Annotated in this window: 51 protein-coding genes and 3 tRNA genes (2 of these 54 running past the window's edge); 24 read left to right on the plus strand and 30 right to left on the minus strand. The window is 66.4% G+C overall.

The window, feature by feature from the left end:
- On the plus strand, positions 1-593 hold the 3' portion of the coding sequence (locus WD430_RS13815) for an RNA ligase (protein ID WP_339103015.1). It extends 541 nt beyond the left edge of the window; 593 of the gene's 1,134 nt are visible here — the last part of the coding sequence; the start codon falls outside the window, past its left edge; it ends in the stop codon at positions 591-593.
- Positions 594-637: 44 nt separating this feature from the next.
- Here WD430_RS13815 and WD430_RS13820 read toward each other — a convergent pair whose 3' ends face one another.
- Positions 638-2,386 (minus strand): histidine kinase N-terminal 7TM domain-containing protein, encoded by a 1,749-nt coding sequence (locus tag WD430_RS13820; protein WP_339103016.1) that lies wholly within the window; start codon positions 2,384-2,386, stop codon positions 638-640.
- 99 nt (positions 2,387-2,485) lie between these two features.
- Positions 2,486-4,216, minus strand: a complete 1,731-nt coding sequence (locus WD430_RS13825; RefSeq protein ID WP_339103017.1) for a histidine kinase N-terminal 7TM domain-containing protein — start codon at positions 4,214-4,216, stop codon at positions 2,486-2,488.
- Positions 4,217-4,490: 274 nt separating this feature from the next.
- On the opposite strand from WD430_RS13825, the gene WD430_RS13830 reads away from it, so the two are divergent.
- The 5 genes from WD430_RS13830 (at position 4,491) to WD430_RS13850 (ending at position 10,026) form a co-directional block, all read left to right on the plus strand.
- Entirely contained in the window at positions 4,491-4,757 is a 267-nt protein-coding gene (locus tag WD430_RS13830; RefSeq protein ID WP_339103018.1) for a DUF5827 family protein, read from the plus strand.
- Positions 4,754-5,593, plus strand: coding sequence for an ATPase (locus tag WD430_RS13835; protein ID WP_339103019.1), 840 nt, complete (start codon positions 4,754-4,756; stop codon positions 5,591-5,593). The genes WD430_RS13830 and WD430_RS13835 overlap by 4 nt, the downstream gene beginning before the upstream one ends.
- A 183-nt stretch (positions 5,594-5,776) precedes the next feature.
- Positions 5,777-6,889: a thiamine ABC transporter substrate-binding protein gene (locus WD430_RS13840; protein ID WP_339103020.1), complete on the plus strand. Its 1,113-nt coding sequence runs from the start codon at positions 5,777-5,779 to the stop codon at positions 6,887-6,889.
- 15 nt (positions 6,890-6,904) lie between these two features.
- Positions 6,905-8,809 carry an iron ABC transporter permease gene (locus tag WD430_RS13845; RefSeq protein WP_339103021.1) on the plus strand — a complete coding sequence of 635 codons (1,905 nt, stop codon included), beginning with the start codon at positions 6,905-6,907 and terminating at the stop codon, positions 8,807-8,809.
- Complete coding sequence (locus tag WD430_RS13850; RefSeq protein WP_339103022.1) at positions 8,806-10,026, plus strand: ABC transporter ATP-binding protein; 1,221 nt, start codon at positions 8,806-8,808, stop codon at positions 10,024-10,026. Before WD430_RS13845 ends, WD430_RS13850 begins: the two co-directional genes overlap by 4 nt.
- A 21-nt stretch (positions 10,027-10,047) precedes the next feature.
- Here WD430_RS13850 and WD430_RS13855 read toward each other — a convergent pair whose 3' ends face one another.
- Positions 10,048-10,626: an MBL fold metallo-hydrolase gene (locus tag WD430_RS13855; protein ID WP_339103023.1), complete on the minus strand. Its 579-nt coding sequence runs from the start codon at positions 10,624-10,626 to the stop codon at positions 10,048-10,050.
- A gap of 213 nt (positions 10,627-10,839) precedes the next feature.
- Between WD430_RS13855 and WD430_RS13860 the strand changes: the two genes are divergently transcribed.
- From WD430_RS13860 to WD430_RS13870, 3 genes are all read left to right on the plus strand, one after another.
- Positions 10,840-12,087, plus strand: a complete 1,248-nt coding sequence (locus tag WD430_RS13860) for a hypothetical protein (protein ID WP_339103024.1) — start codon at positions 10,840-10,842, stop codon at positions 12,085-12,087.
- Between the two features lie 108 nt (positions 12,088-12,195).
- Positions 12,196-12,270: transfer RNA gene (locus tag WD430_RS13865), tRNA-Glu, on the plus strand.
- Between the two features lie 565 nt (positions 12,271-12,835).
- Entirely contained in the window at positions 12,836-13,897 is a 1,062-nt protein-coding gene (locus WD430_RS13870) for an LEA type 2 family protein (protein ID WP_339103025.1), read from the plus strand.
- A gap of 32 nt (positions 13,898-13,929) precedes the next feature.
- Here the strand turns inward: WD430_RS13870 and WD430_RS13875 are convergent, their stop codons facing one another.
- Positions 13,930-15,855 carry a sugar-binding protein gene (locus tag WD430_RS13875; protein ID WP_339103026.1) on the minus strand — a complete coding sequence of 642 codons (1,926 nt, stop codon included), beginning with the start codon at positions 15,853-15,855 and terminating at the stop codon, positions 13,930-13,932.
- Positions 15,856-16,040: 185 nt separating this feature from the next.
- Entirely contained in the window at positions 16,041-18,023 is a 1,983-nt protein-coding gene (locus tag WD430_RS13880) for a sensor histidine kinase (RefSeq protein ID WP_339103027.1), read from the minus strand.
- 462 nt (positions 18,024-18,485) lie between these two features.
- Here WD430_RS13880 and ppc point away from each other — a divergent pair, with 462 nt between their 5' ends.
- Positions 18,486-21,179: a phosphoenolpyruvate carboxylase gene (gene ppc / locus WD430_RS13885; RefSeq protein ID WP_339103028.1), complete on the plus strand. Its 2,694-nt coding sequence runs from the start codon at positions 18,486-18,488 to the stop codon at positions 21,177-21,179.
- 61 nt (positions 21,180-21,240) lie between these two features.
- On the opposite strand, the gene WD430_RS13890 is transcribed toward ppc, so the two are convergent.
- Positions 21,241-21,768, minus strand: coding sequence for a hypothetical protein (locus WD430_RS13890; RefSeq protein WP_339103029.1), 528 nt, complete (start codon positions 21,766-21,768; stop codon positions 21,241-21,243).
- A 271-nt stretch (positions 21,769-22,039) separates the two neighbouring features.
- Positions 22,040-22,648 carry a hypothetical protein gene (locus WD430_RS13895; protein WP_339103030.1) on the minus strand — a complete coding sequence of 203 codons (609 nt, stop codon included), beginning with the start codon at positions 22,646-22,648 and terminating at the stop codon, positions 22,040-22,042.
- Between the two features lie 359 nt (positions 22,649-23,007).
- Here WD430_RS13895 and WD430_RS13900 point away from each other — a divergent pair, with 359 nt between their 5' ends.
- Positions 23,008-23,382 carry a DUF192 domain-containing protein gene (locus WD430_RS13900; protein ID WP_407067121.1) on the plus strand — a complete coding sequence of 125 codons (375 nt, stop codon included), beginning with the start codon at positions 23,008-23,010 and terminating at the stop codon, positions 23,380-23,382.
- 28 nt (positions 23,383-23,410) lie between these two features.
- Here WD430_RS13900 and hpt read toward each other — a convergent pair whose 3' ends face one another.
- Entirely contained in the window at positions 23,411-23,971 is a 561-nt protein-coding gene (gene hpt / locus WD430_RS13905) for a hypoxanthine/guanine phosphoribosyltransferase (protein WP_339103031.1), read from the minus strand.
- Between the two features lie 380 nt (positions 23,972-24,351).
- On the opposite strand from hpt, the gene WD430_RS13910 reads away from it, so the two are divergent.
- Positions 24,352-25,878, plus strand: a complete 1,527-nt coding sequence (locus WD430_RS13910; protein ID WP_339103032.1) for a (R)-citramalate synthase — start codon at positions 24,352-24,354, stop codon at positions 25,876-25,878.
- A 69-nt stretch (positions 25,879-25,947) separates the two neighbouring features.
- Here the strand turns inward: WD430_RS13910 and WD430_RS13915 are convergent, their stop codons facing one another.
- The 4 genes from WD430_RS13915 to WD430_RS13930 all read right to left on the minus strand — a co-directional run bounded on the left by WD430_RS13915 (position 25,948) and on the right by WD430_RS13930 (position 28,809).
- Complete coding sequence (locus WD430_RS13915) at positions 25,948-26,145, minus strand: hypothetical protein (protein ID WP_339103033.1); 198 nt, start codon at positions 26,143-26,145, stop codon at positions 25,948-25,950.
- 60 nt (positions 26,146-26,205) lie between these two features.
- Positions 26,206-27,807 (minus strand): 4Fe-4S ferredoxin N-terminal domain-containing protein, encoded by a 1,602-nt coding sequence (locus WD430_RS13920; protein WP_339103034.1) that lies wholly within the window; start codon positions 27,805-27,807, stop codon positions 26,206-26,208.
- A 625-nt stretch (positions 27,808-28,432) separates the two neighbouring features.
- Positions 28,433-28,517: transfer RNA gene (locus WD430_RS13925), tRNA-Ser, on the minus strand.
- A gap of 97 nt (positions 28,518-28,614) precedes the next feature.
- A complete protein-coding gene (locus WD430_RS13930) occupies positions 28,615-28,809 on the minus strand; it encodes a DUF5800 family protein (RefSeq protein ID WP_008894610.1) in 195 nt (64 codons plus the stop codon).
- Positions 28,810-28,934: 125 nt separating this feature from the next.
- On the opposite strand from WD430_RS13930, the gene WD430_RS13935 reads away from it, so the two are divergent.
- Complete coding sequence (locus WD430_RS13935) at positions 28,935-29,795, plus strand: polymer-forming cytoskeletal protein (protein ID WP_339103035.1); 861 nt, start codon at positions 28,935-28,937, stop codon at positions 29,793-29,795.
- A gap of 37 nt (positions 29,796-29,832) precedes the next feature.
- Here WD430_RS13935 and phoU read toward each other — a convergent pair whose 3' ends face one another.
- On the minus strand, positions 29,833-30,504 hold the full coding sequence (gene phoU, locus WD430_RS13940; protein WP_339103036.1) for a phosphate signaling complex protein PhoU: 672 nt from the start codon (positions 30,502-30,504) through the stop codon (positions 29,833-29,835).
- A 34-nt stretch (positions 30,505-30,538) separates the two neighbouring features.
- Here phoU and WD430_RS13945 point away from each other — a divergent pair, with 34 nt between their 5' ends.
- On the plus strand, positions 30,539-30,718 hold the full coding sequence (locus WD430_RS13945; protein ID WP_345786455.1) for a universal stress protein: 180 nt from the start codon (positions 30,539-30,541) through the stop codon (positions 30,716-30,718).
- A 120-nt stretch (positions 30,719-30,838) separates the two neighbouring features.
- Here the strand turns inward: WD430_RS13945 and WD430_RS13950 are convergent, their stop codons facing one another.
- The 6 genes from WD430_RS13950 to pstB (WD430_RS13975) form a co-directional block, all read right to left on the minus strand.
- The gene (locus WD430_RS13950; RefSeq protein WP_339103037.1) at positions 30,839-31,330 is read right to left on the minus strand and encodes a metal-dependent hydrolase; all 492 of its coding nucleotides are present in this window, start codon (positions 31,328-31,330) and stop codon (positions 30,839-30,841) included.
- 195 nt (positions 31,331-31,525) lie between these two features.
- Entirely contained in the window at positions 31,526-32,395 is an 870-nt protein-coding gene (pstB, locus tag WD430_RS13955) for a phosphate ABC transporter ATP-binding protein PstB (RefSeq protein WP_339103038.1), read from the minus strand.
- Positions 32,396-32,397: 2 nt separating this feature from the next.
- The gene (gene pstA / locus WD430_RS13960) at positions 32,398-33,288 is read right to left on the minus strand and encodes a phosphate ABC transporter permease PstA (RefSeq protein WP_339103039.1); all 891 of its coding nucleotides are present in this window, start codon (positions 33,286-33,288) and stop codon (positions 32,398-32,400) included.
- Positions 33,288-34,211, minus strand: a complete 924-nt coding sequence (pstC, locus tag WD430_RS13965; RefSeq protein ID WP_339103040.1) for a phosphate ABC transporter permease subunit PstC — start codon at positions 34,209-34,211, stop codon at positions 33,288-33,290. Before pstC ends, pstA begins: the two co-directional genes overlap by 1 nt.
- Positions 34,208-35,182 (minus strand): PstS family phosphate ABC transporter substrate-binding protein, encoded by a 975-nt coding sequence (locus tag WD430_RS13970; RefSeq protein ID WP_339103041.1) that lies wholly within the window; start codon positions 35,180-35,182, stop codon positions 34,208-34,210. Before WD430_RS13970 ends, pstC begins: the two co-directional genes overlap by 4 nt.
- Before the next feature lie 375 nt (positions 35,183-35,557).
- Positions 35,558-36,412: a phosphate ABC transporter ATP-binding protein PstB gene (gene pstB, locus WD430_RS13975; RefSeq protein WP_339103042.1), complete on the minus strand. Its 855-nt coding sequence runs from the start codon at positions 36,410-36,412 to the stop codon at positions 35,558-35,560.
- A gap of 526 nt (positions 36,413-36,938) precedes the next feature.
- On the opposite strand from pstB (WD430_RS13975), the gene WD430_RS13980 reads away from it, so the two are divergent.
- Both WD430_RS13980 and WD430_RS13985 read left to right on the plus strand, forming a co-directional pair.
- Positions 36,939-37,934, plus strand: a complete 996-nt coding sequence (locus WD430_RS13980; protein WP_339103043.1) for a PhoU domain-containing protein — start codon at positions 36,939-36,941, stop codon at positions 37,932-37,934.
- A gap of 131 nt (positions 37,935-38,065) precedes the next feature.
- Positions 38,066-39,049: an aldo/keto reductase gene (locus tag WD430_RS13985; protein WP_339103044.1), complete on the plus strand. Its 984-nt coding sequence runs from the start codon at positions 38,066-38,068 to the stop codon at positions 39,047-39,049.
- A gap of 136 nt (positions 39,050-39,185) precedes the next feature.
- Here WD430_RS13985 and WD430_RS13990 read toward each other — a convergent pair whose 3' ends face one another.
- The 3 genes from WD430_RS13990 to WD430_RS14000 all read right to left on the minus strand — a co-directional run bounded on the left by WD430_RS13990 (position 39,186) and on the right by WD430_RS14000 (position 43,490).
- Positions 39,186-39,557, minus strand: a complete 372-nt coding sequence (locus WD430_RS13990) for a 30S ribosomal protein S8e (RefSeq protein WP_008894623.1) — start codon at positions 39,555-39,557, stop codon at positions 39,186-39,188.
- 74 nt (positions 39,558-39,631) lie between these two features.
- Positions 39,632-40,996: a PQQ-binding-like beta-propeller repeat protein gene (locus WD430_RS13995; RefSeq protein WP_339103045.1), complete on the minus strand. Its 1,365-nt coding sequence runs from the start codon at positions 40,994-40,996 to the stop codon at positions 39,632-39,634.
- Positions 40,997-41,234: 238 nt separating this feature from the next.
- Entirely contained in the window at positions 41,235-43,490 is a 2,256-nt protein-coding gene (locus WD430_RS14000) for an NADP-dependent malic enzyme (RefSeq protein WP_339103046.1), read from the minus strand.
- A gap of 147 nt (positions 43,491-43,637) precedes the next feature.
- On the opposite strand from WD430_RS14000, the gene WD430_RS14005 reads away from it, so the two are divergent.
- Positions 43,638-44,126, plus strand: a complete 489-nt coding sequence (locus tag WD430_RS14005; RefSeq protein ID WP_339103047.1) for a phosphopantetheine adenylyltransferase — start codon at positions 43,638-43,640, stop codon at positions 44,124-44,126.
- Between the two features lie 156 nt (positions 44,127-44,282).
- Here the strand turns inward: WD430_RS14005 and WD430_RS14010 are convergent, their stop codons facing one another.
- Complete coding sequence (locus tag WD430_RS14010) at positions 44,283-44,591, minus strand: transcription initiation factor IIB family protein (RefSeq protein WP_339103048.1); 309 nt, start codon at positions 44,589-44,591, stop codon at positions 44,283-44,285.
- Between the two features lie 259 nt (positions 44,592-44,850).
- On the opposite strand from WD430_RS14010, the gene WD430_RS14015 reads away from it, so the two are divergent.
- From WD430_RS14015 to WD430_RS14040, 6 genes are all read left to right on the plus strand, one after another.
- Positions 44,851-45,024 carry a hypothetical protein gene (locus WD430_RS14015; RefSeq protein ID WP_008894629.1) on the plus strand — a complete coding sequence of 58 codons (174 nt, stop codon included), beginning with the start codon at positions 44,851-44,853 and terminating at the stop codon, positions 45,022-45,024.
- Positions 45,025-45,070: 46 nt separating this feature from the next.
- A tRNA-Leu gene (locus WD430_RS14020) sits at positions 45,071-45,155 on the plus strand.
- A gap of 423 nt (positions 45,156-45,578) precedes the next feature.
- Positions 45,579-45,815 carry a hypothetical protein gene (locus WD430_RS14025; RefSeq protein ID WP_339103049.1) on the plus strand — a complete coding sequence of 79 codons (237 nt, stop codon included), beginning with the start codon at positions 45,579-45,581 and terminating at the stop codon, positions 45,813-45,815.
- Positions 45,816-46,177: 362 nt separating this feature from the next.
- The gene (gene dacZ, locus WD430_RS14030; protein WP_339103050.1) at positions 46,178-46,990 is read left to right on the plus strand and encodes a diadenylate cyclase DacZ; all 813 of its coding nucleotides are present in this window, start codon (positions 46,178-46,180) and stop codon (positions 46,988-46,990) included.
- Between the two features lies 1 nt (position 46,991).
- The gene (locus tag WD430_RS14035) at positions 46,992-47,759 is read left to right on the plus strand and encodes a mechanosensitive ion channel domain-containing protein (RefSeq protein WP_339103051.1); all 768 of its coding nucleotides are present in this window, start codon (positions 46,992-46,994) and stop codon (positions 47,757-47,759) included.
- A 158-nt stretch (positions 47,760-47,917) separates the two neighbouring features.
- Entirely contained in the window at positions 47,918-49,300 is a 1,383-nt protein-coding gene (locus WD430_RS14040) for an APC family permease (protein ID WP_339103052.1), read from the plus strand.
- 48 nt (positions 49,301-49,348) lie between these two features.
- Here WD430_RS14040 and WD430_RS14045 read toward each other — a convergent pair whose 3' ends face one another.
- Positions 49,349-50,191: a nucleoside phosphorylase gene (locus WD430_RS14045; protein WP_339103053.1), complete on the minus strand. Its 843-nt coding sequence runs from the start codon at positions 50,189-50,191 to the stop codon at positions 49,349-49,351.
- Between the two features lie 58 nt (positions 50,192-50,249).
- On the opposite strand from WD430_RS14045, the gene WD430_RS14050 reads away from it, so the two are divergent.
- Positions 50,250-50,780 carry a DUF488 domain-containing protein gene (locus WD430_RS14050; protein WP_339103054.1) on the plus strand — a complete coding sequence of 177 codons (531 nt, stop codon included), beginning with the start codon at positions 50,250-50,252 and terminating at the stop codon, positions 50,778-50,780.
- Positions 50,781-51,127: 347 nt separating this feature from the next.
- On the opposite strand, the gene cdd is transcribed toward WD430_RS14050, so the two are convergent.
- From cdd to WD430_RS14080, 6 genes are all read right to left on the minus strand, one after another.
- Positions 51,128-51,535, minus strand: coding sequence for a cytidine deaminase (gene cdd, locus WD430_RS14055; protein ID WP_339103055.1), 408 nt, complete (start codon positions 51,533-51,535; stop codon positions 51,128-51,130).
- 69 nt (positions 51,536-51,604) lie between these two features.
- On the minus strand, positions 51,605-52,714 hold the full coding sequence (locus WD430_RS14060) for an ABC transporter permease (RefSeq protein WP_339103056.1): 1,110 nt from the start codon (positions 52,712-52,714) through the stop codon (positions 51,605-51,607).
- The gene (locus WD430_RS14065) at positions 52,707-53,954 is read right to left on the minus strand and encodes an ABC transporter permease (protein WP_339103057.1); all 1,248 of its coding nucleotides are present in this window, start codon (positions 53,952-53,954) and stop codon (positions 52,707-52,709) included. The genes WD430_RS14060 and WD430_RS14065 overlap by 8 nt, the downstream gene beginning before the upstream one ends.
- Complete coding sequence (locus WD430_RS14070; protein WP_339103058.1) at positions 53,951-55,684, minus strand: ABC transporter ATP-binding protein; 1,734 nt, start codon at positions 55,682-55,684, stop codon at positions 53,951-53,953. The genes WD430_RS14065 and WD430_RS14070 overlap by 4 nt, the downstream gene beginning before the upstream one ends.
- A gap of 3 nt (positions 55,685-55,687) precedes the next feature.
- Positions 55,688-56,740, minus strand: coding sequence for a BMP family protein (locus WD430_RS14075; RefSeq protein ID WP_339103059.1), 1,053 nt, complete (start codon positions 56,738-56,740; stop codon positions 55,688-55,690).
- A gap of 125 nt (positions 56,741-56,865) precedes the next feature.
- Positions 56,866-57,241, minus strand: partial view of a phosphomannomutase gene (locus WD430_RS14080; RefSeq protein ID WP_339103060.1) — the final stretch only. The gene runs 1,067 nt beyond the window's last position; only the last 376 of its 1,443 coding nucleotides appear in the window; its start codon lies beyond the right edge, outside the window; its stop codon occupies positions 56,866-56,868.

The raw sequence follows: 57,241 nt of genomic DNA on the forward strand, positions 1-57,241 counted from the left end.
CCGACCGACGACGGCTCTGCGAGGAGTACGGCCTCACCCAGCCGCGACTCTTCGACCGAGCGGCGCCCTCCGACGCCGTTCGACCGACTCGAGCGGCGATCGAGGAGCTCGACGCGGCCGGGCGCGAGGGAGTCGTCCTGAAATCGGCGGACGGCGAGCGGCTGGTCAAGTACACGACGGAGGCTCAACACCACGAGGAACTCGCCTACGCGTTCTCGCTGCCCTTCGATCACGGCCGCGACTTCGTCTTTTCGCGGATCGTCCGGGACGCGTTTCAGGCCGCCGAATCGGACGCGGACGAGGATCGACTCGAGGAGCGGGCGCGCGACCTGGGCGAGTCGATCCTCCGGCCGATGGTCTCGACGATTCGGGACGTGGAAGCGGGGGAGACCGTCGGCGAACGGCACACGGTCAGGGGCGATCCGGAGACGATCGAGGCGCTCCTCGAACACCTTCGCGGGCAGTCGCTGACGATCGACCTCGAGTCGGACCGCCGCGAGGACGGCGAGCGCGTCCTCGAGTTCGTGAAGGTGGCCGAGTCGAGTCGGGACCGGATCCGGTACTACCTGAACGGTGGCACGCGGGACGAATGAGGGCAGCGCTCGCGTTCGGACCGCTCGCCGACTCGACGAGCGGCTCAGGGTTGAGACGGGTCAGGCCTGGGCGGTGACTCGTTCGGTTCGACGTCGGCGTCCGCGGGAGTCGCGTCGCCGGCTGGTTCGACGCCGCGGAACTCGAACCTGGCGCCGCCGGTGTCGCTCTCCGCGACGGCGCTGGTCCAGCCGTGGGCCGTCGCGATCTCGGCGACGATCGCGAGTCCGAACCCGGTTCCGTCCTCGTCGGTCGTGTACCCCCTCTCGAAGACCCGACCACGCTGAGCGGGCGGGATTCCGATGCCGTTGTCCGCAACGTAAAACCCCGCTTCGAGTCCGTCGCCGGAGTCGCCGAGCGTTCCCACCGTAATCTCGAGGGCGGTGCCGTCCGAACGTTCGGACCCGTGCTCGAGGGAATTGTGAAACAGGTTCTCGAGCAGCCGCTGCAACCTGTCGGGATCGGCCGGTATTGGCGCGCTCGAGTCGATCACGAGGGTCGCGTCGCCGGTATCGACGCTCGCCCACGCGCGGTCCGCGAGCGCCGCGAGGTCGACGGGTTCGGCATCGGTCACGTCCCGTCCCTCGCGGGCGAGCGCGAGGACGTCCTCGATGATCGTCTCCATGCGATCGTGGGAGCGCTCGATCTCGTCGAGGTGCGGGTCGGGGTCGTCGGCCTCGCGGGCCAGTTGCAGGTGGCCGCCGGCGACCGTCAGCGGGTTCCGGAGGTCGTGGGAAACGATGTTTGCGAACTCCTCTAAGCGCTCGTTTTGCCGCTCGAGTCGGGTCTCGCGGCGTTTCCGGTCGGTGATCTCGCGAGCGACGAATAGCCGGCCGGCGTGGCGGTCGCGGCCGTCCTCAATGGGCGTCGTTCGCACGAGGTAGTAGTCGTCGCCGACCGCGAGTTCGCGTTTCGCGGGGTCGCGAGTCGCGGTCAGCGCGCGGATCTCCTCGCGCAACGCGGGCCGGTCGGCGAGCAGCGAGTCGACGCTCGCGCCGATCGGCGAGCCGTCGACGCACGCGAGCAGGCGCCGACCGACGGGGTTGGCGTCGATCAGTCGGTCCTCGTCGTCGACGACGAAGACCGCGTCGGTGACGGTGTCGAGCACCCGATCGCGGGCGATCGGGACGACGTCGACCAGTCGGTAGCGAAGGATCGCGACCGCGTACAGGATCCCGGTGACGGCGAACCCGATCGGCGAGACGTCGACGTCGGTCGGCCCGAAGACGTAGGCGGCGTTCCCGAGCCAGGTCGCGAGCGTGCCGGCGAGCAGCGCCGCGCTCTGTCCCCGGTACAGCGACCGCGAGCGAACCAGAAACTCGGCGATCAGCACCGTCACGACGGCGAGGACGGCGTAGGAGTACGCCGTGTGGATCCAGAACGCGGGTCCCCACTCGACCGTTCCGCCGCTCATTGTGTAGACGAGGCCCCCCGGATTCGCGACCGTCATGAGGACGACCAGAACCGGTTCGATCGACAGCGCGGCCAGGATCGGCGGCCTGAGTAGTTCCTCTCGACCGGTGTACTCGAGCGTGAAGACGAGCAGCGCCATCGTTCCGACCCCTACACCGAAGAACAGGAGTGCGAGGAATGCGAGGGCGAGGGGGCCCGGATCGATCCGCATAAGGGCGAGCCCGCAGACGGTCCACAGCCCGGCCCCGAAGACGTTCCCGAGGAGCGGCCGCGCGCCGGGCCGATCGCGATGGCGCCACAGCACGCCGGCGAGGGCGACGCTGTTGAGGGCCGTGATCGCGTACATCGCCTGTACGATCGGGCTTCCCGGGGCCGCGGACATCGTCTTCACTCGAGCGCCGAGTACGTAAAGTGCACTGGCCGTTCGGTCGGCAGTCGAACCGACGCCGAGCGGAGGTCGACCGCCGCGACTCGAAGCCGGTCAGTCAGCAGTTGGAGCGGTCGCGTCCCGGTCGTCAGTCTCGATCCCGGTGAACTCGAATCGAGCGCCGCCAGCGTCGCTCTCGGCGGCCTCGATCGCCCACCCGTGGGCCGTCGCGATTTCCTCGACGATCGCGAGTCCGAACCCGGTTCCGTTCTCGTCGGTCGTGTAGCCGCCCTCGAAGACCCGACCACGCTGGGACGACGGGAGTCCGACGCCGTCGTCCGCGACGTAAAACCCCGCGTCGGAGCCGTCGCCGGAGTCGCCGAGCGTTCTCACCGCGACCTCGAGGTCGGCGCCGTCCCCGCGCTCGGCACCGTGCTCGAGGGAATTGCGAAACAGGTTCTCGAACAGTCGCGTGGTCCGCTCCGGATCGGCGAGGATCGAGGCGTCGGTATCGATCGCGAGCGACGCCGCGCCCGTATCGACGCCGTTCCACGCCCGTTCGGCGATGGCAGCGAGCGCGACCGGCTCCGGGTCGGTCACCTCCGCACCCTCGCGGGCGAGCGCGAGGACGTCGTCGATGATCGTCGCCATCCGCTCGTGGGACCGCTCGATCTCGTCGAGGTATTCCTCGTCGTCGGTCTCGCGGGCGAGCTCGAGGTAGCCGTCCGCGACGTTCAACGGATTGCGAAGATCGTGGGAGACGAGATCGGCGAACCGCTCGAGCCGTTCGTTCTGGCGCTGTAATTCGGCTTCCCGGCGCTTGCGGTCGGTGATGTCGCGGACGACGAACAGCCAGCCGACGTGGCGATCGCGGCCGTCCTCGATCGGCGTCGTCCGAACGTGAAAGTGTCCGCCGCGGAACGCCAGTTCGCGTTCGGTCTCGACGGAGCGATCCCTGAGACCGCGGAATTCGTCGCGTAATTCGGGGCGATCGGCGAACAGCGAGTCGAGGTCCGTGCCGATCGGCGACTCGTCGAATTCCTCGAGCCACGCTCTCCCGACGGAATTGACGTCGATGAGGCGATTCTGAGTATCGACGACGAAAACGCCGTCGGTGACGGTATCGAGGACCCGGTCGCGGGCGATCGGAGCGATATCGACCAGCCGGTAGCGGACGATCGCGACCGAATACAGCGCACCCCCGACGATGAAGCCGATCGGCGTCGTATCGATGTCGATCGACCCGAGGACGTCGAGGGTGTAGACCACGTTCGTCAGTAGCGGCGACGCGGACGCGCCGACCAGCATCGCGGCTTGGCCCCGGTATAGCGACCGAGAGTTGTGCAGGAACTCGAGGATGAGTATCGTTCCGGCGAGGGAGAGACAGTACGAGTAGACGAGGTGGACATCGAACGCGGGGCCCCACCGAAAGGCGATACCGCCGACGACCGTCGGATCGCGGGAGATCGATTCGAAAAAGAGGTTGCCGGGGTTCGCGAACGCGAACGCCACGAGGAGTACTGGCTCGATCGAGAGGAGCGCGACCGTCCGTCGCGTGAGGAGGCGCTCGCGGCCGGTGTACGCGAGGACGAACAGAAACGAACCGAGGACGCTGGCTCCGACACCGACGTAGAGAAATCGGAGGAAAAACACCGACAGCGAGACGTGATCGACCGCGGAGCGCGCGAACAGCGATCCCGCCCAGATCACTGCGCCGGCCATCGCCACCACCAGCGGCACGACCCCGGTTTTCTCCCGATGGCGCCAGATGGCACCGCCGAGAACGGCGGCGATCACCGTCGCAACTGCGTAGATGATCGGAACCAGGGCATTGGTAGATTCCACTCGAATTCGTCTCTCGCCGAAATTATAAAGATTTGTGGCTAATAGCTAGCGTATGCGCTATATATTGCGAGATCATCCCCATCCAACTTTGGATTTTACTACTCGCGACGGCACATCGAACGGTAGACGTGTTTGAGGGCCGGATACGTCTCGGTAGTCGTCTCGTCTCTCGAGTGCTGTCGTCCCTCGAACCGTCGTCGCGGCGACTGGATCGGGGACGGAATCGAGAACCGGGATCGGTGCGGTCTTGTGGCGCGCACGCGTACGGTCGGGTATGCCGGTTCCGAAATCCGAATTCGATCAGCTTCCACCGTGTGACTTCTACACGCCCGATGAGTTGCTCGAGGACGACCAGATGTACACCGTCTACGAGATCGCCCGCCTCCTGCAGGGGCTCGAGCCCGACGCCGAGATCGACGAGGGCACCGAGAGCGTCCTGCTCGACTGGGCGATCCCCTGGGTGATGATCAACGCGGACGATCTCGTCGTCGCCGAGCCCCGATCCGACGACGAACCCGGCTACTACGGTCTGAAAGAATGATCCTCCTCGTGGTCGGTGCCGATCGCGTCGACGCCGGCAAGACCACGTTCTCGGTCGGCCTGCTCGAGCGGACCGGCGCGGTCGGCTACAAGCCTCGGGCCGGCAACGACTACTGGTTCGACCACGACGACTGCCGGACGGCGCTGGCCGACGACCGACTCTACGGCAAGGACGCGAAGCGCCTCGCGGCCGCGGAGGGGCGCGACCGCGCCCCGGAATCGCTCAATCCCGTTCACCGACTCTGGCGGCCCACGCCCGGCGACGGGACCGGGCTCCTCGGGAAGTCGGATCGCGAGTTCCTCGTCGATCGCGTCGGGCGTCCGGGCGGCGACGGCGCCGGACCGACGTTCGTGCGCAACGCGACCGCTGATATTCCGGACGCGGTCGCCGACGCGCTCCCGCTCGAGGACGCCGTCCCCGTCGAGACCGTCGCGGAGTTCAACGAGATCGCCGAGCGGCGGTACGTCCCCGCCTTCGAGGACCTGGCCACCGAGATCGAGGCGCGGGAGGTCGCCGTCGTCGAGTCTTACAGCGACATCGCGCAGCCGCTCCAGTCGCTCGATCCCGCGTCGATCAGCGCCGTCGCGGCCGTCGAACCCGGACGCGCACGGATCTATCCGAGCGACCGCTACTGTCGCGCCTGCGAGATCGCCAGCTCGAGCCCGAGAGACGGCGCCATAGAGAAGCGCGTCCCCGACGTGCTCGAGTACCTCGACCCGATCGAGCGGGTTCGCCTGCCGCCGCTGGGGAGCGACGACCGGGCGGCGCCCGCGCGGATCGCTCGCGCGTATTCGGACGCCTACGACGCGCTGCTCGAGGCGGCCGGTGCGGTCTGACCGGAGAATCGAACGTCGTGATCGGCCGTCCCGGGATCGCGTCGTGATCGTCCGGGTCGGAGATTCCGAACCGATGAGGGTCAGTTTTGCACTCGTATATCCGTTCGAACGCACTCTCTACGGCACGTATTGCCGGAATACGCGATCAGAGGGATTAAGACCACTCAGTTGAACCACCGTGTAATGAAACGGCGTACGTTTCTCGGTACCGTCGGCGGGGGATCGGCACTCGGTCTGGCGGGCTGTCTGACTCGAGACGGAGAGGGCGGTGGAGACGGTGGGAACGGTGGAGACGGCAGCAGCGAGGGCGACGGAACGCTCACCGTCGTCACGTACGAGTCGATGATCGACACGGAGGAATCCGCCGGACCGTGGCTCAAAGACGCGTTCGAAGACGAGTTCGACGCCGAACTCGAGTGGAAGCAGCTTCCCGAGCAGGGGCTCAACCACTACATCGAGCGCGCCGACAGGGACGTCGAGATCGATGCCGACGTCTACCTCGGACTGAACGTCGACGATCTGGTAACGATCGACGACACGCTCGAGGACGGCGCCCTCTTCCGCGAGCTCGATCGCGGGCGACTCGAACGCGCCGACCGCGTCCGCGACGAGCTCGAACTGGGCGATCCGCACGGGCGCACGCTCACCTACGACACGGGCTACATCAGCCTCGTCTACGACGAGAGCGAGGTCGACGAACCCGAGACGCTCGAGGACCTGACCGCGCCCGCATACGAGGACACGTTGCTGGCACAGAACGCCCAGAAAGCCGATTCGGGACAGGCGTTCCTGCTGTGGACGATCGACGCCTTCGGCGAGGACGGCTACCTCGACTACTGGCGGCGACTCGAGGACAACGGCGTTCGCGTCCTCGACGGCTGGACCGAGTCCTACTCCGGCGCCTACATGGAGGGCGAGCGATCGATGGTCGTCTCCTACTCGACCGACCAGGTGTACGCCAACCGATTCGACTACGACTTCTCGCGCCACCAGGTCGCCTTCCCGAACGATCAGGGCTACGCCAATCCCGAGGGGATGGCGATCTTCGAGGGCGCCGGCGACGTCGACCTCGCCTACGACTTCTTCGACTTCGTCCTCTCGAGCGAGGCCCAGGCCGAGATCGCCACGCGAAACGTCCAGTTCCCGGCTGTCGCGGACGAACACGTCGATCTGGGCGAGGAGTTCGACGAGTACGCACACACGCCCGAGGAGACGGTCTCGTTCGGTTACGACGACCTCCGGGGCAACCTCGACGGCTGGGTCGAGGACTGGGCGCGCGAGTTCGTCGGCCAGTAACGGGGCAGCGTGTCCGTGTCTCTCGCAGATCGTCCCCTCGTCGATCGGCTCTCGTCCGGTGCCGTCAGCGCGTGGCTCGAGCGCCACGCCCTCTCGCTGATCACGCTCGGGACGGCGGCCGTCCTCGTCGTCATGCTCTACCTGCCCGTCGGCCTCGTCTTCGTCGAGGCGCTCCTCGAGGACGGGTCGCCGACGCTCGGCCATTTCGTCGAGGTGCTGACGGACCCGTTCTACTTCGGCGTCCTCGCGGATGTCTTCGCGGACCCGCTCGCGATCGGCACGCATCTCGGCTCGCTCGCGGGCTGGATCGCGGGGATTTCGGTCTCGCTGACGGTCGCGTCCCCGCTCCCCGGCGTCGACCTCTCCGTCCCGTGGCTCGCCGTCGACGCGCCGCCCGTCCGGAAGGGGCTGTTCGGCTTCACGGCCTATCAGGCCGCCCTGTCGACGGCCGGGAGCGTCGCGCTCGGCCTCCCGGCCGCCGCTATCCTCGCGAACTACGAGTTCTACGGCCGGCGAACCCTCCGGTCGCTGACGATTCTCCCGTTCGTGCTGCCCGGAATCATGGTCGCCGTCGGCTTCTACGCGATGTTCGGGCAAACGGGGACGCTCAACACCGTTCTCGGCCTCATCGGCGTCGGACCGTTCGCGTTCATCGAGACGAGCCCGCTCGCGATCGTGATCCTCGCCCACGCCTTCTACAACGCGCCGCTGGTCGCCCGCCTGACCGTCGCCGCCTGGGAGTCCGTCGACGCCCGGACCGTCGAGACCGCCCGCAGCCTCGGCGCGAGTCCGCGCCGGGCCTTCCGCGACGTCGTCGTCCCGCAGCTCGTTCCGGCGGTCCTCACCGGCGCCCTGCTGACCTTCATCTTCACGTTCATGACCTTCCCCATCGTGCTCGCGCTGGGCGGCCTCCGGCTGGCGACCGTCGAGGTCTGGATCTACGACCGCGTCCAGCGGCTGGCCTACGGCGAGGCGGCGACGCTCGCGATCCTCGAAACGACGCTCTCGCTGGGGTTGACCTACGCCTATCTCCGCTACGAGTCCGCCCGGTCCGGGTTCTCGCAGGCGCCGTCGCCACCGCCGAGGGAGCCGCTCTTCCCCGACGTTCGGACGGCGCTCTCGCCGCGACGGCTCGCCGTGCTCGGCTACGGTCTCGTCGCGCTCGTCCTCTTCGTCGGGCCGCTGGCGAGTCTCGTCGTCGGGAGTTTCACTGACGGCTCCGGACTCACCCTCCGGAACTACGCGTTCCTGCTCGAGCGCCAGCTCGAGGGGGCGAGCTTCCAGACGCGTCCGGTCCCCGCGATCCGGAACTCGCTGCTGTTCGGGCTCGCGACGCTGGCCGTCGCGGTCCCGATGGGCGTCGTAATCTCGGTACTGACGGCCCGGGCTGGCAGGAGCGGGCGGCTCGTCGACACGCTCGCGATGCTCCCGCTGGCCGTCAGCGGCGTCGTCTTCGGGCTCGGGCTCCTGCAGGGGCTGGTCTTCGGTATCCCGCTGCCCGGCGGCTGGCGCTTTCAGGTGACGGGCACGGTCGCCATCGTCGCCGCCCACGCGGTCGCGGCCTACCCGTTCGTGACGCGCAACGTCTCGCCGCTGCTCGCGACCCTCGATCCGGCGATGCTCGAGTCCGCCCGCGCGCTCGGCGCCTCGCGGGCCCGCGCGCTCGTCGATATCGAACTCCCGCTCGTCGCGAACGGGATCGTCGCCGGCGCGGCCTTCGCCTTCGCTATCTCGATCGGCGAGTTCTCTTCGACGGTCATTTTGGCCAGCGGGAGCGAGCACTACACGATGCCGGTCGCCGTCGAACGCTACCTCGGCCGTCGATCCGGTCCCGCGATCGCCATGGGAACCCTGCTGTTGCTCGTCACGGCGGCGAGTTTCGTCGTCGTCGACCGCGTCGGCGGGAGGTACGAGCTGTGACCGACCTCCGACTCGAGGGCGTCACCAAGCGCTACGGCGCGGACGGAACCGGCGTGGGGGACGGAGACGGCGGCACCGTCGCGCTGCGGGACGTCGACCTGACCGTCCGCGACGGCGAGTTCTTCACGCTCGTCGGGCCGTCGGGCTGCGGGAAGACGACCACGCTCCGGACCGTCGCGGGGTTCGAGGCGCCGACCGAGGGGACGGTTCGGTTCGACGGTGAGCCGGTCACCGACGCGGCGCCCGAGGAGCGCGACGTCGGCGTCGTCTTCCAGAGCTACGCGCTCTTTCCCCACATGAGCGTCGCCGAAAACGTCGGCTACGGGCTCCGGTACCGGGAACCGCCCGCGGGGACGAGCGCCGACGAACGCGTCCGAGAACTGCTCGAACTGGTCGACCTCGAGGGAATGGGCGATCGCGATCCCGACCAGCTATCGGGCGGGCAGCGCCAGCGGGTCGCGCTGGCCCGCGCGCTCGCGCCGGAACCCGACCTCCTCCTGCTCGACGAACCGATGAGCGCGCTCGACGCGCGGCTCCGGGAGTCGCTGCGCCGACAGCTCACGCGGATCCAGTCGACGCTCGGAATCACGACCGTCTACGTCACCCACGATCAGGCGGAGGCGCTGGCGATCTCGGACCGCCTCGCGGTGATGCGCGACGGGCGGATCGAACAGGTCGGTCGCCCTCGAGAGATCTACCGCGAGCCGTCGACGCGGTTCGTCGCCGAGTTCGTCGGCGACAACAACGTCTTCGACGCGACCGTGCGCGCCCGCGACGGCGACCGAGCGCGGGTCGCCGTCGACGGCAGCGACCGCGAGTTCGAGATCGCGGGCGTCCCGGCGGGCGCGGAGCGAGTGAGTTTCTGCGTCCGACCGGCCGCGCTGGCTCGAGCCGCCGACGCCAATCGGTTCGCCGTCGATATCGAGACCAGCGAGTTCCGCGGCGAGCACGTCCGAGCGTACGGGCAGTGGGACGGCCGGTCGGTCGTGCTCCAGTTCGACGCCGCGGAACGACCGGCGGCGGGAGCCGGCGGCCGCGAGGGGGTGGAGGCGACCACCGACGGTGGTGCGGACGCGGCGAGCAACGAGGGTCGTGACGCGGCGAGCGATGGCGCGCCGACCGACGGCGGTGCGGACGCGACGGTCGACGGCGACGTCACGGTGGGGTTCGCGCCGACGGCCGCTCGCGTGCTGGAGACGCGGTCGCAGTCGCGATAAGACGGAGTCGTCCCGTCCGTCTCAGGCCTGTCGCGCCATCTGCGCCGAGAGTTCGACGTGGTCGTACGGATCGGTCGTCACGCTCGGCCCGTGGCCCGTGTGCATCGCCTCGAGGTCCGGATCGATCCGCTCGAGGACGCGATCGATGCTCTCGATCAGCTGCGCTCGGTCGCCCTCCTCGAGGTCCGTCCGACCGAAACTCCCGTTCTGGAAGATCAGATCGCCGGCGAAGAGGACGCCGGCGTCCTCGGCGTAGAAGCAGAGGTGGTCGTTCTTGTGGCCGGGCGTGTGGAGCGCGACGTACTCGTGGTCGCCCAGTCGGACCGTCTCCTCGTCGGCGATGGCGCGGTCGACGCCGTCGATCGAGGGGGCGAACCCCCACGCGTCGACGTCGAAGGCGTCTTTCACCGCCTCGAGGTTGCCGACGTGGTCGCGGTGGGTGTGCGTGAGCACGACGGCGTCGATGTCGTCGACCCGCTCCCGAACGGCCGCGACGACGTCGAAGTTCGCTCCCGCGTCGATCAGCACGGTCCGCTCGCCGTCGACGAGAAAGACGTTGCTCGTAAACGCCTGGACGCCCTGTGCGAGGTTGTCGATCATAGCCCACGATACGCCGTCGACCGGTTTGTACGTATCGACATCTCGACACGCGCGTCGATCCCGGACGTGTTTGCGACTCGGTCCCGTCCCCGTCCGATCGCGATTCGGCCCCTGAACCCGGCTATTTCGGGTTCTCGATCGGGATATCGGCAAGTTGACTCGAGACTCTCGTATTCACAAGGATTTTTAGCTGCGGCACGTAGTGGTAGACGAATGAACCGGTCGGTCTCCGTCGTCGCCGTCGTTCTCGTCGTCCTCTGTGTCGCCGGTCTCGGCGTCCCGACGGCGATGGCCGGGACAGGTGCTGCACAGAGCGACCCGTCAACGGAGCGGCAGGTAATGGCGGCGTCACCGACGGAGACGCAGTCGCAGTTACAGTCGCCGGCGATCGCTCAGTCCCAGGACTTCGATCAGACGACCTTCGAGATCACCGTCCACGAGAACGGGAGCGCGACGTGGACGATCCGCCACGAACAGCAGTTCGATCGCGAGAACGAATCCGAGGAACGGACGGCGTTCGAGGAGTTCGCCGAGGAATTCGAGTCCGAAGAGACCCCGCTCTACGAGCGGTTTATCAACTCGTCTACGGCCATGACGGCGAGCGGTGCCGAGCAGACCGATCGAGAGATGGAGGCGACGAACTTCCGACGTTCCGCGGAAGTAGATCAGCCCGGTGGCAGGCGTGGCATCGTCGAAATGACGTTTACCTGGAAGGGATTCGCCCGGATCGACGACGGGACCGTCGAAGTCGGCGACGTCTTCGAGGACCTCTACATCGCGGAGGACCAGGCGATCGAGATCGAGGCCGGCGACGGGCTCACGTTCGACCGCATCGACCCCGAAGACGACGCCCGATACGGACGCGACTCGCTCGAGAACACGAATTCGGTCCGCTGGAGCGGCGAGCAGCAGTTCCTCGACGGGCAACCGCGAGCGGTGTTCGTTCGGGAGGGGACCGCGGGGAGCGCCGCCACGTGGCAACTCGCCGCCGGCGGCCTCTTCGCGTTGGCGATCGGCGGCGGCGCCATCTGGTATCACCGCCGGCGGACCGACGACACCGGCGGCGACGCGACACCGGACCCGGTCGGACAGTCGGACGACGCGGGGGCGGCCGCCTCGTCGCCGTCGGCCGCGGCCGCGACAGCGGCGACGGCCGATCGCGATCGCGACGACGAGCCGTCGTCGCGGGAGCCGGAGCCGGACCCGGAACCGGATCCGCTCCCCGACGAAGAACTGCTCACTGACGAGGACCGGGTCGTCAAACTCATCCGTGAGAACGGCGGCCGCATGAAACAGGTCAACATCGTCGACGAAACCGGCTGGTCGAAATCCAAGGTGAGCATGCTCCTGTCCGATATGGAGGAGGACGGTACGATCAGCAAACTCCGCGTCGGCCGCGAGAATATCATCAGCCTCGACGGGTTCGAACCCGAGGCAACCAAGTCGCCCTTCGAGGATTAACGAACTGTCCACGCCCGAACCCGTGTCACGGTGGGACACTCTCGGATCGAAACGGAATGCTTAAACATCGTACGCCGCAACGATTGAATGCAGACGGAGGACGTGAACGCTCCGTTGGTGTAGTCCGGCCAATCATATTGCCCTCTCACGGCAATGACCAGGGTTCGAATCCCTGACGGAGCACTTCTTCGCGAACAACTTCGTGAGCCGAGAATACGATCCTGAGTTTGAATTAGACAAGTCGAGCGCAGCGAAGCGAGTACGTCTGGGCGCGATTCGAATCTGACGGAACAGCTACGCACCGGTTTTCTCGAGTTTCAGTTATCTATCTGGAGAGCCAGAGAGCCGCGGGATCGCCTCGAGCGAGGGTATCGACACCGAACGAGTCGAGTCGAGCGGGAGCCGTGGATAGCGATTTCCGGAAAGGTGGAGATGGAAGGGGGTGCCGCGATAGGGCAGGAAACTGCCTCTGACACCGAGAGATGATAGGTGGGTACCTGCCCTACGACGACAGAGGAAACCCATCGGAATAATCGTATATCCAATACGATTTGGTATTACCCAGTGCGGTGCAGCGATCCCCGCTCGCGACGGACTCGTGACCTCACGGGCGAATGGTCGACGATCGGGGAGTGATCGGCGGTGGCAACGGAGCCCGCCGCGGCGTGTGCTACCGCCGGCTCGGACTTCAACGACCTGAACGTGTAACGCGATAGCAGAACCCCGGTCGGGACGGAAGGGGTCGTAGATGGGCCGTCGCAGAGCGGGGCTGGCGATTCTCGTCGCGATCCTCCTGACCGGCGGGACTGCAACGTACGGCGTGATCACGGCGGACCGGCCGCAGGTCGAATCAGTCGATACCGAGTGGGGGTCCGTGACCGACGAGCGGACCGAGGTCGAGACTCGGATCGGCGTCGACGATCCGCAGTTACTCCGCGCCGGCGACGCCGCGGCGGACGTCTCCTATACCGTCACGGTGAACGACATCGTGATCGCGTCGGAGCGGGAGAACCGCGTCCGACTCGACGGGACGGACACCGTCACCGTCTCGACGTGGTTCGACAACGACGAGATCCCGGCGTGGTGGGCGTCCCACGTCGACCGAAACGAGACGACGACGGTGCGCGTCGAACCGGACGTGGTGACCGACTACGGCGGCGTCCGACTCCCCGCGGAGGGGTGGACGCGGGAACGGACCGTCCGGACGGATCTGCTCGAGCCGTTACGGACGAACGAGAGCCAACGGTTCCGCGCGTACGATCGGACGGTGCTCGTCGTCGACGAAACGGACGCTCAGTGGGGCACCGCGACCGCGAACCGAACGCCGATCACCGCGTCGGCGACGGTGACCAACCCGACCGGGATCCCGGTACCGATCGCGGAGATCGGGTACACGATACGGCTGAACGGAATCGTCGTCGGCCAGGGCGTCGCCGCCAACCGGACCGTCGTCGCGCCCGACAGTACGGAGACGATCGAGGCCAGCGCGGCTATCGACAACTCCGAGCTCGACGACTGGTGGGTGACGCACGTCCGGAACGACGAGCGGTCGAATCTGACGGTCGAGTTCGACGCGACCCTCGAGTACGCCGGAATCGAGCGAACGGTCCCGCTGGACTTCCTCTCGTACGATCGCACGTTCCGGACGGACCTGATGGGGTCGACTGACGCGGACGCGGACGAGAACGGGAACGAGTCAGCGAGTTACCGGGACGGGCAGCGAGAACGGGTTCGGAAGGCGAACCAGCAGTCGATACGACCGGCAGCGCAGTCACGACGGGATCGTGCGAGCGCGGTCGGTTCGGGATAGCCCGTTCCTCGCAGCGAGGAACCGCGACGGCGTCACTCGCCGAGTTCGACGGTCGCGAACGCCCGCGGGTTCTCCCACGCTTCGTCGCTCTCGTCGAACCAGCCGAGCTTCGCGATTCGTTCGCCGTCTCCCCTGACGCCGATGTGGACGTCCAGTCCGAGGCGGGAGCCGACGATCGGCCGCACGTCGTATTCCTTCCACGGGACCGCGAATTCCACCCGCCAACCGCCGTCGGTCTCAGTCGTCGCGACCTCCGCAACCCGGGCGATCGGCGCCGAGTGTGGGCCTTGCCACGGGTATTCACCGCCTCGCTCGAAACCGAGGTGGTGATCGTTTTCCCCGTCGTACGTTTCCTCGCGGCTGTTATCGAGGTCGAGATAGAGCTCCGCGAAGGCGTCCGTCCACCCCTCGGGATCGGTGATATCGACGAGCGCGTACAGCGCGTTCTCGTCCCACAGTGCCCGCCACGTTGCCGTTACCTCGAGAGGGCGGTCGGTCCAGAGGATCGTATCGACGGGATGTGCCTCGGCGAGAGTCCACGCGTCGTCGACGTCGCCGTCGATCGCCGGCACCGAGTCCGTTCTGGGGATCGCGGCCTCGGGACTGGTCGGATCGAGCGTACTGAACCGAACCGACGCGGGGTCCGACTCGAGGCCGCGCTCGTCGACGGCCGTCACGCGCACCTCGTAGTCCCGACCCGGGCCGAGGTCGAACAGTTCCGTCACCCGTTCGACGCCACGCAGAACCGTCGGATCCCGGTCGTCGACGGTCACCCGGTACTGGAGAACGTCGTCGCCGTCCGGATCACGCGGTTGCTCCCATCGCACGGTCGCTTCCGTCTCGTGGACCTCGACGATCCTGACCGCCTCGGGAGGCGCCGGCGCCGATCCCTCGCCGGACGGGATCGGCGTCCGCTGACCGGGTCGGTGGTCGTCGCGTCTGTCGGCGAGCCAGTCGTTGACCAGCGCACCCATGTGGTCGTCGCCGTCGGGAAGGGTCCAGTCGGCGTCGAACACGGCGGGCCGTCGGCGAGCGTCGAACGTCGCCGCACACCAGTGGACGTTCTCGTGAGCGTCGACCCACTCGCGGAACGGCTCGCCCCAGTCCTCGGTAGTGCCGATCAGGTGGGTCTCCGACCCCGCCGCCTCGGCGGTTGTGTATCCCCACTCGGTCACGAACACCGGAACCTCGAGGGCGGGCGTGCCGAACGCCGCCTCCCAGGAGCGGGGCTCCCACGACGGATAGACGTGGGCCGAGTACAGCAGTCCGTCGCGGTCGAACGGCTCCTCGGCGGCGTAGGCCGTCATCGACGACCACGCCGGCGAGCCGACGACGATCGGCGTGTCCGGGGCGCGGTCGCGAACGAGGGACACCCACGGGCTCGCGCGGTCGCGCCAGGTCCGCCAGGCCTCGAGTCCGCCGGCCGCCGGCTCGGTCGGCGCGCCGAACAGTTCGTAGAGGACGTGCGAGTCGTCGGCGTACCGAGGGGCGACGCGATCCCAGAACGCGCGCAGTCGACGGTCGATCGACGGCGTGTCGTAGCGTTCGCTCGCGTGATAGTCGACGAGGAGGTAGACGCCCAGTTCGGCCGCGAGTTCGACCGCCCGATCGAGGTACTCGACGACGGCGTCCATCCCGGCCGCGCCGATCGAACGGGGCTCGACCGGGAGCCGGAGTATCCGCGCGTGCCACCCCGCGGCGTCGTCGGTCGCGAGTCGGAGCGTCTCCCAGTAGTCCGTTCCCCGCTCCGCCGCGTGCTCGATGCGCCACACCGGATCGGCGACGCTCACGCCGCGGAGGACGACCGGATTGCCGTCGGGATCGGTCAGCCATCGCCCCTCGACGCCGAGTCGCGGCGGACCGGCCGTCTCCGGACCGTCGGTTCGCCGGCTCGAGCAGCCGGCGATTCCGGCCAGCGACCCGGCCGAGAGCGATGCCAGATACCGGCGACGGTTCATTACCGGTGTACTCTCTCGGTAACGCTGATAACGCTGGTGGCCCCGGCGGGAGGACGGGTCGAACGCCGCTCGAGGACTCCTCGAGCAGCGCTGCTCACGCCCTCGGTTCACGGGGTCCGTGGAACAGGTCCCCTCCGAAGATCGGTGTGGACATCACGGACGCCGTCACTCTCGAGGCGGTCCGGTCACGTCCCGTCGACGTCCGAGACGACGAACTTCGCCCCGTCGTCGTAGCTCTCGTCGACGGCGATCGTCCAGTCGTGTGCGGAGACGATGCTCTCGACGATCGCCAGTCCGAACCCGGTCCCGTCCTCGGCCGTCGTCGCGCCGTACTGGAAGACGTCGTCGACGGCGTCCGTCGGAATGCCGGGGCCGTCGTCGGCGATGTAGAAGCCCGTCTCCGTGGGGCCGACCTCGAGGCTGACGCTCGACGCGTCCGGCCGTGAGACGGCGTGCCGAGTTTGCGCGGCGGAGCTCCCGGAACCGCGCTCCACGGCGTCGTCAGCGCGGTTCTCGCGCTGACTGCTTGTCGAACCGCGTTCGACAGCGTCCTCCTGAGCCTGCGAAGGAGGGCTCGTAGAGCCGTGCTCTACAGCGTTCCGAAAGAGGTTCTCGAACGCGCGCAGGAGCCGATCCCGATCGGCCTCGAGCGGTCGGCTCCCGACCACCGACAGCGTCGCGTCGTCGTGGTCGACGTTCGCCCACGCGTCGGTCGCGATCGACTCGAGGTCGATCGAAACGGTCTCGTCGATGGTGTCGTTCTCCTCCCGGGCGAGGGCCAGCACGTCGTCGATGATCGTCTCCATGCGTCCGTGGGACTCGTCGATCCGCGTCACGTACTCCCGGAGCTCCTCGAGGTCGATGTCCTCGGTCTCGGCGTCGGCGAGCGTCGCCGCGAGGAGGTCCCGGTAGCCGTCCGCGACGTTCAGCGGGTTGCGCAGGTCGTGGCTGACCGTACTCGCGAACTGGTCGAGGCGTTCGTTCTGGCGCGCGAGCCGCTGACTGGAGCGTTCGGCCCGTTCCCGCGCCGCTTCGGTCTCGCGGATCTGCGTCCGGAGGGCGTCCCGCATCGCCGCGAAGGAGGCGAACAACCGCCCGATCTCGTCTTCGCGGTCGGTCCGCAGGTCGACGTCGAACTCGCCGGCCTCGAGCGCTCGGGTCCGCTCGCGCAGTCGGATCAGCGGGAGGACGGTCCCGCGACCCAGGACGAGGCCGACGACGGCGAGGGCGCCGAGCGAGGTCGTCACCAGGAGGACCACGTTTCGACCGACGGTCTCGCTGGCCGCGTAGAGTCGCGTCTTGGGAGCCTCGGCGACGACGATCCAGTCGGTACCGTCGACGGGGGCGAGCGCGAACACGTCGGATTCGCGGTGGTGAATCGCCGTCTCCCCGTCCCGGGCGGTTTCGAACGCCGTCGAATCCGCGAGGAGCGTCGGTCGGGACTGGCGCGGAGCGGCCACCTCGCGGCCGTCGGCGGTCAGTACCCGCGTCGTCGTGATCGTCTCCGACCCGTAGAGTTGCTCGAAGCCCTGACGGACGTCGGCCACGACGACGAGAACGCCGTCGCCGACGCGAACCGGCCGGGCGAACGCCATCAGCAGGCGCCCGTTGCGCTCGTAGGCGCGGTCGGACGACGCGACGGCGCTCCCGTTCGATTCGGCGGTCGCCCGCTCGATCGGACCGCTCCAGGCCGGAGCCGTCGTCGCGACCGATCCGCCTTCGGAGCCCGGATCGGTGCTCGCGACGATTTCGCCGTTCTGCGGATCCACGTAATGGGCGCCCACGACGTCGTCACCGGCCAGCGCCTGCGAGTCGCGCAGGTGGTTCCGGATCGCCTCTCGGTCTCGAGTGCCGTAGACGTCCGACGACGCGATCCCGCGCGTCTGGCTCTCCCTCGCGTCGATCCACTCGCCGACGGTGTCGGACTGGGCCGTCGCAGCCGATCGGAGCGTGTCCTCCGCGTCCGCTTCGATGATGCCCTGAATCTGGACGTAGCTGACCACGCCGATGCCGGTGATCAGCAGAACGACGACGAAGAGCGCGAGCGCGAGTTTCAGCGCGTAGTTGCGCCGGACGACCCCCGGAACTATCGAGCGCGCGAGCCGCGAGCGGAGCGACCGCTCCGGGCCCCCGTCCCGTTCCCTCGTCGGCGGACCCGAATCTGCCATAGGTTCGCTTGTGAGTACGCCCTCTTGATTATTGTTGCCCAGTACCCGACACCGTTCGATCGAGATGTCACATCGACCGTGGCTTCGCTTGACATCGCTATGCATCGGATACAGCGGTCCGAACGCGGCGGTGAACTCGGGCGCGGTCGGTAATGGGCCCGTGGAAGACCTTCGTCTCAGATAATTCACTATTCTTGTAGTAATTTGAATGCCGCTCGCGTCAATGCGTGTCACTAATCGATGAACTCGGCACTGACGAGTCGCCGCTTGCGAGTCGAATCCGATCGAAATAGCGCTGGAGAGTCGACTACGACGGCGTCCGGATGAACGCGCTGGTATCGATCCTCCGTCAGAAGCGTCGCCGCTATCGACCGCCGTCGATAACTATCACGGAAAACGGTTCAAATCTGCGGTAGACCGGCTACACAGGGGTTTTTGGGGGAGAAGACACACCATACCAGTATGAGACTTCACAACAGGGAGATTCGACAGGACGTCCGAGAGCTCGGTGCGTTGCTCGGCGACGTCCTCGAGGACCAGACCTCCCGAAAGGGATTCGAGACGGTCGAGTCGTGTCGGCAAGCGGCGATCGACTACCGGTCGGGCGACCTCGAGTCGCGAGAGCCGCTGGTCTCGCGACTCGAGGGGCTCTCGCCCCACCAACAGCGGATCGTCGCGCGGGCGTTTACGACCTACTTCGAACTGATCAACCTCGCGGAGGAGCGCGAGCGGGTCCGGACGATCCGCACGGAATCCGACGAGGGAACGCTCGAGGACAGTCTCGAGATGGCGGCCGAGGAGCTCGGCGAGCGGGGCGTCGACACCGTCGCGGGGGTACTCGACGACGTCCTCATCGAGCCGACGTTCACGGCCCATCCGACCGAAGCCCGGCGCAAGACCGTCAAATCGAAGCTGCGGACGATCTCGACGCACCTCGAGACCTTAGACGAGCGGCTGCTGACCGAGAAGGAGGAGGAACAGGTCTGGCGGGACATCGACGCGGAGGTAACGAGCCTGTGGCAGACGCCGCAGGTGCGCAACCGCCAGCCCGAACCCGAAGACGAGGCGCGCAACGTCCAGTGGTATCTCGAGAACACGCTGTTCGACGTGGTCGGCGAGGTCTACGACGAACTCGCCGACGCGATCGATGCGGAGACCGACGGCGACCTCGAGATTCCGAAACTGTTCGAGTTCCGCTCGTGGGCGGGCAGCGACCGCGACGGCAACCCCTACGTCACGCCCGAGGTCACCGCCACCACGCTCGAACGCCAGCGCGAGGTCGTCCTCGAGAAGTACCGCGACGAGCTCAAGCGCCTTTCGGGCGTGTTGAGTCAGGACGGGAGCCGGATCGACCCGGGCGGCGAGTTCCAGGCCTCCCTCGAGGCGGACCGCGAGCGACTGCCGGGAAGCGCCCGCACGGCCGAGGAGCGATACCCGGGCGAGCCCTACCGTCAGAAGCTCAAACTCATGCGCGAGCGCCTCGCGCGCGTCGGCGACGTTCGGCCCGGCGGCTACGACGACGTCGAGGAACTGCTCGATGACCTCGCGGTCATCGCCCAGAGCCTGCGGAACAACGGTGGCGAGAGCGTCGTCGAGGCCCACGTCGATCCGATCCGCCGACAGGTCGCCACCTTCGGCTTCTCGCTGGCCAGCCTCGATCTGCGCGAACACCAGCAGAAACACACCGACGCCATCGCCGAAGCCCTCGAGCGCGAGGGGATCGACTACAAGTCGCTCTCGGAGGACGAACGCGTCGAACTGCTGACCGACGCGGTCCTGCAGGACGACCCCCTCATCGACCTCTCGGAGACGGGCGACCTCTCCGACGACTCGGCGCGAGTGCTCGAGTTGTTCGACAGCCTCGGGGACTGGCAGACCGAGTACGGCGTCGAGGCCATCGACACCTACGCCATCTCGATGACCGACGAGCCCAGCCACGTCCTCGAGGTGCTCTTCTTGGCGGACCAGGCCGGCGTCGTCTCCCTGCCCGAACACTCGGGGATCGACATCGTCCCCCTGCTCGAGACCGAGTACGCTCTCTCCGGCGCGCGCCGGATCATGGGCACTCTGTTCGAGAACGAGGCCTACAGTCAGGCCCTCGAGGCCCGCGGCCAGACCCAGGAGATCATGCTGGGCTACTCGGACTCGAACAAGGAGAACGGCTTCCTCGCGGCCAACTGGTCGTTGTTCAAGAACCAGCGCCGGCTGGGCGAGATCTGCGACGATTACGACGTCCAGATGCGGCTGTTCCACGGCCGCGGCGGCTCGATCTCACGTGGCGGCGGCCCGATGAACGAGGCGCTACTCGCGCTGCCCAACAACACGATCACCGGTCAGGTCAAGTTCACCGAACAGGGCGAGGCCATCGCCGAGAAGTACGCCAACCCCCGCATCGCCGAGCGCAACATCGAGCAGATGCTCAACGCCCAGCTCCGGGCGCGACTGTACGCGACCGAGGAGCCCGACGAGGAGGAGCTCCCCGAGGAGTGGTTCGAGGCGATGGAGACCATGGCCGACATCGCCCGGCGGGAGTACCGCGACCTCCTCGAGAGCGAGGGGTTCGTCCGGTACTTCGAGCAGGCGACGCCGATTACGGTCATCGAGGACCTGGATCTCGGCTCGCGACCGGCCTCCCGCAGCGGGGAACGATCCGTCGAGGACCTGCGGGCGATCCCGTGGGTGTTCTCCTGGACCCAGTCGCGGTGTATCCTCCCGGGCTGGTACGCGCTGGCGTCCGGCATCGACGCCTATTTAGACGACGGCGGCTCGATGGAGACCCTCCAGGAGATGTACGACGAGTGGCCGTTCTTCCGGACGACGCTCGACAACGCCGCCCTCTCGCTGTCCCGCACCGAACTCGAGATCGCCGAACAGTACGCCGACCTGGCGAAGCCGGACCTCCGCGAGCGGTTCTTCCCGCGGATAACCGACGAGTACCGGCGAGCGACGGAGTTGATCACGACCATCGGGCAGCGCGAGGACCTCCACACCCGCGACTGGCTCGGCGAGAACCTGGCGCGGCGCAACCCCTACGTCGACCCGCTGAACATCCTGCAGGTCTACCTGCTCCAGCAGACGCACCGCACCGACATCGAGGAGCGGACGCTGCGGCTGACGGTCAAGGGAATCGCCGCCGGCATGAAGAACACGGGCTGATCGGCCGACCCGACCGGCTCGGCGCCACGGCGCGGCCGACGCGGCCGTGATTCCGATCCCGTTAGTCGTCCTCGTCGTATCGCTCCGCGGCCGACTCGAATCCCAACTCCTCGCGTTCGCGACCGCGCCGTTGCTCGAGCGCGGCGATCGCGTCCGGGTCCGGCGCCGCGTCGTCGGTGATCCGCGCCCACGAGTTGTGGACCTTCGCGTGACACCACCGACAGAGGTAGATCGTGATCTCGTGGGAGAGGGTCTCCCCGTCGCGCGCGTACGAGAGGTGATGCTCCTCGAGCAGCGGCCGTTCGTCGTCGTGGGCCATGCGCTTTTCCTCGAGGCCGCAACGCACGCACTCTCGATCGCGATTGCGCGAGCGGAAGTGCGGGCAGTCGGCCCACGTCCAGTCGGCTTCGGGGTCGACGACGGGACACTCGTAGTCGTCGGCGGCGCGCTCGCGGGCGAACTCGGGGTCGTGCTCGTAGTGGTCGAAGGCGTACCGACAGCGACCCTCCCCGGTGAGGTGGTCGCAGACGCCGGCGAACTCGTAGGGGTCGTCGACGCCGACCGACGTGCCACGCGGCGTTTTCTCCATGCGTAGTTAGCGGCCATTCACGCGGCGAGCAGTTGAACGTCACGGGTCGGCGAGTCGGCTCCGGGCTCCGACCTCCGACCGCTCGCTCGAGTCGCGTCGGTTCCGCGGATCGTTCGCGCGGTGAGACGAAACGGTACCTTCGGTCGCAGGAACCGGCGCTGCGGAACGGCGTAGTACGACGTCGGGTCGGGAACGGAGTCCGGCGAATTTCGACGAGCAGAACCCGAACTCCGAGCGCCGGCCAGCGGTTCTTCTCCCCGGAGTCGGCAGTCTAATTACCGTCAGTGTCGTTGCCGCCGGTGCTTTCGTCGTCGGGGATCGTCTCTTGCTGATTCCGCCACCAGTCGTCCCCCTCGAGCAGTTGCGTTTCGATCTCCGTCTCGACCGGACTGAAGTTGATCGTGGTCAGCCGCGGATCGTCATCGAAGGGTGACCACTCCGGGCTAACCTCGTACACCAGCGGCCGGTCAGAGCCGTCTTTCAGGTTCGGGACATATCCGAGGCTCACATCGTACTGCCCGATGTCGGCCTCGTCCGCGACGAATAGCTGGACGTGTTCGCCAGTGTTGAGCCACCGAATCATGCGCGTGTTGTAGCCCGTGAACCAGCTATCGTCGATCCCGCCGTAATTCGGAGACCAGTCGATGGTGTCCGAGACGATCGCAAACCGCGCTTCCGGATGGAAGTTGTTCTGGAAAATCAATGCCTCCCACGCGCCCTCGAGGGGGCCGGGCCGCTCCTCGTCGTAGTCCTGTGCGTTCGCTACGCCCGATGCTGCGGCGCTCGCGCCGGCGGTTGCGACGACGCTCTTCTTGAGGAACGTCCGGCGTGATTCATCGGCAACGATTCTCTCAGGCCGGTGTTTGGTACTGTCAGTCATCGTTCTCTCGTCCCCGCGGACGCTCTCACGTAGAAACGGCATCCAATAAAAGACGGAAGTTCGTTCACGGTCGTAATCTTCGCGTGGCGCCGCCTACCCGAGCGTTTTCGGTCGCATCACTGCGGTTACGGTGATGAAGGGACGGTTAGCAACGAGAAAGATCGCGTTATAATCCAGCCGGTAGTACACGGAGCGTTTCCGTTGCGAATACGACGATGTTTTCGCAGATCTACACTCCTCGGATCGAGCACTGCTCGCACGGTATTCCGTAGAACCGATCTGCTCGGTCTCGTCGCAGTCGGCTCTCGGAGACGCCTCGAGCGAGAAGACTTTTGCTATCCGCCTCCCGACACGAGGGCGTGCAGTTGGTTCACGAACCGGTTTCGGGCGGCGATTCGACCGACGAGGGCGGCGACCGACGAGTGCTGGCGACGGACGTCGACCTCGCCGACTCGCTGGTGACCCAGACCCGCGGCCTGATGTTTCGCCGATCGCTGCCCGACGGCGCCGCGCTGGCCTTCCGATTCGATTCCGTCGCGGTTCGCGACGTCCACATGCTGTTCGTCTTCTTCCCGATCGACGCCGTCTGGATCGCCGACGGCGTCGTCCAGCGCGTCGAACGCCTGCGCCCGTGGCTGAGTTTCGCCCGCGCGGAGTGTGACCTGCTCGTCGAACTCCCGGCCGGGGCCGCGGACGGCGTCGAGGAAGGTGACCGGGTCGTGTTCGAGTCCTGATTACGGCTCCCGATCCCGCAACTGCCGCTCAGTCGACGACCTCGAGTTTCCCGTCTCGAACGCGGACGTCGAGGAGACTCGTCACGTCCCGGGAGACGTCCTCGTGGTCCGCGTCGACCCGCCGGAGGACGGTCACGACGTCGACGATTTCGGCGTCGACGGCCTCGAGGGCCTCGCAGACGGCCTCGATCGTTCCGCCCGAGGAGAGCACGTCGTCGATCAGGACGACGCGGTCGCCCGCGTCGACGCCGTTCAGGTAGAGGTCGCTCTCGCCGTAACTGGTCTCCTGGTGGACGGCCACCTCCTCGGGAAAGCCGTAGGCGCGTTTGCGGACGACGACCAGCGGGACGCGGGTGGCCAGCGACAGCGCCGTCCCGTGGTGAATCCCCATCGCTTCGGGCGCGACGAGCGCGTCGACGCCCTCGAGGTCGATCCGCTCGCGGATGCCGTCGGCGATCGCCTCTAACACCGCGGGTTCGATCGACGGCACCCCGTCGGTGACGCCGTGGACGAAGTACTCGTAGCCGTCGCGGTCGACGACCGGGGCCTCGCGAAGCGACCGCGCGAGCGGCTCCAGGGTCGGGTCCATGCTCGAGCGGGGATACCACGGGAGACTGGAAGGGTGTTCGGGTGGGTTCAGCGGCGTGAGAACGTTCGCTCGAGGAGTTCGGAGACGGGATCTTCGGTTCCGCACTGTTCGCTCGACCCTCGCGCGGCGTTGTCGGCTGGCCGAGCGACAGCGAGAGCAGTCGATAGCACGCGCCACCGCATATCGGGCGGACCGAGACGTCGAGCGGACGCGACCGGTCCCGAAACTCGGTTCCGCGATTCGGGACCGGCGGATTTAAGTCAGCACACTGTGATAGAGGCACATACATATGTCCGAGGATAGAGGAAGTCGGGGCGACCCGGCTGGGCGTGAAATTCTCCGATGAACAGACTGCTGTAACAACTGATTCACTTTTACCTGTGACGCACTCCGCCGACGACACGATCGCTCCAGACCGCACAGTCCGCCTTCTCGACACGACGCTTCGCGACGGCGAACAAGCCCCGGGCGTCTCCCTGACGCCCGACGAGAAAGTCGAGATCGCTCGCTCCCTCGAGCGGGCCGGCGTCTCGGTCGTCGAGGCGGGCAGCGCCTGTACCGGGGCGGGCGAACGGCAGGCCATCTCGCGGGTGACCGACCTCGATCTCGACGCCCGCGTCACGAGCTTCTGTCGCGGGATGGAGTCCGACATCGATCTGGCGCTCGACTGCGACGTCGACGGAGTCCACCTCGTCGTCCCCGCGAGCGACCGCCACATCGAGGGCAAGGTCGGCACCTCCCACGAGGACAACCTCGAGAAGACCGCCGAACTCGTCGCCTACGCGAAAGAACACGACCTCTGGGTCGAGGTCATCGGCGAGGACGGCTCGCGGGCCGATCTCGACTACCTGGTGGACCTGAACGCGACGGCCGTCGACGCGGGCGCCGATCGGATCTGCTTCGCCGACACCGTCGGTCACACCGGACCCGAACGCACCGCCGAAGCGGTGAGTCGGCTCGCCGACGTCGGGCCGGTCAGCGCCCACACCCACGACGACCTCGGGCTGGGCGTCGCGAACGCGCTGTCGGCCGTCTCGGCCGGCGCCGACCTCGTTCACTGCACGGTCAACGGGCTCGGCGAACGCGCCGGCAACGTCGCCCTCGAGGAGGTCGCGATCGCGCTCTCGCACGTCTACGACGTCGAAACGCTCGACCTCACGGAACTGTACGGCCTCGCCCAGACCGTCTCCCGGGCGACGGGCGTTCAGCTCCCGCCGAACAAGGCCGTCATCGGCGAGAACGCCTTCACCCACGAGAGCGGGATCCACACCGACGGGACGCTCAAGGACGACAAGATGTACGAGCCCTACGCGCCCGAGACCGTCGGCCGCGAACGGCGGCTCGCGCTCGGCAAGCACACCGGCCGCGCGGGCGTCGCGGCGACCCTCGAGGAACACGGCGTCGAGGCCGACGAGGAGGCGATCGCCGCGATCGCCGAGCGCGTGACCGAACTCGGCGACCGCGGGCGTCGCGTCACCGACGCCGATCTGCTGGCCATCGCCGAGGACGTCACCGGCGACGACCGCGAGCGCGTCGTCGAACTGCTGGACCTCAACGCCACCAGCGGCGGTGCCGTCCCCACGGCGAGCGTCCGACTCGAGGTCGACGGCGAGGAACGCGTCGCCAGCGGGACCGGCTCCGGTCCCGTCGACGCCGCCGTCTCCGCGGTCCGCGAGGCGCTGGGCTCGATGGCCGACGCCGAGCTCGACTCGTACCACGTCGACGCCGTGACCGGCGGCACCGACGCCGTCGTCACCGTCGAGGTGACGATGATGCGCAACGATCGGTCGGTGACGGTCGCCCGCAGCGAGGCCGACATCACGCGTGCGAGCGTCGAGGCGATGGTCGACGCGCTCGATCGGTTGCTCGCTGCCGATCAACAGCCGCTCGCGCCGGCGGACGACTGATATCGCGAGCGGTCCGTTTTCGACGCGACCGATCGACGTAGCGGTATCGCTACGCTCCCGTCTCGATCGCTAGTGGAACCGCTGGCGGCTGATGACGTTCCAGGGATCGAGCAGGTAGACGCCCGCGAGGAACAGCGCGAAGAGCACGACGAGCAGTTTGGGGATTTCACTCACGGTCGACGGAACGCCCGGCTCGAGCGCGATCGCCATCAGGGCCGCGACGCCGATCCAGAGGGAACCGACGATCAGTCGCTGGCGAATGTCCATACGTAGACCTTCGTGGCGGGCGTAATGAACCCGACGGGTCGCCGCCAGGGGACTCTCCGATCACAGGGAGGGGCCTTGAGGGCCGAAGGTCTCCTCGTCGAGGACGTCCTTGCGGACGTCCGTCTGGTCGACGTCCTCGTAGGCGACCGGTCCCTCGACCTGGTGGGCTTCCGGACCGGGTTGGTTGCCAATATAGACGACGTTCGGATCCGTCCCGATGTCCTCGAGCAGTTTGAACTGCGACTGCGGGTCGCCGCCGAAGTCTTCGAGCACTTCCTGTGCGAGCTCCTCGCTCGGTCCCCCGAACTCCTCGTCGTCACCCGGTTCCTCGGCGAGGTCCAGTTCGACGAGCAGTTCCTGTCCCTCGAGGTTGAGTCCGTGCTCGTCGAGGGTCTGGACGAGCTCGAGGACGAGTTCCTCCTGATCGGCTAACGTACTGTTCTCCGGGCCCTCGGGCTGGCCTTCCGGACCGAGGACAGCGATCGCCAGCATGACGGCGATCGTCTCCTCGTCGAAGGCCTCGACGGCCTCGATGACCGCCTCGAGGTTCGCGTCGGTACCCTCGAGGGCGCTCTCGACGTCCTCCGGGGACGGAAGGTTGTCGGCGGTCTGCGTGAGCGACCGGCTCTTGGCGGTGTTCTCGATGTAGCGCTGGGGATCGCTGCTCGAGTCGTTCATATCGCCGAACTGAATCACTTCCGGCGGGCAGGCGTCCTCGCAGGCCGTCCTGCCGACGAACTCCTCGCCTTTGCTCCCGTCCTGGCGCGTCGGACAGAACGTGCACTTCGCCATGACGCCCTTCGGCGCGCGGGCGCTGACCGGCCGGCCACGTTCGTCGTAGACGTGGTCCTCGTCGAGTTCGGATTCCGGGACTTCGGGCTCGTCCCACTGGAAGTAGTTGACGCCGTACGGACAGGCGACCTGACAGTACCGACACCCGATGCAGACGTCGTAGTCGGTCAGCACGAGTCCGTCGGAGTCGCGGGTGTGCCGTGCCGTCGTCGGACACACCTTCTCACACGGCGCGTCGGTACAGTGCTGGCAGGGGCGAATGAGGCGATAGCTCTCATCCTCGTCCGTCGTCTCGTCCTGATAGTCGAGGATGTACATCCAGTTGGCGCCCTGGTTCCAGTCGTGTTCCTCGGCGCAGGCGACGACGCAGGAGAGACAGCCGTCGCAGTACTCCAGGTCGAGCGCCATCCCCCACTGAGTCCCTTCCTCCTCTTCGCCCCCTTCTTCGGACTCTTCCGCGAGCGCGGCGGCCGGCGGCTCGTCGGAGCCGCCGTTGGAGAGGCCCCAGGCACCGAATCCCACCGCACCGGCGCCGCCCATCTTCTTCATCACGTCTCGGCGCGACTCCTCGCCCACGCCGAGCCGGGAGAGCGTGCTCTCGAAACGGCTCCCTTCGTCGGCCGTGTCGCCGGCTTCGACCGGTCGCTCGTCCTCGCCGAACTCGTCCAGCACGTCCTCGTGATAGCGATCGTGGAACTCCGCCTCCGAGAGCTCGCCCTTCGTGACGCGCATGGCGTCTTTTGCCATCTCCATGCCCAACTCCGCGTCGTACTCCGTGTCCTCGAGCTCCGCCTCGAGACCGTCCTGCCAGTCCTCGCCGAGCGGATGGAACGTCTCTTCGTCCGTTCCGTCTCGATCGTCGGAACTCACCGCTGTCCACCCCAACCGACGGCCACCTGATTACAATCGAGTTCCATGTTAGCTAGTGGTAGTATCGATTTCGCTCCGATTTCGATAAACGGTATGCTTGCGAGTGACATGGTACCGTCCGGCGCTCGAGTCGTCACCGAGCGAAGTCGCTCGCAGTCACCGACGGGCCGGCGACGGGTCTCGAGCGCAAAGATTGATTTCAGTTGCTACCGTGCGCGCTCGGCTGAAAAATCGGCGATCGGACTCGAGTCGACGGATAGCGAGCGGAAACCCGGACGACTCACCGGCTCGAGGCGACCGGAGGGCGAGAGTGAGGTTCGAATCACGCAACGACGCGCTCGCTTCGCAGCGCGCGTCTCCTCTCGTTCGAATTCCCGTGCCGTTCTCCACTCACGGATGCGAGCACACGCTACGCGATGCTCGCGGAATTGGTCGCGGAAAAGCGTCGAGAGGGAGATTTGAACCACGCCCGAGAACCTGCGCGAAGCGCAGAACCTCGGTCTAATTCAAATCTTTCGTACTGGATTTCAGCAGCACGGACGGCTCGCTACGCTCACGGCTTCGCCGTTCGCGATTCCGTGGCCCTATGCGCCACGCACCGCTCGCCGTTTTGTGCTGCTGAAAACGCCGAGAGGGAGATTTGAACTCCCGAGTCCGTGAGGACAGTAGATTTCGAATCTACCGCCTTGGCCGGGCTAGGCTATCTCGGCTCATCCCTTCCTATTCGGGTGATGTTTTTACCGGTTTCGATTTTCTCCCCGTTTGGTGGTGTATGTCGCATCTCGGTCCCGGGATTCCCGCTCGCTCTCAGAGGATATCACCGACGCGTCGCGGTTCGCCCTGGAGGTTCGGCTGTTCGGCGACGATCTGCAGCACTTCGTGGTCGGTCACGTCGTAGTAGGTCTTCTCCGTCGCCTCCTCGATGAGTTCTCGCTCGAGGCGAAACTCGGTGCCTTCGTAGACGACGTCGACCCCCTCTTCGTCGAACGCGAGAGTCGTCATGGACGGCCGTATGCGGTGCGGGATTAAAAGCGGGGCGTTGCACTTCCGCGCGTGTGAGACGCGCGTCAGACGTGCGGCGGACGACGCGCGAGGTTTATTAGTGGATGACTCCTTTGGGGCGAAGTGTGGCCTTCAGTAGGGACCCGCTGGACGAACTGGTCGTTCCCGACGGAACGGAAGCCAAGGAAGTCGACCTCGTAACCGACGGTGACGTGCTCGTCGGCGGTCGGTCGACCGTCGAGTTCGGGGTGCGCGGCCGAAACGTCCTCGCCGGCGAGAGCGTCTCGTTCGGCGGCGCCATCGAGGCCGAGGAAGACTGTCGGCTCGACATGTGGTGTGACGTCGCCGAGAACGTGCTCGTCGGTCAGGACGCCTACATCGGCGAACGCGTCCACGTCGGCGGCGAAATGAAAGTCGCCGGCGATCTCGATATCGGCGACGACGTCGAGATCGAGGACGGGTTCGAGGCCAACGGCTGGATCGTCATCCGCAACCCCATGCCGACGATCGTGTTCCTGTTCGTCTACCTCAAACACCTCCTGCTGATCGGCGAGGAACAGACCGCGCAGCGACTCGTCTCCGAACTCGTCGACGAAGACGAGGGCGAGGAGATCGACGCCGACCCGCTCGTGATCCCCAAGAACGCGACGGTCAGTGACGACGCCTGGCGAGTCTCGACGCCCGCGACGATCGGGGACGACTGCCGGCTCCACGGGAACGTCCGCGCCGAGACGATCGACGTCGGAGCCGACACCACGATCTTCGGAAGCCTCCGGGCTCGAGGCGACGTCTCCGTCGGCGAGGGAACGCGGATCCACGGCGATCTGACCACGCGCGACGGCGACGTCAGGATCGCGGCGGGCGCTCGAATCCTCGGCGACGTCTCGTGTGCGGCGCTCGAACTCGGCCCCGACGCGGAGATCGACGGGACGATCCGCGCCGCCGGCGAGATCACGATGGTGACGACCGACCGCGATTCCGAGTGAGAACGGTGCCGGGCGAAGCGGGCGTGGCGCGCCGCGCTCAGTAGATCAGTTCGTCGTCGTTTTCGACCATGTACAGCGTCCGCGCCGCGATGTTGACCGAGTGATCGCCGACGCGCTCCAAGTCCCGAATGGTCAACAGGAGCCGCGAGACGTCCTGGAGCAGCAGTTCGACCTCGTCTGGCGAGTCGAGCTCGCGCTCGATCAGGTCGCGGACGACGATCTCGCTGGCTCGCTCGGCGAAGTGATCGAGATCATCGTCGCGAGCGGCGAGTTCGCGGCAGGCCTCGGTGTCCTCCTCGTCGTAGGCGACCATCGCGTCTTCGACCATCTGGAGGGTCAACTCGCCCATCTCCTGTACGTCGACGTCGGGGAAGAGGTTCTCCTCGGCGTCCAACGTGTACTCCCCGAGGTTCGTCGCGAGATCGGCGATCCGTTCGAGGTCGGTGATGATCTTGAACGAGGCGGCGATAAACCGGAGGTCGCTCGCGACCGGCTGCTGGAGTGCCAGCAGGTCGATACAGTCCTGCTCTAAGTCGAGGTACATCCGGTTGATCTCGCCGTCGCCCTCGATCACCTCGCGGGCGAGTTCGTGGTCTTTCTGCTCGAGGGCGTCGAGCCCCATCCGAAGTCGCTCCATGACGACCTCGCTCATGTAGAGGATGTCCTCGCGGAGTTCCGCGAGCTTCTCCTGGTACGATTTCCTGGCCATGATTCTGCCACCTTCCCGGGCGAAGATATAACTTGTGCTCACCTCGCTTCGCGACCGGTCGCCACCAGCGGTCGCCGACATGATCGTCATGGGAACCGCCGGCCCAACGGGGCTCGAGAAACGGATCGTCGGCAGCGCCACCGACACAGTCGTCCGCACGGCGTCCCTCCCGGTCGTCACGGTCCGCCCGGAGGGGACGATCGACGCCGCCTGACGGACGCGGTCGGTTCGCGTCGGTTCCGCCTCCCGCTCATAGACGTTCGAGGCGAACGCACCGGCTGAAGCCGTGGGCAGGAGTCACGGCGAGGGCGGGACGAATCGTCGAGACGGCGCACTATCGGAACCGCTCGAGCGTCGATCTCGGGGACCGAAGGGGAACTCGTCGGTCGAAGTCGTACTTCATCCCGAGCAGGCCGCCGAGGATCACGGCGACCGCGATGGCAGACGCGAACATATTCAGGAGTAGCCAATCGAGCGAAACCCCGTACAGCGTCTGCTCGACGGGCGCGAACAGCTGGACCCCGCCGCTCAGCATGTCGAAGGCGACGTGCGATCCGAACCCGATCGCAGCGGCTCGCCAGGGACCGAACGCGGAGAGGAGAGCGACCACGACGACCCCTGCCAGCAGCGAATGCGTGAGTCCTCGGTGCGTCCACGCGACGCTCGAGACGTAGCCGAGTTCGATCAGCGGCCGAAAGACGAACGTGTCGGCGTCGGGGACGGTCGCGGCGAGCGCCGCGACGAGATACGGCTCGGCTCGTTCGGATCGAACGATGAGCAGGACCAGTGCCAGACTGAGCAGGATATGCACCCCAGTGGCAACCATGTTCCCAAACCATGCTAGTGTATCACATAAGGAGTATGGTTAGTGAACAATACACATTCTCGGAGCAACGTATCTCATCTGACGGTAGCCAGTGCGTTCGCTCACACGATCGGTAGCTGAGAGCGTCGCTTCGACCAAAATTGCACTCGATCAGCGCGCGATCGGCGGCCGTCGTCCGAAAGCGGGCGTCGGCGACTAGCCGAACTTGCCGGTAATGTAGTCCTCGACGCGGTCGTGCTCGGGGTTCTCGAAGATTTTGTCCGTGTCGTCGAACTCGACGAGCTCGCCACCGGTCAGGAAGACCGCCGTCTTATCGGAGATGCGGGCCGCCTGCTGCATGTTGTGGGTGACGATGACGACCGTGTACTCCTCGGCGAGGTCCTCGATCAGATCCTCGATCTTCGAGGTGGCGACGGGGTCCAGCGCCGACGCCGGTTCGTCCATCAGGATCACTTCCGGGTCCGGAGCGATCGCGCGCGCGATACAGAGTCGCTGTTGCTGGCCGCCCGAGAGATCCAGCCCGCTCGAGTCCAGTTGATCCTTGACTTCGTCCCACAGGGCGGCCCGCTCGAGGGCGGTTCGGACCTTCTCGTCGACGTTGTCGTCCTTGCCCTGAACGCGCAGGCCGTAGGCGACGTTGTCGCGGATGCTCTTGGGGAAGGGGTTCGGCGACTGGAAGACCATCCCGACCTTCCGACGGAGCGCGACGGGATCGACGTCGTCGTCGTAGACGTTCTTCCCGCGGAAGTAGAGGTCGCCCTCGACGCGGGCGATGTCGATGAGGTCGTTCATCCGGTTGATCGAGCGCAGGAACGTCGACTTCCCGCAACCCGAGGGACCGATCAGCGCCGTCACCTGTTTCTCGGGAATCTCCATGTTGATCCCCTGAAGCGCCTGGTCATCGCCGTAGTAGACGTCGAGGTCTCGCGCCTCGAGCAGCGTTCGGTCGGTCACCGTCTCGGCGCCGGCGTCGGCACTGTCGGTGAGACCGCCGGTTCCCGGCGTCGGGGCTGGCTGGTCGTCGGTCGATTCCGTTTCCGAGGAGGTCATCTGTTCGTTAGTCATTGTCAGGTGCGCTGTTGATATCGGTTCCGGATGACGATCGCGATCGAGTTGATCGTCAGCAGGACGACGAGTAGCGTGACGACGCCGGCGGCGACGACGCCGTACTGGAATTCGGTCTGGGGGTAGGAGGCCCAGTTGTAGATCTGCAGCGGCATGGCGCTGACCTTGCTGAAGGGGCCGTTCGGGAGCCCGAAGACGGTCGTCGGGGCGGCGATCATGATCAGCGGCGCGGTCTCGCCGATCGCGCGGCCGAGCGCGAGGATCGTCCCGGTCATGATGCCGGGCATCGCCCGCGGCAGTACGACGTTGCGGATCGTCTGCCACTTCGTCGCGCCCATCCCGTAGGACGCCTGCCGCTGGGAGTCGGGAACGGACCGGATCGCTTCCTGGGCCGAGATGATCACGATCGGCAGGATGAGCAGGGCGACGGTGAACGCGGCCGCCAGCACCGACCCGTAGCCGATGCTAAAGAGGCCGACGAACAGCCCCAGTCCCAGCAGGCCGTACACGACCGAGGGGACGCCGGCGAGGTTCGCGATGTTGAGCTGGATGAACTTCGTGAGGTAGCCGTCGCCGGCGTACTCCTCCAGATAGATCGCGGCGCCGACGCCGAGCGGGAACGTGACGAGCGCGATCACGAGCATGATCGCGATCGAACCGACGATCGCCGGCAGGAACCCGGCCTGATACGGGTCGGGATGCGGCGGGTTCGTGAGGAACTGCCAGTCGAGCCAGCCGACGGCGTCGACGGCGACGTTCAGGAGCAACGCCGCCAGCGAGACGATGCCGATGAGCGTCGCCGCCAGCGCGAGCAGACGGAAGGCGACGTCTTTCGTCCGGCTGATCTGACCGAACCCGGAGTCGACGGGTTCGTCGCGGGTGTCGGCCGCCATCAGCGGTACACCTCCCGATAGCGCGACGCGACGAGTTCACTGATGAGGTTCATGGCGAAGGTGATGACGAACAGCGTTAGTCCGACCGCGAAGAGGCTCTTGTACGCCGGTCCCTGTCCGACGAGATCGCCCGTCCCGATCTGGACCATCGCGGAGGTCATCGGCTGGATCGAGTTCAGGAACATTCCCGCCGGGTCGGAGAGATCGACCATCCGCGGCGTCTGTCCCGCCGCGATGGCGACGATCATCGTCTCGCCGATCGCCCGCGAGAGCGCGAGGATGAACGAGGAGAAAATTCCCGACAGCGCCGCCGGCACGACGACGGACGTCGAGACGGTGAACTTCGTCGCGCCGAGGCCGTAACTGGCCTGACGAAGCGAGTCCGGAACCGCGCTCATCGCGTCCTCGCTGATCGAGGAGACCATCGGGATGATCATGATACCGACCATGATCGACGCCGACAGGGCGTTGAACGTCGACAGCGGCAGGAACGTGTCCAGCGCCGGCGTCACGTAGACCAGCGCGAAGTAGCCGTAGACGACCGTCGGCACGCCCGCCAGCACCTCGAGCGCCGGCTTGAGGTAGGCGCGCTGGCGGTCGGAGGCGTACTCGCTGAGATAGATAGCGGTCAGCAGCCCGATCGGGAGCGCGACCATCGCCGAGCCGATGGTGATGACGAGCGTCCCCGAGATCAGCGGCAGCACGCCGAACGAGACCGGATCGTGCGTCGGGTTCCACTCCGTTCCGGTGAGGAATTCGACGGGCGAAACCTGAGCGAAGAAATCGACCGCATCGATGAGCAACGTCAGGATGATCCCGAGCGTCGTCAGAATCGAGAGGAGCGCACAGAGCAGGAAGAGGTACTTGAACGCGGTCCCCCGCGCCGTTCGGATGTCGTCGTGGGAGAAATCGGGTTGGCTCATTCGGTCACCTCCGCGACCGCGGCGTCGAGTTTCTCGAGGTTCTCGTCGCGTGTCTCCTCGTCGATCGGGACGTAACCGACGTCGGAGACGAGATCCGTCGCGGCCCGTTCCATGTAGAACCGAACGAAGTCACGGACCGCCGGTTTCGTGAGCGATTGCTTCGCGACGTAGATGAACAGCGGTCGCGAAAGCGGCGTGTACTCGCCGGACATGGCCGTCTCGATCGACGGCTCGACGCAGCCGTCACCGCTGTCGATCGAGACGGCTTTGATCGAATCCGGGTTCTCGCTGTAGTACGAGAAGCCGAAGTACCCCATGGCGTACTCCGAACCGCGGACCCCCTGAACGATCGTTCGGTCCCGTTCGGTCGCGTAGTAGTCGCTACGGTGGTTCAGTTCCTCGCCGAGGACCGCCTCGTTGAAGTAGTCGAACGTGCCCGAGGTGGTCGCGGCGCCGTACAGTTCGATCTCCTCGTCGGGCCACTCGTCGTCGAGTTCGCTCCACCGCTGGGCGCCGTCGGTCCGCCAGATCTCCTGGAGTTGTTCGACCGTGAGACAGTCGACCCAGTCCGCCTCCGGATTGACGACCACCGTCAGCGCGTCGGTCGCGATCTGGAACTCGATCGGCGTGACGTCGTTGTTTCCGCACTGTTCGATTTCGGCGTCGGCGATCGCCCGACTCGCGTTGTTAATGTCGGTCCGCCCCGCACAGAAGAAGTTCCCGAACCCACCGCCAGTTCCGGTCTTACTGAGCGAGATGTTGACGGTCGGGTTCTCTTCGGAGAACGCGGAGGCGATCGCCTCGGTCACGGGAAACACCGTGCTGCTCCCCGCGACGTTCACTTGTTTCCCTTCCGCGGCGAAGACGCCGCTACAGCCGGCTAATCCACCGGAAAGGGCAACGCCAGCCGCGGCGAGAAAATCACGCCGACCGGATTCGGTCGGCAGGGACGCCGTGGTTTCTCTCGACATCACCGGATGCAAGCCACACTGTAGGTAAGTAGACTACTATGAGGACTATATAGAGATATGTATCTAATACCGTGGTAGTCAGTCCGGTGACTGGTACCGATCCCAGGCCGCTAACCCATACATATGACAATTCATGCCAGTCAGGCGATTCGGAACGAATGGAAATACGTCCAGCGATATCGTGTTCGACGGAAATCGACCGAACATATATAGACGAGACTGCGACGATCGTTCGGTCCGTTCGAACGGCGCCACAGCGGCGAGGCCCTGGAGTCGGGTCGAAGCGCTCGACGCGCCTCGAGTCTCGCGACGCACCGATCACGAACTGCCCGACGAGGGGTTTCAGGAGGGTCGCGTTGTCGACGCTCGCCGCCCTTACCCGAACTTGCCGGTGATATAGTCCTCGACGCGGTCGTGCTCGGGGTTCTCGAAGATCTTGTCCGTGTCGTCGAACTCGACGAGCTCGCCACCGGTGAGGAAGACCGCCGTCTTGTCGGAGATACGGGCCGCCTGCTGCATGTTGTGGGTGACGATGACGACCGTGTACTCCTCGGAGAGGTCCTCGATCAGGTCCTCGATCTTCGCGGTGGCGATCGGGTCCAGCGCCGACGCCGGCTCGTCCATCAGGACGACCTCGGGATCGGGGGCGATCGCGCGCGCGATACAGAGCCGCTGTTGCTGACCGCCCGAGAGATCCAGCCCGCTCGAGTCCAGTTGGTCTTCGACTTCCTCGAGCAGGGCCGCCCGCTCTAAGGCGGTACGAACCTGTTCGTCGACGTTGTCGTCCTTGTCCTGAACGCGCAGGCCGTAGGCGACGTTGTCGCGGATGCTCTTGGGGAAGGGATTCGGCGACTGGAAGACCATCCCGATCTTCCGGCGCAGGGCGACGGGATCGACGTCGTCGTCGTAGACGTTCTTCCCGCGGAAGTAGAGGTCGCCTTCGACGCGAGCGATGTCGATGAGGTCGTTCATCCGGTTGATCGAGCGCAGGAACGTCGACTTCCCACAGCCGGAGGGACCGATCAGCGCGGTTACCTTCCGTTCGGGGATGTCCATGTCGATGCGCTGGAGCGCCTGATCGTCGCCGTAGTAGACGTCCAGCTCGCGGGCTTCGATGACGGCGTCGTCGATGCGCGGCGATCCGAGGGGAGCGTTGCCGGGTATCGACGTGTCCTCGAGGGCGTTGCTGTCGTCGGACGTCGAGACGGATCGGGTTCCGTTCGCGGTCATTGTAGTGATCGAATCGGTAATTTCGGCCGGTTACGAGTTTGAGAACGCGGTTCGATGCGGTCGCTGCCGTGGTGGCACGCGATCGGCGTCGCGCGTCGGACCGACCCCGGTTCCGCTCGGCCGGCGTCGAGTCCGTGCGCAGGTACCATCATCGGAAGCCAGCCGCCGAGCGGATAAATACCGTGCTATGACCGGTCCGTCCGCGGCAAGTCGGTCCAGTGGCGCTATAGTGATCTATGGATACCGGAACGAACCACTTCGCTGGTCGCCGACACGGTCGCGTTCCCGAGATCGAGCGACGCGTCGATCGCGAACGGTTCGGTTCGCGGATTCAGCCTCGACGCCGCTACATAGTTCATCGCAGTATCTACATATCCGTACCCCCGAGACCGGCTCTCAGGGGATTAGTGGTCAGTATCTCTCGGCGAATTACCGAGATAGCGGCGGTACTGTGCTCGTCTCGGCCTCGGGTGAGAACTCTATAGAGGAAGATGGATTTATACGCACACGGGCGAATCGCCTCGGTATGGAGACGCGCAAGGTGCAGGTAACGGGCGGGTCGACGTTTACCGTCTCGCTGCCGAAGTCCTGGGCGATCGACAACGACGTCAGCGCCGGAACGACGGTCGAGTTCTACCCGGAGGAGGACTCGCTGTTGTTGACGCCGCAGAACGAAACCGATCGCCAGACGGGGACCCTCGATATCACGGATCTCGAGGGCGAGCGACTCACTCGGGCCGTGATGACGATGTACGTCAGCGGCTTCGACATCATCCGTCTCTCGGCCGGCCGCATCACGACCGACCAGCGCAGCGCGATCCGCAGCGCGACTCAGAGCCTCGTCGGTGTCGAGGTCTTAGAGGAGACGACCGACAGCGTCGTCATTCAGGACCTGCTCGACTCCTCGGAGCTCTCGATCGTCAACGCCGTCTCGCGGATGCGCCTGATCGCCCGAGCGATGCTCGAGGACGCCGTCACGGCCCTCGTCGAGAACGACGACGACATCGCGCAGGACGTCATCGAACGCGACGACGACGTCGACCGCCTCTGGCAGGTCGTCTCGCGGATCTTCCGCGCGACGCTGCGCTCGCCGCGGGCCGCGGAGGAGCTCGGCGTCCACCGCGAGGACTGTTTCGACTTCCACTCGAGCGCCCGCCAGCTCGAGCGGGTCGCCGATCACGCCGCCAAGATCAGCAATCTCGCGCTCAAACTCGAGGCGATTCCCGGGGACGTCGCCGACGCGCTCGTCGACCTCCACGACGACGTGTCGGATATCCTCGAGAAGTCGATGGACGCGCTGGTCGCCGAGGACAGCGACGAGGCGACCGATCTCGGCCACGCCGCCCGCGAGGCGATCCTCGAGATCGACGAGCACACCCGAACGATCGACGACATGCTCCGGGAGCTCGAGCCGGTGCAGGCCCAGTCGCTGGGGCTGATCGTCGACTCGCTCTCCCGGAGCGCCGACTACGGTGGCAACATCGCCGAGACGGCGCTTCAGAAGGCCGCGCCCCGTCCCTGATTCGGCTCTCTTTCGCTTTTTCTATTGCCCGCTCGAGCGGCCGTTCCCCACTCGAGGTTCGTATCGGGCGCCGGGACAGTGTTCGCGAGACCGGGAGAGGACTTTCCCGCGGCGGGGCGAACGACGACGGGATGGAGTACACCCACCTCGGCGAGACGGGACTCGAGGTGTCCCGGCTCTGTCTCGGCTGTATGAACTTCGGTTCCGGCGAGCCGTGGATGATAAACGACCGCGAGCAGTCCCGCGACGTGGTTCAGCGGGCGCTCGACCTCGGGATCACGTTCTTCGATACGGCGAACGTCTACTCGCAGGGCGAGAGCGAGGAGATCCTCGGCGAGGCGCTGGCCGAGTCCGACCGAGCGCGGTCGGAACTCGCCGTCGCGACGAAGGTCTACGGGCCGATGCACGACGGCCCGAACGGGCAGGGACTCTCCCGCAAGCACGTTCTCGAGCAGGCCGACGCGAGCCTCGAGCGCCTCGGCCTCGACTACGTCGATCTGTACCAGATCCATCGCTGGGACGACGAGACGCCGATCGCGGAGACGCTCTCGGCGCTCGATACCCTGATCGACGAGGGGAAAGTCCGCTACGTCGGCGCGAGCACGATGCCAGCCTGGAAGTTCTCGAAGGCGCTGTACGAGGCCGACCTGAACAACCGCGAGCGGTTCGTCTCGATGCAGTGCGAGTACAACCTCGTCGACCGCCACGAGGAGGCCAACGTCCTGCCGCTCTGTGCCGACCAGGGGATCGGCGTCCTCCCGTGGTCGCCGCTGGCCGGCGGCTTCCTGACGGGCAAGTACGAGCGCGACGCGGACCCCGAGGAGGGCCGCGCCGCGTCGGACGGGTTCATGGCGAAGCGGTTCACCGAGGAGAACTGGGACGTCCTCGAGGTCGTCCGCGACCTCGCCGACGAGAAGGACACGACGCCGGCGCAGCTCTCGCTTTCGTGGCTCCTGCACAAGGATCTCGTCGACGCCCCCATCATCGGCCCGCGGACGATCGAGCACTTAGAGGACAACGTCGTCGCGCTCGAGGTCGAGCTGACTGCCGACGAGATCGAGCGTCTCGAGGCACCGAAGACGCCGGTCTGGAATCCCGAGATCGGGGACGTCTGACGCGCCTGCGATTGCGCCCGCTCGAGCGGGCACTGTGACTGCGCGAACGGGGTTCCGCGACTGTTCGAAGAAAGATGTCGCTCGAGGGAAACCGAGCGTCGCCGCCGAAGCGAAGACGAAGTGAGACGGTCGCGGTCTAGTCGAGCAGAACGGCGTTGACCTGACCGGTCTGACCGGGACGGGAGGTGACGCGGGCGCGGCCTTCCGAGGTCTCGATGACGGCGCCTTTCGTGATGATGTTTCGGCGGACGTAGTTGGGGTTGGCGTCGTTCTCGACGACGTCCTCGATCTCCGCGGAGACGGTCTCGCCGCCCTTGTTGACGCTGGCGACGTTCGTCGCGAGCGCGCGGGTCTTCGTCTCGTTACCGCGGACGTCGACGGTCCGGTATCGCGGCTCGCCGACCTGCGTCTCCGTCGGCAGGCGCCCGAGTTCGTTCTTGCGGCGCTTGCGGACGTTCTTCAGTCGACCACCGGTTCGCTTGCGCGTGGAGCGTCCCTGGTTTTGCATACTCACACCCAGTCCCGGCGCATATTTATATGCAACGAGTGCGCTCCGGTCGGGACCGCCGTCTCACCGACTCGCTACTCGTCGCCGACCAGACAGTAGGCGTGTCCGGGCTCCTCGAGGGTCGTCTCCGCGTCATCGTCGTAGTAGTTCGAAAAGACGGCGCGCTCGGCGTAGTAGATCCGTCCGTCGACCGGCACCGCCGCGCTGGTGACCCGACCCCGGTTCCGGACTCGCCATCGTCGGTCGCCGGTCTCCTTGTCGAGGGCGTACAGGTGCGAATCGTACGAGCCGGCCAGCACCGTCTCCGCGGTGACCGTCAGCGCGCCGATGACGCGGCCGCCGACGTCCGTCGACCACAGCTCATCGCCCGAGTCGGGATCGAGCGCGTAGACGGAGCCGTCGTCGCTGCCCATGTAGACGACGTCCGCGTCGACGTCGACGGCCGGATTCGACATGATCACCTCGCCCGTCTCGAAGGCCCACTCCTCCGAACCGTCCTCGAGGTCGAGACAGTAGGAGTTCCCGTCCCAGCTACCGACGTAGCCGTAGCCGTCGTGGGCCGCGACGGTGCCCTTGATCTGGGCGCCCTTGCGGAAGGCGCCGCCCTCCTGTTTCTCCCCGTCGGCGTCGGCCTGAAAGGACCACGCGAACTCGAGGGAGGGGTACTCCCAGCAGTAGACGACGCCGTCGTTCGACCCGAAGAGCAGCCGGCCCGCCTCGAGATCGATCGTCGGCGAGGGGTGGGCCTGCCCCCAGACGCGGTCGTCGCTCCACGTCGGCTCGCCGGTGTCGGGATCGATCTCCCAGATCGCGCCGGAGGAGGGCGGGGCGTACTCGGAGACGACGTAGAGGCTGCCGTCGTGGTAGGCCGGACTCGAGCCGATCGCGAGCGGGCCGCCCAGATCGCCGTCCTCCGAGCGCGTGCGCCAGACGAGGTCCCCGCTCTCGGTATCCAGCGCGTAGAGGTCGCCGTCGTAGCCGCCGATGAAGGCGGTGTCGCCGATGATCGCCGCCGAGCCGTGAAAGCCCTTGTTCGTCGCGTCCGTCTTCGTCGTCCACTGCAGTTCGCCAGACGGGGCGTAGCCGTACACCCAGCCGGTGTCGCCGGCGAAGACGATCGTCTCGCCGTCGGGCGTCGGGACGGGACTGGACTTGGCGGCCGTGTGGTCGGCGGCGTTGATCGGAGCCGACCAGTTGACGCGCACCGACTCCGGGACGGTCTCGTCGGGGTAGTAGCCGAGCCGTCGGAGGCCGTTCTGGAACAGCGACACCGCGTCCGTGTCGTCGACGAGGTCGCCCAGCGTACTCGGGAGGTCGACGCAGCCGGCGAGTCCCGTCGCCGCGGCGGCGCCGCCCGCGCCGAGGAGTCGTCGCCTCGAGACGTCGCCAGCGCCGTCTCGATCGCGTCCGGTCGCCGCGCGTCGGTTCGTGAATCGCATTCCAAGTTCTACTGACCGTCACGCGTTCCGACAGCTAAAGAACGGTGGTTTCCGCGGGACTCGAGTCCCGCGGGGACGAGCCGTGTTGCCGAAATCACTCCTGTAGGCATCGACGACCGCGCACCGACCGTTTTCGCGTTCGGGTTCGCTTCCTCCGTCGCTCACCGCTCACGCGAAAAATCTCGACCAAAAAAGGCCACTCCCTCACTTCGTTCGGTCGTGGTGGGTGTCGTCGAGCCTACTCCTGCTGGGCGTCGACCACGGCCACGCCCGCCAGGTTCACGATGTCCTTGACCTCGTCGCCCCGCTGGAGGACGTGAACCGGCTTGTCCATGCCGACCAGCATCGGGCCGATGGCGTCGGCGCCGCCGAGTCGCTGGAGCAGCTTGTAGCCGATGTTACCCGACTCGAGGTTCGGGAAGACGAGCACGTTCGCGGGGTCCTCGAGCTCCGAGAAGCCGTAAGTGCCCTCGAGGATGTCCTCGACGACGGCCGTGTCGGCCTGCATCTCGCCGTCGACCGGGAAGTCGGCCTCGGGGTCCGCCTGGAGCATGCTCGCGGCGCGTCGGGGTCTGCGGGTCGCTTCGTTGTCGACGCTGCCGAAGTTCGAGTACGAGAGCAGCGCTGCGCGCGGTTCGATGTTGAACCGGCGTGCGAGCTTGCCCGTCTGTTTGGTGACCTCCGCGAGGACCTCCTCGTCGGGGTCCTGGTTGACCGTCGCGTCGGCGACGAAGATCACGCGGTTCTTGAACGTCAGCATGTAGACGCCGGCAGCGTAGTCGACGTCGTCGTCGGTGCCGATGACCTGCAGCGGCGGTCGCAGCGCCGACGGGTAGTGATGCGAGAGGCCGGTCAGGAGGGCGTCGGCGTCGCCCTGTTCGACCATCACGCTGCCGAAGTAGTTGGTGTCGCGCTCGATGAGTTCGCCGGCCTCGCTCCGGGTGATCCCCTTGCGGGAACGGAGTTCGTGGAGTCGATCGGCGTACTCCTCGTAGTCGCCGACCGACGGGTCCGCGACCTGCGGATCGAAGTCCAGTCCGAGGTTGGCCGAGGTCTGGCGGATCTCGCTCTCGTCGCCGATGAGGATCGGCAGCGCGATCCCCTGCTCCTGGATCTGGTAGGCCGCGCGGATCATCTTCTCGTTCTCGCCCTCCGCGAGCGCGACCGTCTTGGGATCGCTCTTTGCCTTGTTGAGGACGACGCGCATCATCTCGCGGGACTTCCCGAGGCGGGCCTCGAGTTCCTCCTCGTACTCGTCTAAGTCGAGTTCGGTGCGTGCGGCGCCGGACTCCATCGCGGCCTCCGCGATCGCCGGCGCGACGCGGAAGAGCACGCGCGGGTCGACCGGCTTGGGAATGATGTAGTCGGGGCCGTACTGGATCGGTTCGTCGCCGTAGGCCTTGACGACCGCGTCGGGGACGTCCTGGCGGGCGAGGTCTGCCAGCGCCTCGGCGCAGGCGACCTTCATCTCCTCGTTGATCTCGGTCGCGCGCACGTCGAGCGCGCCGCGGAAGATGAAGGGGAAGCCGAGCACGTTGTTGACCTGGTTCGGGTAGTCCGAGCGGCCGGTGGCCATGATGACCGTGTCGTCGCGGGCTTCTTTGGCCTCCTCGTAGCCGATCTCGGGATCGGGGTTGGCCATCGCGAAGATGATCGGATCGTCGGCCATCGAGCGGACCATGTCCTGCGAGACGATGCCGCCGATCGAGAGGCCGACGAACACGTCGGCGCCCTCCATCGCGTCCGCGAGGCCGCCTTCGGGGAGGTCCCGGGCGAACTGCCGTTTGTACTCGTTGACGTCGCCCTCCTCCGCGCGGGCCTCGGTGATGATCCCCGAGGAGTCACACATCGTGATGTTCTCCTTTCGGACGCCCAGCGACTCGTAGAAGCGGGCCGACGCGATCGCGCTCGCGCCGGCGCCGGAGAAGACGACCTCGAGTTCCTCGAGGCTCTTCCCGGCGATGTCGGCGGCGTTGAGCAGCGCGGCGCCGGAGATGATCGCGGTACCGTGCTGGTCGTCGTGGAAGACGGGAATGTCGATCTCCTCGCGCAGGCGTTCCTCGATGGTGAAACAGCCCGGCGCCTTGATGTCCTCTAGGTTGACGCCGCCGAACGTCGGTTCCATCATCTTGATGGCCTCGACGATCTTGTCGGGGTCGGCCTCGTCGAGTTCAACGTCGAAGACGTCGATGTCGGCGAAGCGCTTGAACAGCACGCCCTTCCCCTCCATGACGGGTTTCGAGGCCTGCGCGCCGATATCTCCCAGTCCCAGCACCGCGGAGCCGTTCGAGACGACGCCGACGAGGTTCCCCTTGGCCGTGTACTGGTAGGCGTCGGTCGGGTCCTCGTCGATCTCCGTACACGGCGCGGCGACCCCGGGCGAGTACGCGAGCGAGAGGTCGCGTTGGGTATTCGTCGGTTTCGTTGTCGAAATCTCTATCTTTCCCGGCGGATCGGTTCGGTGATACTCGAGTGCGTCCTCGTCTAATCCCATATTGGGGACACTGCAGGGGAGTACTAAAAACAATGTGAAGGTCAGTTTCGACAATCGTCGAATTTTCGATCCGATCCGATCGGTGCTCGAGACCGACGCGTTCCCCGATTCGACCGTTTTATACGCTCCGCGCCAGTGGAATGGGGTATGGACGTCGCGCTTGGTGGGACGTTCGACCCCGTCCACGACGGCCACCGTCGGCTGTTCGAACGGGCGTTCGAACTCGGAGACGTGACTGTGGGACTGACGAGCGACGAACTCGCACCGAAGACACGACACGTCGAACGCCGCGTCAGATCGTTCGACGAACGGAAGGAAGCGCTGGAGGCGGAGCTCGAGTCGTTCGCCGCGGACCACGACCGGCAGTTCGAGGTGCGGTGTCTCGAGGAACCGACCGGCATCGCGACCGAACCGCAGTTCGACTATCTGGTCGTCTCGCCGGAGACGAAAGACGGCGGCGAGCGGATCAACGAGATCCGTCGGGAGCGCGGCCACGACCCCCTCGAGGTCGTCGTCGTGCCGCACGTCCGCGCGGAGGACGGCGATATCATCTCGAGCACCCGAATCGTCGAAGGCGAGATCGACGAACACGGAAACGTGCGCGACGAAGGGGACGACGCGGCCGAAGCCAACTGACGGTCGCGGATCGTTCCGATGGCCCAGCCGGGGAGCGAACCGGGTGACAGCGCGATGATCGTTCGACTCGCGAATTTCGTTCTCGTAGCGTATACTTACGCCGGCGCAGTACGGGACTATTCCGATGAAACAGTCGAAACGGTCGGCTCGGTCGAGTCACCACCGCGGCGGCTCGAGGCCCGCGGTTTCGAGCAGGTCCTTCCAGCGAGACTGGATCGAGAGCCGCGAAACGTCCGCAGCGTCGGCGACGGCGCCCTGCGTTCGGCCCTCGCCGGCGACGAGCGACCCGGCGTAGACGCTGGCCGCGAGGACGGCTCGCTTCGATCGGTCGTCCTCGGGAACGTCAGTCAGGAAGAGATCCACCGCACACGACCGCGCCTCGGTCGATAGCTCCAGTCGATCGGCGATCCGATCGAGTTCCTCGAGCCACGGTTCGTATTCGATCCGGTCCCGCGCGCTGTGCATACGGCCGGCTATCGGTGCAGCCCGCATAAAGGTACGGCACGACACGTCAGAAAACGAGTACATATTCGGACGGCTGGCGCGAAAGAGTACCGAACGAACCGTCCAATCCGGTGCTACGCTGGACAACGTTCAGCTACGAACGAGTAGCCGAAATGGCTGTTCTCTGGTATTTTCACTAGGACACGACTACTAAACCGGGTTGTCTCCGTCCGTCACAATAGACGCTCGTCCGGTCTCGCTGCACGGCTGCGTCCCGTCCATGAAAGAGCCAACCTGCAAGCTCGTCTGTACCGGCTGCGGCCTCGAGATGCCGTACCGGAATCGATCGCTGGCCGAACAAGCGGCGGAGCTGCACCAGCTCCGGGATTCGGAGCACGTGACGTTTATCGTGCCGCCGGACTGGTCGCCCGAAGAGCCAGTGAAACAGCGGTAGCGCGTATCGACAGGTACTTACTCGATTCGTGAAAACCTGGGGGTGAGCGCGGGTAGCCAAGCTAGGCCAACGGCGCAGCGCTTAGGACGCTGTCCCGTAGGGGTCCGCCGGTTCGAATCCGGTCCCGCGCATGAGCGAACGCAGTGAGCGAAGAGCAGGCCGGATTCGAACCCTGGAAACCGAACGTAGTGAGGTTTCCTCCGGTTCGAATCCGGTCCCGCGCATTGTCTGCGAATCGTAGATTCGCAGGCCAGCAAATCTCTGATTTGCGCTGCTGTCGCGAGCAACTCCGCGAGCGACAGCAATCGCCGACCGATTCGAACGAGAGAAGACGCGCGCAGCGACCGACGGGAGCGAGCACGTCTTCGCGTTGTTCGAATCCGGTCTCGCGCCGCGCCTCTGACTGATCACAGAAGAAATCCGACAGGAGCCTCGAGTACCTCCGAGAATCCCAACCGAAGACGGCCCCAAGCCGAAGCGATATCGCTCGAGCACCGAACCGCGACGTCACGGGTTTCGAAGCCGTAATAATCCTCCGCGTGTCGACACTAGCTATGAGCCGTACGGGACGATATGGTGACCTCGATTACCCGATGCTCACGAAGAGCGGATTCCTGCTCGGCGTCGGACTCTTAGCACTGGGCGCGGGCGGCGAACTCCTCGGCCACATGTTCATGGGACCGCTTCCGTCGTGGGAACACACGCTGTTTACCTTCGCGGAGGGCGGCGGCCTCGTCATCGGGTTCTTCTCGGTGTGGATCTTCGGGGTCATTCTGCCGCTGACGGAGTAGACGCTCGTCGCGAGCGTGGGGCCACACCGATTGCGTCGAGCCGACGACGAGGAGCGGTGGTCGTTCGACACCGACCCGTACTCGCGAGTGCGAACTGATTCTCGCTCGAGCGGTCGCCCGAAATCACGGATCGGCGACCGTTCGAAAACGATTTCGGCGTCGTCGAGAGCGGGCTTTCACTGGTTGAGAATGGACCGAACGCTACGTTACACCGTCGAATGACGGGTTCGCCGTCCGATCGCCGGATCGAGTGGCAGTCCGCGATGGCCGTCTTTTGAACCCGGCCGAACCGAGAGCGAAGCGACAGACATGCGTCAGACGGTCCATAACGCTTATTCGCGCGGGAGCAACTTGTATGAGCAATGGCCGGGTTAGACGACGTGTTCGGGGATCTCTATGCGAGCATCGATGCCGTTCTCCTCTTTTCACCAAGCGGCTCGTACTACGAGCGATTCGCGGACGTCGACGACCTCGACGTTATCGTCGTCGGCACGGAAAACCCCGTCGGCGCCGACGTCTTCGTCGAACTCCCCCTCGCGTTCGACGACATCAAAGAGCGGATCAAGTTCGGCCTCGAGGGCGCCATCGAACAGGACCTCATCGAGGACGGCGATCAGCTGGTCTGTGCGACGAGTCTCTACGGCGACGAGATCGATACGGTCTCGCGGGTTCGCGCCGACGCCGAGACGCACACGGGCATCTACGACCTGTTCGTCAAGTCCCGCGCGGAGCCGGAGGTGATCAAGGCCGTCCTCGAGTTGGCGATCGAACTCGGCAAGAAGGGCCAGAAGGGCAAGCCCGTCGGCGCGCTGTTCGTGGTCGGCGACGCGGGCAAGGTGATGAACAAGTCCCGCCCGCTGTCGTACAACCCCTTCGAGAAGTCCCACGTCCACGTCGGCGATCCGATCGTGAACGTGATGCTGAAGGAGTTCTCGCGGCTCGACGGCGCGTTCGTCATCTCCGACGCGGGCAAGATCGTCTCGGCGTACCGCTACCTCGAGCCGTCCGCGGAAGGTGTCGACATTCCGAAGGGATTGGGGGCCCGACACATGGCCGGGGGCGCGATCACGCGAGATACGAACGCGATCACGATCGTGCTCTCGGAAAGCGATGGGCTCGTCCGGGCGTTCAAGGCCGGAGAGCTCATCCTGGAGGTCGATCCGGAGGCGTACTGATATGGTAGAGTGGCAGACGCTCATCAACGAACCGGCCGTGATAGCCGCGGCGGTGCTGGCGCTCGGCCTCGTCGTCGGCTATCTGGTCGGGCGGCTCAACGAGGAGCTCCTGCAGGCGTCGGGCGTCCCGGAGGCCGTCGAGGGGACGCCGTTCGAGCGGACCGCTCAGTCGATCGGCACCTCGACGGTCGAGATCGTCGCGCGACTGAGTTCGTGGTTCATCTACGGGATCGCCGTGCTGACGGCGATTCACATCGCGCAGTTGCTCGACACGGAGGCGTTCTGGCTCCGGGTGACGAGTTTTATTCCCCAGCTGTTCATCGCCGTCCTCGTGCTCATCATCGGCTTCATCATCGCCGACAAGGCCGAACTGGTCGTCAGCGAGTACCTCCGAGGGGTCAAGCTCCCCGAGGTCTCCGTGATTCCGAAACTCGTCAAGTACAGCGTCCTCTACGTGACGCTGATCATCGCGCTCGGGCAGGTCGGCGTCCACGTCGTCGCCCTGCTGATCCTGCTGACGGTGTACGCCGTCGGCATCGTCATCGTCGGCACCGTCGCATTCAAGGACTTCCTCGTCTCGAGCGCGGCGGGGATCTACCTGTTGCTCAACCAGCCCTACGGGATCGGTGACGAGGTCCGGATCGGCGACCAGACGGGCATCGTCCAGGAGGTCGACCTCTTCGTCACGAAGATCGAGGACGACTCCGAGGAGTACATCGTGCCCAACCGGAAGATATTCGAGAACGGAATCGTCCGGATGCGGGACTGATCCTCTCGAGCGGAGCCGGTCGATATCTGGTGTTTCAGTCACAACGTTCGACGTCGAGTCGCAGATATATTTTCCATCAGTTTCGGTTTCGGAGGGTACCCACAACATTGTTATCGTCCCACAGCATTGAGTTGAACTATCACAGTGAGTAACGGGCAATGTCTGAACACGGAATAATCGACACGGAAGTCGGCGTGATCGGCGCAACGGTACTGATCATCGGTAACGTCATCGGCGTCAGCGCGTTCGTACTGCCGGGACCGCTGGCGGGCGATGCCGGACCGGGGATTATCTTCGCGCTGTTGCTCGCGCTCATTCCGTTGACCTTCGGGATTCTCATGTCGCTCCAGCTCGGGAGTGCGATTCCGGTCGCCGGGGGAAGTTACGTGTACGCCTCCCGGCTCGTCGGGCCGTTCTGGGGATTCCTGTTGCCGTGGATCACGATTCCGGGCGTCTGGGCCGGCATGTTGTTCATCGGGCTGGGCTTCGCCGAGTACGCCGGGTTCGTCGCCGACAACATCGCGTTCATTCCGTCGATTCCCGACCTCGCCCTGATCTACGGACTGCTGATCCCGTTTATCGTGTTGAACGTCCTCGGGATCAAGATGGTCGCCATCGTCCAGTTCATGATGGTCTCTCTCATCGTTGTCGGGATGAGCGCGTTCATCGTTCCCGGCGCGTTCATCGTCGACGCGGAGAACTACACGCCCCTGTTCCCCTACGGCGGTGGCGAAGTCATCGTCGCCATCGTCTCGATGTACTTCCCGCTGCGGGGCTTTCGGCTCGTCGTCGAACTCGGTGAGGAGATGGAGAACCCGGCCGAAAACATTCCGCGCGTGCTGACGCTGTCGGCCGCGATCTCCCTCTCGCTTCTGGTCGGACTCGTCGTCGTCCTCATCGGAACGACCGACTACGAGGCGCTGGGCGGCATGGAAGCCGCCGTCGCCGAGGTCTCGCTGCAAAACTTCCCGGACGCGCTGACGGCGCTCGTCCTGCTCGCCGCCGCGATGGGGGCGCTCACGTCGATCAACATGACGTATACCGCCTATTCGAGGCTCCTGATGCGAGCCGGCCGTGACGACATCATCCCGTCGGCGATCGCCCGCATCCACGACCGCTACGACTCGCCGTACGTCGCGGTGTTGCTCCTCGGGATCCCCCCGCTGCTCGTCGCGCCGTTCTCGCCGGGGACCGTCACGCTCTCGGTCGCACTATCGCTGACCATCCTGTTCGGGCTGGCGGTGGCCGGCGTCGCGCTGTGGAACCTGCCGAAGAGCTACCCGGATCGCTACCAGCGCTCGCTGTTCAAGTTGCCGCCGTGGCTGCTCAGGGTCACCGCCGCCGGCTCGATCGTCTCCGCCGTGTTCCTGTGGGTTCTGGTGTCGACTCAGCTGCCGGTGATGGTCGCGGTTCTGGCCGGGTGGATGGCGCTCGGCTACGTCTTCTATCGCGCCCGCATCGCGTACTTCGAAAAACGAGATATCGATCTCGAAGGACGGATGACGCAACTTCACGAGAGCGAGCGAGCCGGGACCGACTGAGTTCGGGTCGGACGCCGATCGATTCCCGGTCCCGGACGTTTGAGCCGCTCAGGCGTCCTCGAGCGAGAGCCCGGCGTGCCAGCGGTCGGCGCCGGCCTCGCGTTTGACGCGATCCATCTCCGCCAGCAGGTGCGTCGCGAGCGTCGCGGTCTCGGCGGCTCGGGACTCGCCTTCCGTGCGGAACTCGCCGGTCTCGCGGTTCGCGTAGACGGTACAGACCGCGCCCGCGCGGAGGCCGTAGAGGTTCGCCAGCGTCAGGATCGCGCTGGCCTCCATCTCGATGTTTTTCACGTTCGCCTCCGTGAGGTCCTCGACGAGGGTCTCGGAGCCCGCGGCCTCGAACCCCTCGAAGCCGGGGCGGCCCTGTCCCGCGTAGAAGGAGTCGGCGCTCATCGTAACGCCGGTGTGGTAGTCGTACCCCAGTCGTTCCGCCGCAGCGACGAGGGCGCTGACGACCTCCTGGTCGGCCGCGGCGGGGTAGTCCTCGCGGACGTACTCGTCGCTGGTCCCCTCCTGGCGGACCGCGCCCGTCGTGATGACGAGGTCGCCGACGTCCATCTCGGGCTGGATCGCCCCGCAGGAGCCGACCCGGACGAAGGTGTCACAACCGACTCGAGCGAGTTCCTCGACGGCGATGGCCGCCGAGGGGCTGCCAATCCCCGTCGACGTGACCGAGATCGGCGTGTCCTCGTACGTGCCCGTCGCGGTCCGGTACTCGCGGTGGCGGGCCGCGATCTCGTGGTCGTCCCAGAACGCGACGATCTTCTCGAGGCGCTCGGGGTTCCCCGGCAGGAGCACGGTGTCGGCCACGTCCTCGGGACCGACCTCGAGGTGGTACTGGACGTCGGCGTTCGGGTCTTCGCTGTCGCTCACGTCGGAGTCGGCGGTCATTCAGCCCAGCGGTTCGACCCGGCGCGGTATATAACTGCAGGGCGCCCGTAGCGAGGGTATGGCCGACGCAGACGAGCACGAGCCCGCGGGGACCGACGAGAGCGACGGCGTCACCGGAAGCGACGGCGTCACCGGGAGTGACGGCGCCGACGGGACCAGTGGAAGCCTCGACGACACCTACGTCGCCGCGATCCAGCACGAACTGGTCGACCTACCGTCGGAGACGACCCGCGTCGGCGTCGTCCGGAAACCGACGCGATGGTTCCACGGCGCCGTCGACGAGAACCGGCCCGAACTGGGGCCGCCGGCCGACCTGCTCGAGACGTTCCGCCAGCGCGAGGAAGACTTCAAGATGCAGGGACTCTGCGAGGAGGGCGCGCACAACGCCGCGTGGGACGAGGTCGGCTTCGAGGACGCGTATCGGGCGCACCTCGAGGGCTCTGAGGGGGCGCAGGCGGCGCTCGAGGAGCTGGAATCGCGACTCGAGGACGGCGAGTCGCTGGCGCTGGTCTGTTACGAGAACACCGAGAAGAAGCGGTGTCACCGGACGATCCTTCGCGACGTGCTTTCGGATCGGCGCTCGTCGTGATCGTCGGCCCGACTCGTGCTGCTGAGAACGGAGTACGCGACCGAGAAATCGGCGTGCGGTGGGAGCGGAAACCCCCAGTCGCCAGTTCGAGCGACTCGTCGAGTCACTTTTCGTATCTGCACGAGGCTCGAATCGGCCGATACGTCGCAGCGCGAACGGACCGGCCTTCGATCGAAGCGGCGGAGATCGAGACCCGTCCCGCTATCGTGGCAACGGGGAATCGCCACACCCTCCCCAGCCGATTCGCTCAGTCGCTCCACTCCTTCGCTCATCCCTCGCGAGTCACGTCACGGCTCACGTCCGTTCGCCGTGACGCAGCGCGCCAAACGGGCGATCGGTGAATCACGCTACTCGAGCATCTCTCCGGTTATCGTGTTCGGCAACAGTTCCCCGAGCGTGTACTCGCTGGGGTCCTCGTCCTCGCCCTCGTCGCAGATGACGACGAGGTCGTCGTCGCAGAACTCGGCGAGCGTCTGGCGACACATTCCGCAGGGGGTGACGCCGTCGCGGCGGCCGGAGCTGACCGCGAGCCGCGAAAAGTCGCGGTGACCGTTCTTGACCGCCTCGGCGACGGCGACCTCCTCGGCGTGGAGGCTGTTGCTGAAGTTGGCGTTCTCTAAGTTACAGCCGACGAAGACCTCGCCGTCGGCGGTCTCGAGGGCGGCGCCGACGGGGTACTCGGAGTAGGGAACGTGAGCCTGCGACTGGATTTCTCGCGCGCGCTCGAGCAAGGATTCGGCTTCGGAGTCAGCCATACACCCTACTGTGCGAGGCGGCGGCAAGAAGGCACTGTCTCGTCGGCTCCCGAAGGGACGACAGTGCGGTCAATCCTCGCCGGACTCGTAGTGCTCGCCGGCCGCGTCGGGCAGCCGGGTTCGGCCGACGAGCACGAGGACGACGATGACCGTCATGTGCGGAATCACGCGGATGAGTTCCGTCGGGATTGCATAGCCGGCCGCCTGCAGGCCGTTCTGGACGGCGTTGAGCCCCGCGAAGAGGAACGAGCCGAGCAGGGCGCCGATGGGGTGGTAGTTCGCGAGCAGGTAGGTCGCGATGGCGATGAAGCCGCGCCCGTTGATCGCCGTGTCGCCGCCGCCGGCGAACGTCCCGAGGTCGCCCAGCGCGAAGCCGGCGCCGCCGAGCCCGGCGAAGACGCCCGAGAGCAACACGGCGGCGTACCGGACCTTGCGGACGTCGACGCCGGCGGTGTCCAGCGCCTTCGGGTTCTCGCCGCTGGCGACGACCCAGCGCCCGAAGTTCGTTCGGGTCAACAGGTACCAGCCGACGGCCGCGCCCGCGAGCATGATGTACACCTGCGGTTCGGCGTCGAACAGCAGGTAGCCGAGGAACGGGATCTCGGAGAGGACCGGCACCGTCACGTTCGAGAACCGACCGACGCTGGCGGTGTTCGGGCTCCCGAAGATGATCTGCGAGGCGAACGGCGCGAGCCCCAGCGAGATGAGCCAGACCGCGAGTCCGGCGATGATCTGGTCGGCCTCGAACTCGATGCAGACGATCGCGAACAACAGCGCGAACAGCACGCTGACGACCGTCCCCGCGAGGAGGCCCCACCAGTGATTCGACAGTCCGAGCGTCGTTTCGCCGGCGCCGAGCCGGTGGACGGCGACGATGGATCCGAACGCCGAGACGATCAACAGCCCCTCGATCCCGATGTTGATGACGCCGCTCTTCTCGGCGAAGATGCCGCCGATCGCGGCGAGTGCGATCGGGACGGCGAGCCTGAGCATCGCCGTGTGGGTGCTCGGACTGGCCGCGATCGAGAGCAACACGCCGGCCCACGAGTCGGGGAAGAGTACTCCGGCGACGATCCAGACGAGCAGTGCCGCGAGCGTGACAAGTAGCCCCGCGGTCGTCCGACGCGAGAACGGGCTGCTCCAGTCGTTCGTCTCGTGTGTTTCGGTTACCTTACTCATCGGTCTCACCTCCGGTTTCGCCGCCGTCCGCACGGGCCGGCCGCGTCGTCTCGAGGTCGACGAACCGCCGGCCGATCATGCGGAAGAACTCCGGCATCGCGACGAACAGGATGATCAGACCGGTGAGGATACCGACCAGTTCCCGCGGGACGTCGGTCGCCGTCCCGACGGTCCGCGCGCCGCTCTCGACGACGCCGAACAGGAACGCCGCCGCGCCGACGCCCAGCGGATTGTTGCCGGCGAGCACCGAGACAGCGATCCCGTCGAAGCCGATCGACGGCACGTTCTCGAGCCAACTGCCGTGGACCATCAGGACCCAGAACGCGCCGGCGATCCCGCCCAGCGCCCCGGAGAGGGTCATGCTGGCGACGGTCATGCGCTTCTCGTCGACGCCGCCGTAGGCGGCCGCCGCCGGCTGGATGCCGCTGGTCCGCAGTTCGTAGCCGAACGACGTCCGGGCGAACAGCCAGGCGACGCCGAGCATGAGCGCGACGGCGAAGCCCAGCGCGAGCAGCGAGAAGTCCAGCCGGGCGTCGAAGCCGACGAACGGGATCGTCGGGATCTCGGCGTACTCGGGGACCGGCTCCGTCCGCGGATTGGGGCTATCGGGATCCTGGAACCACCGGGAGAGCATCGTCGACGTGACCCCGGCGGCGACGAAGTTGAGCATGATCGTCGTTATTACCTCGTTGGCGTCGGCGTAGGCCTTCAGAACGCCCGGGAGCGCCCCGTAGAGGCCGCCGACGACCGCGCCCGCGAGGACGCCCAGCGGAATGAGCACGACCGTCCCGACGAAGCCGCCGGGGACGATCGCCGCCGCGTAGACGACCGTCACGGCCGTCGCGAGCCCGCCGACGACCAGCTGGCCCTGCGTCCCGATGTTGAGCAGGCCGGCGCGGAACGCGACCGCGACCGACAGCCCCGCGAAGATCAGCAGCGTCGTCTGCTGGAGCGTCGTCGCGAGGCTGGCGTTCGTCGGACTCCAGCCGCCCTCGAGCGGATGCCCCAGCGCCCCGAGGAACAGTTCGTAGTAGACCTGCATCGGGTTGTAACAGAACGTCCAGCCGGCGAGGTCGAGACCGGACCGGCAGGAGGCGAACCCGCCCGAGACGAACACGAGCACGCCGCCGACGAGGACGGCGGCCACCAGCGCCGCGACGCTGATGAACACTCGCTCGAGCGCCGACGCCCGAATCAGCCGTTCGAGGAGGCGCTCGAGGCGGTCCGTCGCGTCGCTCATCGGCGGTCACCTCCGTCGCTTCCATCGACGTCGCAGTCGGGGTCGGGACCCGGGCCGTCGGAAGCGGTCGCGCGAGCGTCGACACCGCGCCCGCTCCCGCGACCGTCGGTCTCGAGTTCCTGCCCGGCCATGAGCAGCCCGAGTTCCTCCTCCGTGACGTCGTCCGGATCGGTGACGTCGATGAACTCGCCCTCGTAGATGACGGCCAACCGATCCGACAGCGACTGGACCTCGTCGAGTTTCGAGGAGACGAGCAGCACGGCGACGCCCTCTCGGCGCAACTCGAGCAGCCGATCGTGGATGAACTCCGTCGAGCCGATGTCGACCCCCCGGGTGGGGTGGGTCGCGACGACGAGGTCCGGATCGCGCTCGAACTCGCGGCCGACGATGAACTTCTGCTGGTTCCCGCCGGAGAACGAGCTGGCGTCGGCATCGGCGTTCGGCGGCCGAACGTCGTAGGTCTCGATGATCTCCTCGGCGTGGTCGCGGACGCCGGGCCAGTCGATCCGGCCGCCGCTGGCGAACTCCGGCGACCGCTGGCTTCCGAGGACCCCGTTCTCGACGAGATCGAACGGCATGACGAGCCCCCGCTCGTGGCGGTCCTCCGGAATGTACGCCATCCCGGCCTCGATCCGCTCGCGGCGGGACCACTCCGTGATGTCGGCGCCGTCGTAGGAGATCGTTCCCTCGTCGGGCGTTCTGAGGCCGGTGATCGCCTCGACCAGTTCGGCCTGCCCGTTGCCGTCGACGCCGGCGATCCCGACGATCTCGCCGGCGCGAACGTCGAGATCGATCCCGGAGACGACCTCGACGCCCCGTTCGTCCTCGACGGCGACGTCCGCGGTCGAGAGGACGACGTCGCCCGTCTCGACCGGCTCGGACTCCGCTTCGAGCAGTACCTCCCGACCGACCATGCGCTCGGCCAGGTCCTCCCGCGTCGTCCGCTCGGGATCGACCGTTCCGACGGACTTCCCGTCCCGGAGGACGGTGATCGCGTCGGCCGCGTGGGTCGCCTCCTCGAGTTTGTGCGTGATAAAGATGATCGTCTTCCCCTGAGCGGTGAGTTCCTCGAGGACGTCGTAGAGTCCCTCGACCTCCTGGGGCGTGAGGACGGCGGTCGGCTCGTCGAGGATGAGGACCTCCGCACCGCGGAACAGCGCCTTGAGGATCTCGACGCGCTGCTGGACGCCGACGCCTACGTCCTCGACGGTCGCGTGGGGATCGACGTCGAAGCCGTAGCGATCGCAGAGGTCGCGGACCTCGCGGTAGATGCGGTCGCGATCGACTGCCAACCCGAACCACTTCGTCGGTTCGTTCCCCAGCGCGATGTTCTCGGCGACCGTCATCGTGTCGACCAGCATGAAGTGCTGATGGATCATCCCGACGCCGGCGTCGATGGCGTCGCGGGGAGCGTCGAACGACCGCTCCTCGCCGTCGACGACGACCCGCCCCTCTTCGGGCTCGTAGAGCCCGTAGAGGACGTTCATCAGCGTCGTCTTCCCGGCACCGTTCTCTCCGAGCAGGGCGTGGACGGTCCCCCGTTCGACGCGGAGGTCGACGTCGTCGTTCGCGACGACGCCGGGGAACCGCTTGGTGATGCCGTCGAGGTGGACGGCGAGGTCGCTCCCCGTACTCTCCTGGTCGGCGGCAGCCGTTCGGACACCGGCGCTCGCTCTCGATGCCTCGGACGCTTCCGTCCCGTCAGTCGCACCCGTTCCCGACTCGGTCATCGGTTACAGTTCGCTCGGGACCTCGATTTCGCCGTCGATGATCTGCTGTCTGGACTCGTCGACCTGGTCTTTGATCTCCTGGGGGATCTCGCCGCCGATCTGGTCGCCGTAGACGGCGCCGACGCCCTCCTGCTCGAGGCCGAGCGTTTCGGTCTCGCCGCCCGCGAACTCGTCGTTGACGACGGACTCGATCGCGGAATAGACGGCGGTGTCGACGCGCTTGACCATGCTCGCGAGGATGACGTCGGCGAAGTCCGGGTTGGAGATCGACTGGTCGTCGTCGACGCCGATCGCGAACCGCCCCTCGTCCTGGGCCGCCTGGAAGACGCCGATTCCGGTTCGGCCGGCCGCGTGGAAGACGATGTCCGCGTCGTGATCCTGGTACATCGTGCGGGCGGCCTGCTGACCGCCGGCGGTGTCGCCGAAGTCGCCGACGTACGTCGAGACGACCTCGGCGTTCTCGTTGGCGTGCTCGACGCCGGCCTCGAAGCCGGCCTGGAACGACTCGATCAGCGGCGATTCGGTGCCGCCGACGAAGCCGACGACGTCGGCGTCCGGATTCGTCTCGCCCGCGCCGGCCGAGAACTCCTCCCGGGTCAGCAGTCCGGCCAGATGGCCGACCTGGAACGACCCTTCCGGCTCGCCGAAGACGTAGCTTCGAACGTTGTCCTCGTCGACGACCTCGTCGACGATGATGAAGTTCTGATCGGGGTACTCCGGCGCGTTTCCGGAGAGGGCATCGCCCTGTGCGTAGCCGATACAGTTGACCAGATCGTAGTCCCCCGACTCGGCGAAGTTGCGCTGCGCGCCGTCGAACTCGCCCTCGGACTCGGGCTCTCGCTCGTCGAACGCGATGTCGAACTCTTCCCGGGCGTCCTCGAGGCCCTGCTTCGCCATGTCGTTGAACGAATCGTCTCCGAGACCGCCGGTCGCGTACACCATCCCGACTTGATACTCCGCGTCACCGTCGTCGCCGAACCCGCCGACGCAGCCGGCGATACCGGCGAGTCCGATCGCGCTTGCACCTTCGAGGAACCGCCGTCGATCTTGACCCATGAGGCGGGTTAGCGTACACATTCGGTAAATACCCGTCGAATCCTCGCACGGACACGTGACCGTGTGCCTGCTCCCAAATCGCCTCTCTTATTCCGGTTCGGAGGCGCTGCCTGTCGGTCCGTCGCTCACGCGGTCTCCGCGATCGCGTCCTCGACGACCTCGCGCGCGTCGGCGATCAGGTCGTCGACGGCGTCGCTCTCGGCGTAAATTCGGACGTAGGGTTCGGTGCCGCTCGGGCGCACGAGGACCCAGGAGGCGTCGTCGAACTCGAGGCGGACGCCGTAGTCGGTGTCGACCGCGGCCTCGGGGAACGCCCGGGGGAGGGCGGACTCGAGGGCGACCATCGCGTCGGCCTTGGCGTCGTCGGGGCAATCGACGCTGACCTTTCGGTAGGGACGCTCGGTGACGGGCTCGCGAACGGTCGCCGTGTCGCCGGCCTCGGCGACCAGCGCGGCGACGACGGCGGCGCTGGCGACGCCGTCGATCCAGCCGCCGAAGGCG

Source organism: Haloterrigena sp. KLK7 (genome assembly GCF_037914945.1).
Classification (GTDB): domain Archaea; phylum Halobacteriota; class Halobacteria; order Halobacteriales; family Natrialbaceae; genus Haloterrigena; species Haloterrigena salinisoli.

Bases quoted from the DNA above. Each gene is read 5' to 3' on its own strand.
- WD430_RS13930 (WP_008894610.1), bottom strand. From the start codon at position 28,809: ATGACGACTCTCGCGTTCGACGAAGAGGGGGTCGACGTCGTCTACGAA.
- WD430_RS13860 (WP_339103024.1), top strand. From the start codon at position 10,840: ATGAACCGGTCGGTCTCCGTCGTCGCCGTCGTTCTCGTCGTCCTCTGT.
- pstA (WP_339103039.1), bottom strand. From the start codon at position 33,288: ATGGCGGCCGACACCCGCGACGAACCCGTCGACTCCGGGTTCGGTCAG.
- WD430_RS13995 (WP_339103045.1), bottom strand. From the start codon at position 40,996: ATGCGATTCACGAACCGACGCGCGGCGACCGGACGCGATCGAGACGGC.
- WD430_RS13820 (WP_339103016.1), bottom strand. From the start codon at position 2,386: ATGTCCGCGGCCCCGGGAAGCCCGATCGTACAGGCGATGTACGCGATC.
- hpt (WP_339103031.1), bottom strand. From the start codon at position 23,971: ATGGACCCGACCCTGGAGCCGCTCGCGCGGTCGCTTCGCGAGGCCCCG.
- WD430_RS13985 (WP_339103044.1), top strand. From the start codon at position 38,066: ATGGAGTACACCCACCTCGGCGAGACGGGACTCGAGGTGTCCCGGCTC.
- WD430_RS14000 (WP_339103046.1), bottom strand. From the start codon at position 43,490: ATGGGATTAGACGAGGACGCACTCGAGTATCACCGAACCGATCCGCCG.
- WD430_RS13970 (WP_339103041.1), bottom strand. From the start codon at position 35,182: ATGTCGAGAGAAACCACGGCGTCCCTGCCGACCGAATCCGGTCGGCGT.
- WD430_RS13880 (WP_339103027.1), bottom strand. From the start codon at position 18,023: ATGGCAGATTCGGGTCCGCCGACGAGGGAACGGGACGGGGGCCCGGAG.
- pstB (WP_339103038.1), bottom strand. From the start codon at position 32,395: ATGACTAACGAACAGATGACCTCCTCGGAAACGGAATCGACCGACGAC.
- WD430_RS14005 (WP_339103047.1), top strand. From the start codon at position 43,638: ATGGACGTCGCGCTTGGTGGGACGTTCGACCCCGTCCACGACGGCCAC.
- WD430_RS14065 (WP_339103057.1), bottom strand. From the start codon at position 53,954: ATGAGCGACGCGACGGACCGCCTCGAGCGCCTCCTCGAACGGCTGATT.
- WD430_RS13875 (WP_339103026.1), bottom strand. From the start codon at position 15,855: ATGAACCGTCGCCGGTATCTGGCATCGCTCTCGGCCGGGTCGCTGGCC.
- WD430_RS13890 (WP_339103029.1), bottom strand. From the start codon at position 21,768: ATGGAGAAAACGCCGCGTGGCACGTCGGTCGGCGTCGACGACCCCTAC.
- pstB (WP_339103042.1), bottom strand. From the start codon at position 36,412: ATGACCGCGAACGGAACCCGATCCGTCTCGACGTCCGACGACAGCAAC.
- WD430_RS14010 (WP_339103048.1), bottom strand. From the start codon at position 44,591: ATGCACAGCGCGCGGGACCGGATCGAATACGAACCGTGGCTCGAGGAA.
- WD430_RS14060 (WP_339103056.1), bottom strand. From the start codon at position 52,714: ATGAGTAAGGTAACCGAAACACACGAGACGAACGACTGGAGCAGCCCG.
- WD430_RS14070 (WP_339103058.1), bottom strand. From the start codon at position 55,684: ATGACCGAGTCGGGAACGGGTGCGACTGACGGGACGGAAGCGTCCGAG.
- WD430_RS14045 (WP_339103053.1), bottom strand. From the start codon at position 50,191: ATGACCGCCGACTCCGACGTGAGCGACAGCGAAGACCCGAACGCCGAC.
- WD430_RS13950 (WP_339103037.1), bottom strand. From the start codon at position 31,330: ATGGTTGCCACTGGGGTGCATATCCTGCTCAGTCTGGCACTGGTCCTG.
- dacZ (WP_339103050.1), top strand. From the start codon at position 46,178: ATGGCCGGGTTAGACGACGTGTTCGGGGATCTCTATGCGAGCATCGAT.
- WD430_RS13830 (WP_339103018.1), top strand. From the start codon at position 4,491: ATGCCGGTTCCGAAATCCGAATTCGATCAGCTTCCACCGTGTGACTTC.
- WD430_RS13895 (WP_339103030.1), bottom strand. From the start codon at position 22,648: ATGACTGACAGTACCAAACACCGGCCTGAGAGAATCGTTGCCGATGAA.
- WD430_RS14015 (WP_008894629.1), top strand. From the start codon at position 44,851: ATGAAAGAGCCAACCTGCAAGCTCGTCTGTACCGGCTGCGGCCTCGAG.
- WD430_RS13840 (WP_339103020.1), top strand. From the start codon at position 5,777: ATGAAACGGCGTACGTTTCTCGGTACCGTCGGCGGGGGATCGGCACTC.
- WD430_RS13835 (WP_339103019.1), top strand. From the start codon at position 4,754: ATGATCCTCCTCGTGGTCGGTGCCGATCGCGTCGACGCCGGCAAGACC.
- pstC (WP_339103040.1), bottom strand. From the start codon at position 34,211: ATGAGCCAACCCGATTTCTCCCACGACGACATCCGAACGGCGCGGGGG.
- WD430_RS14035 (WP_339103051.1), top strand. From the start codon at position 46,992: ATGGTAGAGTGGCAGACGCTCATCAACGAACCGGCCGTGATAGCCGCG.
- WD430_RS13855 (WP_339103023.1), bottom strand. From the start codon at position 10,626: ATGATCGACAACCTCGCACAGGGCGTCCAGGCGTTTACGAGCAACGTC.
- cdd (WP_339103055.1), bottom strand. From the start codon at position 51,535: ATGGCTGACTCCGAAGCCGAATCCTTGCTCGAGCGCGCGCGAGAAATC.
- phoU (WP_339103036.1), bottom strand. From the start codon at position 30,504: ATGGCCAGGAAATCGTACCAGGAGAAGCTCGCGGAACTCCGCGAGGAC.
- WD430_RS13870 (WP_339103025.1), top strand. From the start codon at position 12,836: ATGGGCCGTCGCAGAGCGGGGCTGGCGATTCTCGTCGCGATCCTCCTG.
- WD430_RS14075 (WP_339103059.1), bottom strand. From the start codon at position 56,740: ATGGGTCAAGATCGACGGCGGTTCCTCGAAGGTGCAAGCGCGATCGGA.
- WD430_RS14025 (WP_339103049.1), top strand. From the start codon at position 45,579: ATGAGCCGTACGGGACGATATGGTGACCTCGATTACCCGATGCTCACG.
- WD430_RS14050 (WP_339103054.1), top strand. From the start codon at position 50,250: ATGGCCGACGCAGACGAGCACGAGCCCGCGGGGACCGACGAGAGCGAC.
- WD430_RS13915 (WP_339103033.1), bottom strand. From the start codon at position 26,145: ATGGACATTCGCCAGCGACTGATCGTCGGTTCCCTCTGGATCGGCGTC.
- WD430_RS14040 (WP_339103052.1), top strand. From the start codon at position 47,918: ATGTCTGAACACGGAATAATCGACACGGAAGTCGGCGTGATCGGCGCA.
- ppc (WP_339103028.1), top strand. From the start codon at position 18,486: ATGAGACTTCACAACAGGGAGATTCGACAGGACGTCCGAGAGCTCGGT.
- WD430_RS13980 (WP_339103043.1), top strand. From the start codon at position 36,939: ATGGAGACGCGCAAGGTGCAGGTAACGGGCGGGTCGACGTTTACCGTC.
- WD430_RS13990 (WP_008894623.1), bottom strand. From the start codon at position 39,557: ATGCAAAACCAGGGACGCTCCACGCGCAAGCGAACCGGTGGTCGACTG.